This window comes from Rahnella sp. CG8, assembly GCF_023701875.1.
Lineage (GTDB): Bacteria > Pseudomonadota > Gammaproteobacteria > Enterobacterales > Enterobacteriaceae > Rahnella > Rahnella aceris.
In genome coordinates, this window is record NZ_JABAED010000032.1 from 1 (window position 1) to 46,722 (window position 46,722).

The following is a 46,722-nucleotide window of genomic DNA, read 5'->3' on the forward strand; positions in this document are numbered from 1 at the left end:
CGAAGGAGACCTGAAGAATGCACACACAAAACGTCAAGACCGCCGCTCCTGAATCTTCCGAAAGATGGGGGGCGAAAAGCACGTCCCTGCGCATGGACGGCTTTATTACGGATGTTTCGTCTTCTCATCCTTTTGATGTGATCCGCGCCGATGCGGTCATTTCCCGCCTGAGTGAAAAAGCCCATCAGGGCTGCGGCCTGCACGCCGAAATCTATGAGTACACCCTGATTTCCAGCGCCGTCGCGCACCTGAAACGCCTGCCGGAGAAAGATCATCTCATCTTTTTACACGCGGCGGAAAAACAGGGGCTGACCTTGACGGATGAAGAACTGGTTCGCACCGCAAACGCCTATTGCGACCTGCGCAATGAACTGTTTGAAGAGGAATAGCGTCTTTGTCGGGCGGTGAACGTCAGCTGCCCGGCGCGCTTTTCATGACTCACACCTGACCCAACAACATGATCAACATCGAGGATAATATTATGCGTTTAGCGTCCCGCTTTGGTGCCAAAAATCAGATCCGCCGCGACCGTCCGCTGACCAATGACGAGCTGGCCAGCGTCGTCCCGAGCGTGTTTTCAGAAGAAAAACACGGCTCCCGCAGTGACCGTTATACCTATATTCCGACCATTCAGCTGCTCGACAGCCTGCGCAAAGAAGGCTTTCAGCCATTCTTTGCCTGTCAGACCCGCGTCCGGGATGAGGCCCGGAAGGGCCACACCAAACACATGCTGCGGCTGCGCCGCGAGCGCCAAATCACCGGCAGCGAAGTGCCGGAAATCGTCCTGCTTAATTCGCATGACGGCAGCAGCAGCTACCAGATGCTGCCGGGAATTTTCCGCTTTGTTTGTGCGAACGGCATGGTGTGCGGCGAGGATTTTGGCGAGGTGCGTGTCCCCCACAAAGGCGACGTCACCGGACAGGTGATCGAGGGAGCCTATGAGGTGCTCGGCATCTTTGACAAGGTCGATGAGCACATGAACATCATGAAAGATATTCCCCTCAACCGGGACGAACAAGACCTGTTTGCCCAGGCGGCGCTCATGTATCGCTACGGGGAAGAGGATAAAAAAATCCCCGTTACCCCGGCGAGTGTATTAATGCCACGACGCAGAGAAGACTGCCAAAATGATTTGTGGGTGACCTTTCAGCGGGTGCAGGAAAATATGATTAAGGGCGGCTTAACCGGTCGCAACGAAAAAGGAAAGCGCACCACGACGCGCGCGATTAACGGTATTGACGGCGACGTGAAATTAAACCGGGCGCTGTGGATGATTGCCGAGCAGTTTAAAAAAATGAAGGCGTAACATTTTGCATTTACATTAGGGAGAGTGTTCGCTCTCCCTGTGCATAAGGTCAACAGTATGGAAAAGATTCACGGCATGACATGCAGCACGGCACATATAACGCCGGGCGATGGGGAAATTTTATCGCAATACGTTAACGAAAAATTCCCCTGGGTATTTGACACCGGCTATGGCTATCTTTTAATGCTGCGTGAATACCGGTATCCGGTATTGAAATTAAAAGAAATGGGGATTTCAAAGCCCGTGAGGAAGTTGGTGTTTTGTCTGCGCAAACAACATCAAATAGGGATGATCTGTTTTGACCCGGACGCTGATACTCTTGACGGGTACGATGTTTTTGAATGGTAGCGGTTTATCTGTCCGGCGCAATCGAAAAGCGCCGGATATTTCCCATCATTACCCGATACTCCCCCAGAATAATTTCCCTTCCCGTGCCATAAAATCAGAAAACGTATACGAATGCCTCACAATTCCATTATTGATTATTTTCTTTTGTGTCTGTATTTACGGATGCCGATGACCTGACCAGAAGCGGATTTTCGTCACGCTGGATGATTTGTTTATTTTGAATCATTTGTGTGGCCAGCAGGATGCGATATATATTTTTAATAGCGGTTGCGTAGGCCCGTCGCTGCACGATGAGCTTCGGTGATGGACCGGTGTTATACATCCCGACGCTGTCCCAGTTTTTACCGTAAGCCCGGAAATTGTGCGCGAGTACCCAGGCGCCGGTGTAAATACACGTACAGGGTTCTTTCAGTAACCGTTCACGGGTAATATCAAATTTTCGCAGCGCCGCATAATGTGAACTGTTAACCTGCATGCCGCAGACATCTTCTGTTTTATTACGGTTACGATCATTAATGGCGTCCATTCTGAGCCGCGACTCTTTTATTGAAATTGCGGTCAGTAAAAGCGGATCAATACCGTAATCGCGTCCCGCCTTGTTAAAACACATTTCCGGGCTGGCCTGGGCAGAAAACACCGCCGCCAGCGTAAGCAGAGCATACCATTTCATTATTTTATATTCCCCAGGAATGCGCCGGATAAGCGCGGCGTGATTTCTGGCGAAAATACGCTTTCACCTTTCCCGATGCAAGATAATTAGTTACAGACGCGCACAGGGCGCTCTGCGAACGCCTTCTGATGTCACCACGGAATTAAATAAATCAACAGAATAGGGATATTTCACCAGGCCGCTTTTTCTTACAACTTACATCACACCCCACGCAAGATTTCATCTTGCGGCTTTGTTTTTGTAATTCATAGCGTTAACCGTTATTTTTAATGTATTTTTACAAGTATCCCGGAAAGTGTGTGCTAATTAGCACACTTTGCAGTGCTGAATGGTGTGTTGGTGAGGTGCCGTATTGTGTGCTAGCTCAGTGCCATATTGTGTGTGTTTACAGTGCCTGATAGTGTGTCAATCCGGCACCCTAACCAGCACTGTATGGTGTGGTAATGGTGTGTTTTGTTAAATATCAATAAATTAAATAGTTCAAAATGATGCGTGGTGCTTAATCCACACACTCTTATTTACGACATAGTGCCTGATTAACACACATCAAAATACCGCGTAGTGCTGGATTAACACACCCCAAAGCGGAATGCAGCGCCTGATTGACACACATGAAATTCTTCCACGGTGCCGGATTAACACACCCCAACCAAAACGGACAATGTTAATTTGCAGTGCCGTATTGACACACACTGAGTTTCGGCAGAATAATCGCCACCAACAGAATAACACCTCTCGCTTTATCTCACCCATACGATTGCTAATACATCGGGAAATAACGCGAACATCACCGGCAATAAACCCCTGCCGGACACAAAGGAAAAAGAGATGGCCAGACGCAATATTTATTTCAAAGAAAAAACCGAAAGGGAAGTGTTGGAACTGGTGCAGATTGAGTTGCAAAACGGTGCCACGCACGGCGAGGTGAACTTTTCCTCCGTGGTCAATGAACTGGTTAACATCGGGCTGATGGTGAAAAAACACCAGGGAGAAGGAAATAGCTTTGACCAGGAAGGGTTTGACCGGGATTTAATGCGGAAAGTTTCCGGCAGCCGTGAAGGTATCAGCATTATGATGGCCATGATGTCAGAAATTTATTTGCAGTTGCGCGGTGAGAGCGGGAATGAAAAACTGGAGGAACTGCTCGACAGAAACCTCTCCGGTATGAGCGCTGCCGAAGACAGGTCAGAGTCAAAACATTTTATTGCAGAAGAGTGAAGTTTATGCCGGGCTGGTTGCCCGGCATATCTTGTCAGGATAACTAAGATCCTGATTCGTTATTTTACTTATTCGTTAACGGGTTCTCCGCCACCGCCACCTTCGACACAATGAATTCATCGAACAGCATCGCCAGCGAACGCAGTCGTTTTATTTCCTCATTTTCGGGCAACTGCTGCTCAGTGAAATAATTGAGTGACCCTAGCAGGCGCTGAACGATTTCCTGATTCATACTGCGCTGATTAAACCGCGCGCTGATTTCCATGTCCTTTTTTAAATTCACAGGAAAACTGCTGCTGAAACGTCGCATTTTACCGGCCACAAACTGCCGCTTATCATCCACCACCGTTGCTTCCTGAGCATATTTTTCCCGCAGCATATCCAGGTGCGCCTGAATAAATTCATCAAACAAACGGGCCAGGGCTAATAATCGCTCTCCCTCCTCGGTTTTAATAATGGGTTTTTTCGGGGTGAAATCCAGCGACTGAATCAGCCGGCCTACCACCTCATCGTTCATGCTTACCCCGCGAACGCGGGCGGCAATGCGCAACTCCAGTAGCAGATTTTCAGGCGCCCAGAGTACGCGGTAACGCACTTCGCCCATCGTATACTTTCTCGGACGGCCGCGCCGTTCGTATATCTTCTCTTTTACTTTCATATTTTTGTGCCTGATTGAAATAACACAGGAAATGAGAGTGTGAGCCTACTACCGGTGGATGGTAAGAAATATCTTAGAAACTGAAAAAACTGTGACATGTGTCACAGTTTTTTTTTTTTTGACTCAATGTAAGATAGGCGGGCGTTACGTCTGTTTACGCACGCTGACATTTTTATTACTTAAATCGAGGTTTTCATAATGAAATCAGTGATGACCGATTCCGGTATTACGGAAGGGGTAGCGGTAGCTTTGCCTGAAGGGGGACATAATCTCCAGAAGGGGGGTATCGGCAACCTCCCATTTTACTTTAGTGCTTTTTATTCTCACCGTATTAAACCCGTTATTTCGCAGCCTCCCGCCGCCCGGCGAAATCTTATTTTCTTTGCATTGGTCCTTGCGGTCGTTATTTCTCCTCACCTGGTTCACGCAACAGATTTAATGGCCACGCAAAAAGCGGATGCCAATGATACTTTTGGTCACGGCTCGACGGTGGAGTGGGTGTTATACGTGGCGGAAATTATCGTGTCGGTGACCGGTTTTATTAAAACCCGTAACCCGATGGTATTTGCTGGCCTTATTATGCTCATCCTTATCACCCGCGCTTTCTTCGCCCTCATTAATTAATTCCTTCTATGGACCAGGACTCGTTGAAATATCGATTCCCGGAAACTCTCAATCAGCAAAAACGCGTTGCCGGACTGCCACCCGAGGAAGCTTTTGTGCTTTTAGCCTGCGGGGTGACGGGGTTCTTCTGCGACATTTTTATCGTGATGCTGTGCGTGGGTGCCGTTCTGTGGCTGCTTATCCGACATCTTAAAAAAGGCCAGGGCTCATGGTGGCTCTTAAACCTTCTTTACTGGTATCTGCCAACGGTGCTTTTCCGGGTGCAGTTCAGGCGGGTGCCTGATTCAGGCAACCGTCACTGGATGCAGTAGCGTGTGCGCCACTTTCGGGTGGCGCCTTTTCCCTGCCCGAAGGAAGAAACGATGAAGTATCAAGTGAAAGAAACGCGAAACCGGGTGACGATGCTGGCGCTGGCGTCACTCGGTTCGCTCCTTGCTCTGAGCCTGGTGGGTACCTGCATCACCGGCGCAATGGCCTGGCACTTTGCGACCACGCCAAAAACCATCACCACCCCGATGTTATTTGACCGGTCATTCACCTCCGATGCGTCGCAGGGGGATGCCAACCTGAACAACATGCTGGTGCGCTCGTTTGTTAACTTACGCCTGAGCGTGACGCCTGACACCGTTGACAGTCAGCACGCCGCCCTGTTGCGCTGGGTACCGCCCGAAGCCCGCTCTGAGCTGAAAAAAGCTCTGGCCGTCGAGGCGGATTACATCAAGAAGAACGGCATTTCCACGGTGTTTCGCATCGAGGATGAGGCGTTCGACCCTGCGACCGGTGACATCATCGTCAGCGGTACGCTCTCTGCCAGCACCTCTAACGGCAGCCTGAAGTTAGACATCCCCGATGTGCATAAAGCCTACCGGCTCAACGTGAAATATGTGGACGGCATCATCCGTCTGACCGCCTTCCCCGAAGTGCAGCCCTCTCAACCCGTGTCAAAACAGCATCAGGGATAACCGCATGAAAGCACGACTTCTTGCCGCGCTCGTCGCCGGCCTCTGCCTCACTCCGGCTGCGATGGCCGACATCAGCGGCCCGGCGGGCACCGTATTTGAAAACGATGCGCACCTGAAAGCGCAGCTGAGCAATACCAGCCCGAACAAAATTGTCATTGAGGGTGAGCTTATCACCCGCGTCACCGGCCCCGACGGGGCCTTTACCCAGGAAAACACCGAAGACGGGGCACTGCTTATCACGCCGCTGACCGGCCAGAACTTCACGCTCTTTCTGGAAACGGCCAGCGGTATCGGCGCCTCTCTGGACGTGACGCCAAAGCCGGGCAGCGGACATACGCTGCACCTTATCCCCGCCTCAGCACCGCTTAAGGCCAACCCGGATGCAAAAGCCTGGGAGGAAAGCCAGCCTTGGGAGAAAACGCTGGTGAGCATGGCCCGCACGGTGGTGAACGGCGGCGTGCCTGACAGCTATACCGAAGCCAAAGCGGCGCGCGGACCTGCCTACAATCCGATGCCGGGCGTCCTGCTGACCCCTGAACGCCAGCTGGTCGGCTCGCACCTGCTGGTCATGCGCTATCGCATGAAAAACACCGGCTACATCACGCGATCGCTGTCAGAGAAACAGTTCTGGCAGAAGGGTGTCCGTGCCGTGATGTTGTCCACCCATAACCTTTACGCCGGCGGTGAAGGGTACGTGTGGGTTATCTTCTCCACGGCAACGGAGGGCGGGGTATGAGCAACATCAACACCACGACCCGCCGCAAGCAGTGGGTCATGACCGGCGTGTGTGTCGCGGTGGCCCTCGGCGTCGGGGGCGGGATATGGGCGTATGCCCACCATCAGACAGCGCTGAAGAACCCGACCAAACCCAAAGCTGTCGATATGACCGGCGGCGTGGTCACCAGCTCCTTTACCGACAACCTGGCCACGGCGGCGCTGGCCCAGCAGCAAAACAAAACCTCGGCGCTGGAAAGCAGCGTGAACCAGCTCAAAACCGACCAGCAGCAGCAAAACGAAGCCCTCAAGCAACAGCTTTCTAAAATCATGGACGCCATGAGTAAGCTGCAAAGTCAGCCGCCTTCTGCGCCCGTGCCCGGCGCACCGCCATCCGGGCCAGCCAACGGACCCGGTGCAGGCACAAACGGCCCGGTTGCTACCGGCCCGGCCAGCCCCGCGCAGTGGAACGTCACCGACCCCAACCGGGGGCCGGGGGGCGGGCAGGGCAGTCAGTTTTATCCGGGGCAAGGTCAGGGACAGGGTGCCGGTTTTTACCCTGGCACCGGCTCGGGCCATCTGGGGGGCATGACCAGTAAAACCTTCAGCTATACCTCACTGCAGGCCAGGAAAACCAAACTGCCGTGGATACCGTCCGGCTCCTTCTCGGAAGCGGTAATGATTGAAGGGGCGGATGCCAACGCCAGCGTGACCGGTCAGCAGAACACCTCTCCCGTGGTCATCACCCTGATTGGTGATGTCTCTATGCCCAACGGTAAAACTTACAACATGGACCAGTGCCGCGTCACCGGCGAAATCTGGGGGGACATCTCCAGCGAACGCGGTGAGGTCAGAACCAAAAACATCAGCTGCATCCTGAAAAACGGCAAGCATATCGACATGCCGTTTGACGGACACGTGGCCTATCAGGGCAAGCAGGGTATTCGCGGCAAGCCGGTGATGCGTAACGGTCAGATCATCGGCTACGCCGGTATGGCAGGGCTGCTCTCTGGCTTCGGGGAAGGCATCAAGTCAGCCGCCACGCCGTCAGTCGGACTGGGGGCTACGGCGTCAGTGGGTGCCGGCGACGTGTTTAAGCAGGGGATTGGCGGCGGTGCCAGCAAGGCGGCTGACACGCTCAGCCAGTACTGGATAAAACGGGCTGAGCAGTATCACCCGGTGATTGATATCGGCGCGGGCAACAGCGTGATCGTGGTCTTCCAGCAGGGCTTCCGTCTGGAAACCATTGAAGACATTCAAGCGGATAAAGACAAAAAAGGTGACGCGCAAAATAACGTGCAGCAGGTGGCCGGTAATGCCTCCGCGCAGGTGAATAACGTCACCCGCGCCGCCGTCCTCAATCCTGATGAAGTGTTGCGTCAGGCGAGCCAGCTGAAGCTGGGCGATACCATTAACTGACAGGGGGAAGGGATATGGAACACTGGTACGTTGCACAGACGCAGTATGCACAGGAAAAACGCGCACAACAGCATTTGGACAATCAGGGGGTGACATGTTTCCTGCCGCTTTATACGGCACAAGTCATCACCCCCATGTTACTCGGCAGCCCGCTGATTAAAACGGTGTCACCTCAGGCACTTTTCCCCGGTTACATCTTCGTGCGTTTTGATCCGGAGGTTATTCACACCACCACCATCAAAAGCACAAGGGGGGTGTCGTCCTTAATCAGTTTTGGCGGCATGCCATCAGTGGTGCCCGATGAGGTAGTGGAGCGGCTGAAAACCCATGACTGCCTGTCACCTGCACCGACGATGCCGGTGCACGGTGACCGGGTGGAGGTGCTCAGCGGGGTGTTTGAAGGGCTGGAAGCCGTTTGGGACGAACCCAACGGAGCCAGGCGAGCCATGCTGATGCTGACGCTGATGAATCAGGTTGTACGGGTGCCGGTCAGCGGGCGTCGGGCACCGGAAACGTTGCGTGTCCGGGTGTTGGGGCGGGGAGCAGCGGCATAAAAAGGGGGGAACGTGGTGAAAAATCGGGAACAACGTATCCGGCTCGGCGCATTAAAAGTGCGTTACCGCCAGGCCTGGAAGCGCAAAGCGTCATCCTGTGAGTTGTCGGCACTGTTCAGTGACATTGAAAAACTTGAGCACGGCCAGTCTGATGCTGACGCCGGGAACGCGACGCAGCCAGTCAGTGGGCCGGAAGCCTGCCCTTCGGAATATCGAGGAGAACATGATGATGCTGAGTAAACACAACCGGTGGCCCTTTGCCATTCTTGTCCTGGCGTTTATCGCCTATTTTGGCGGATGGGCCGCTATCAATCAGTTCGCGCATATACGGGCAGAATGGAGCATATGGCGGTGCACGCTGCTTTTGGGGGGTATTTATCTTGTCAGTGTTTTCTTCGCCGGCAGACGAAAATCTTTCAACGGAAAAATCATTCTGGCTGCACTTGGGTTCCCCCTCGTGTTGGGTTTTACCTTTTGGATCATCGTGGCCTGGCGTCTCCCGGCATTAAACGCTGACGATATCAACGCACTTTTTTTGATAGAAGCCTGCTGCGTGTTAACGGGGGGACTGGCGGCAAAGTTATACGAGGTTTATGGCGTATGAACCATGACGAACTGAACGCGATTGCGGCGAAGTGGTGTAAGCGGCCTGCGAGCGGTAACGGCCCCGGCTGTCAGGTGGCATTAACGGAGGTGGGCGGGCTATACGGTGGTGAGCGAGCAGATGTCTTTGCGTACCGGTGGGGGTTTGACGGCGGTTCGGTGGTGGTGGAGTCCAAGGTCAGCCGCTCTGATTTTCTGGCTGACCGGGCAAAACCCCACCGCAGTGGCGAGATAACGGGCATGGGCACTTACCGGTATTACATTTGTCCGGAAGGTTTAATCGACCTTGATGATCTTCCCGACCGTTGGGGACTGCTGTGGGTGAACACACGCGGACATGTCAGGGTGAAAGCCGGTCATATTTGTGGCTGTCTCGCATGCGGGTATCTGGGTCACCAGTTGTCGCCGTTCTGGCAACATCCGGCAGACCTGCGTTTTGAACTGGATATGCTGGCTTATGCATTGGCGAAATTTGCTGATCCAGAAGGCGCTAAAAAGGTCGTCCGAAAAGCGGTCAGGGAAAAGTCGCGGCTGGCCAGCGAAGTAAATGGCCTGCGTGAAGCATCGAAACGGGCAGAAACGGAAATGTATACGCTGCGCCGCCAGCTGCGTCGTTACCAGGAAACATTTGGTGAACTCGATACCGCAACACCCCTGACTACCCGTTAATCCCGCACTCTGTCCCTTTTTCCCATTTAATATCAGGCCAGTAGGTCTGGCCGGTCACGGGCAACCTTCTCATGCAAACATTTTCCGGCTGCATATTATTGTGTGCCGCACTCAATGGCTGTGCCACGCTATCCGACCGGTTACCGCCGCTTCCTGGTTTCATTGCCTGTGCCGTTGCTGGTGGCCTTTCAGTTTTCATTTTTTGCCTGTTTCACGACTGGCGACCTGCTTTATTCAGCCTGATCCTGATCGGCCTGACCGATTTTCTCTTTTATGTGCGGCTCGATGCCGGTCAGTGGGCGCCGAGAGAAACCACGATGGCTGTCATGCTCAGTCTTTTCCCCATCGCAATTTCTTTGCCGTTTGAAGAGATGTTTGTCAGCCGTTATCCCCGTTTCCGGTACGCCGTGCGTCTCCTGACGCCGGTCTATTCATTGGGTTTTACGCTCGTGATATGGCCGCAGGTTGCCATTGCCATACACGGATAACAATACACCCTGTTGTCGCACCACCTTCCTGACACCCCACTACTTTTTCTTTCACTAAAGGCGGCATCGCCGCATCCGGAGTAAACACCATGTTCAAAGTCCTTCCTGCCGTGCTGCTATGCGGCATGCTGACCGGCTGCGCCGGTATGAATTCCGATTTCGACTGCAACAAGACGGCCACTGACCAATGCCTGTCCATGTCAGACGCCAGTCACCTGGCGGCCAAAGGCAAAAGCCTGGACGACCTGACGGCGGCGGCGCAGACCGCCCCAAAGCCTGCCGCTGAGTCACTGGCTCCCACAACAAACATCAAACCGAACGTGTCGCCCGACCGCCCCATCAGCGTTGCCGGTCTGGCCCCCCGGCCGATAGCCGGCACGCCAGTATCCAATAACGACGCCATGCTGCGGGCGTCAACGATCCCGGTGACCGGCAGTAGTTCAAGCGCGCTGTCGTCAATCCGGCCCATCACGCCAACTGACTATGCCGGTCCGGGACAGGTGGACGCACGTCGTATTCCCGATGCCACGCAGCGTCTGTGGATCGCCCCCTGGGTGGATGAACAAGACAGCTTCCATCAGCCCGCCGTGGTCGAGTTCGTGAAGAATAAATCCCGCTGGGATGCCGATTTTCGCGTGATCAGTGAAGGGGAATGAGGTCAATGAAGCGGAAATTAACGCCCGAATTTATTGACGCGCAGCCCGTGCCTGCGTCATCCCCGCATCCTCTTTGTTATCCACAACGCATTGAAAAAATGGGGGCGTCATGAGCGATTCCTGGTTAGACCAGCTGGCTAACATTTTTGCCGGCAGTAAAGATGAAGGCGGAGCAAAGACGGCGGCCGACATGTTGCAGCAAAGCCTGAGATATCCGTCCATCACCAGTCTGTTGCCCTACCGAATGTATGATGAAAAAACCGAACTCTTTATCAACAGCCGCTCCATCGGTTTCATCATGGAAGTGGCTCCGCTGGCCGGGGCCAATCAGCAGGTGGTGCAGGCGCTCGATGACCTGTTGCGCAAAAAAATGCCCCGCAAAACGCCGGTGACCGTGCTGATGGTGGCCAGCAAGTGTGTGGGTGAGATGCTCGACAATGGTCTCAGTAAGGACATGTGGAAAGGCAGCATGGCGAAACCGCTTAATGCCATCACCAAAGCCTATTGGGAGCGGGCGGCCCTGAAGGGACTCAGTAATGACCGGGAATACCCGCTTTATCTGCGTAACTACCGCGTGTTTCTGGTGTATGCCCGCTCAGGGCGAGGCGGTATCCGGGCGATGGACGCCGTTGTGCAACTGCGGGAGACGCTGCGCGTCTCGCTGATGGCGGCCCATATGGAAACCCGCCGCGTTGGTGCCCCGGAATTTCTGTCGATCATGCGGGAACAGCTTAACTACCGGCCGGGACAGGTGACCCGCAGTCCCGATCACTGGAACACCGACCAGGAACTGCACCGCCAGTGCGTCGATCACAGTACCGAAATGGAAGTGCGTCCGGGCTATCTGCGGCTTACCACCGCGCGTCAGCCGGAGGACCGAATCCTCGGAGACAGCCGCGATACCGCCGTCGCCAGCACCCGTATTGTGAATATGCAACTGACTAAAGCCCCGGCGAGGTTTGCGCTCTGGCAGGCGTCAGACAATCTGCAGAACATGCGTTTTCCCGATCTGGGTATTCCCTGTCCGTTCATCCTCAGCTGGACGGTATCCGTGGAAGATCAGGTAAAAAGCCAGAACGACGCGTTTCGTAAAGAGCAGGACCTGGGTAAGAAAGCCGGTACATCCTACGCCAAGCTTTTCCCCGGCACCCAGCGGGCGTATGAGGAATGGCGAGACCTGCGGCAGGGGCTGGCCAGTAACGAAATTGCCATGTGCAATTTCTCGCTGAACCTGACCCTGTTCACGCCGGATGACTCCAGCGAACAACAGTCGTGTGAACTGGCGGCCATCAACGTCTTTCGCAAAAATGATCTGGAAATCTCCGCCCCGCGCTTTCAGCAGTTGCGAAACTGGATCAGCTCCTTCCCCTTCATGATGCAGGAGGGGCTGTGGGAAGACATGGTGGTAATGGGTTCGACGCTGCGCTGTAAAAGCTTTAACGCCGTCAACCTGATGCCAGTGGTGGCTGAGCGGCAAATGTCACCGATAGGCAGCCCGTTGCCGACCTACCGCAACCAGCTGGCATTTTTCGATATGTTCAGCGAAACCAGTGGCAGCACTAACTACAACATTGCGGTGACGGGGACCACTGGTGCCGGCAAAAGCTTCTTTATTCAGGAAATCCTTCGGCAGGTGCTGAACTCCCACGGCTTCGCCTGGGTTATCGACATGGGGGCGAGCTACAAAAACTTCTGTAAACAAGCCGGCGGGAAATACCTGGACGGTGCCACCCTGCGCTTTAATCCCTTTGCTAACGTGGTGGACATTAAAGAATCGGCAGAAGGCATCACTGGCCTGCTGACCGTACTGGCCAGCCCTAACGAGCCGCTGGATAAGGTCAGCGAAACCATTCTGCTTAAAGGCGTAGTTGCGGCCTGGGAAGCGAAAGCGAACAAAGCCCGTATTGATGACGTGGTGGCGTACATGATTTCGCGAGAAGTCACGACCACTTACGAATCCCAGCCGACCATCCGTGACCGTATTAACGAGCTGGTTCTGCTGCTCGACCGCTGGTGTACCTGGGGGGCGAACGGAGAATACTTCAACTCCGACAATCCGACGCTCGATGGCGAAACACGCTTTGCCGTGCTGGAGCTGCTGAGCCTGGAAAACCAGCCACACCTGCTGTCCGCCATCCTGTATTCGCTCATTCTGGCCATACAGGAAAAAATGTACCACTCGCCGCGTGACCTGAAAAAAGTGGCCATTATCGACGAAGCCTGGCGTCTGTTCAGCGGCTCTAACCCGCATGCTGCACGCTTTATCGAAACCGGCTACCGGACGGTGCGTCGCCACCGTGGGGCCTTCATCACCATCACGCAGGGGATTAAGGACTTCACCGGTACCAAAGACCAGGCCGCACCGCCGGCGGCGGCCGCAGCCTGGGATTGTAGCGGGACGAAGGTGACGCTGTTGCAGGATGCCAAAGCCTTTAAAACCTACCTCAATGCCAACCCTGACCAATTTACCGAGCTGGAAACGCAGGTCATTCGCGGCTTCCAGCCGGCGAAAGAAACGGGCTTCAGTTCGGTGATGATTTCGACCGGGGAAAACAGTTCCTTCCATCGCGTTTTCGTCGATCCGGTCACGCGGGCGATGTTCAGTACGCGCGGGCAGGATTTCCAGTACATGAGCGAGGCGCAGGATGCGGGGGCCACCAGTGAAGAGGCGGCCTACCTGCTGGCCTCTGAACCCGACATGTATCAGGACGAAATCCGCGAGCTGGAAATTTGGGCAGGGTTGCGTGTGAAAGAAACCGAGGAAATCAACCGTGAATGAAACCGATATCGACGCGCAAAACGTCAGGCAGGGCATCAGCATCACACCGGCCAGTAAGGCCGGTTTTTTCAACAAGAAATTCGTGCGGGCTGGGGCGGTGGCACTGCTGCTGGTCACGGTGTGTGCCTGTATCAGCGCACTGGTCGCTCAACAATTTCAGCGCCGGACGGTGGTTTTTGACATGAAGGGCACTATCGATCTGTTTATGCAGCAGTCGGCTAAAAAGCAGCTGGATGAGAACAGCGCACGGGTGTTGACCACCCGGTTTGATCAGGCGCTTAAAGCCAGCCTGAATGACTGGCAGCAGGCGCACGGTGACCTGATCCTGGTGCCGCCGGCGGTGGTGATGCCCGTATTGGACATCACGCCTCAGATCCAGGCGGACATTGCCCACCGCATGCAGGAGGCACCATGACATCACGGTGGGTTATCTGCCTGCTGGCAGGCTTATTTAGCCTGTCAGCAGGGGCAAAAAATCTCGGCACTATGGGTCATTTGTTTCCGATAGCCGAGCCTGACCTGCTGGATTTTATCGGTCAGCGCCTGCAGGGCATGAAAGACAGCGGTGAGATGGACAGGATCCAGCGCGAAGCCGAAGCCAGGGTGAAAGCCCACGCCGTTCGCCCCGAACCGGTGGCGGGCCTGACCCCGGCGAAAGCTGACCGCACGCTGCACTATGACCCGACGTTTACCGTGCGTGAAACTATCCGCGATATGCGCGGTAACGTGATCGCCCGTGCCGGTGACCAGGTCAATCCGCTGGATAAAGTGCCGTTTAGCGAAACCCTGTACTTCATTGACGGCGACAACCCCGCGCAGATGAAGTGGGTGAAACAGCAGCTGGCCGGGCAGGTTAATTTCAAAGTTATTCTGGTGAACGGCAATATCCGGGACAGCAGCAATGCGCTGGATGAACCGGTGTACTTCGACCAGTACGGCACCCTGACAACAAAATTTGGCTTCGAGCATACGCCGGTACGTATCAGCCGCGACGACAGGACGCTCAAGGTCGAGGAGGTGGCACTGAAATGAATCACTGCGTTAAAGACAATCACGAAGCGGATAACATCAAACGCTTTGCCACCACCGTGCGGCTGGGCGATACCGATAAAAACGGCCTGCGGGCCATGACCGAAGAGCACCCGCTTTACACCGAATCGGTGGTTATCCGCGCGGCTCTGCAGACGCTGCTGGCCCTGAGCGCTGAGCTTCGCACCTCGCTCATCCTGGCGTCACTGAATGAGCACGATATTCGCACGGTACTCCAGCGTCACGGGCCGCTGTCTAAAGAAAGGAGCGTGTGAATGGAAAGTCCAACACTGTGAACCCGATTAAATCATGGCTAAAGCCGTTGCTGACGTGCGTTATCGGTCGGCATGAAGGCGGGGCGGGTATCGGCGGGCAGGAAGAGGCGCTTTACCTGGCGGCGGCCCTCGATTTGGAGCACCTGCTTAAAGACCACGGGCTTTTTCTGAGTACCAATCCCCGGCTGGAAATCCCTGTGCCTGAAATCGTGCTCACACAGCTGGCTAACCTGCTGCTTGACACCTGGATTGGCACACTGCCCGCCCACATCAAACCCGAAGAGAAAATTGCGCAAATCCGGATGGAGATCGCTGCCGGTGAAAGTGCACAGAAGGTGCACCGGATGCTCAGGCGATTGCGTCAGCGCGGATTATACGTGGCCTCTTTCGCACCTTATCAGAAGGTTGAATAACGATGAGATTATTTGCATTTATTGAATCACTCACACGCGACGAAATATTGTGGCTGCTGTTATTACTCCTCTGCCTTTACTTGTTTTTTTGGTACAAAGCTGTCGGGAAGAATGATTTTGTTGGAAAACCCATGCCCCGTCAGGACGATGCTCCCCGTGACGAAGGCAATACATCGAAGCTGTTCAGGTATCCGGCCGCCATTACGGGTAAAGCCTTACATGCGCAGATGAACGAAGCCTATTTTGACGCCATTTTCTCTGCCTTTCTGCGCAGTCTGCAGCGGGCAGGCTACACGTTGTCAGACCGGGAAACCGGCATAGCGCCGCTGTTGTCTGGCAGTACCATTGATGCAATGGCCCGTGAAGTCGAAAGAGCGCGTCAGGAATTTCTGACCGTGCTGGGTTCGAACATTGAAGACGATATCTGTTTTCAGATGCAGTCCGGGCGGGCACCGAAGTTTCTTATCCAGCTTATCGACAGTTGTGAACGGCTGGGCTGGAAGGTTATGCCGGTTGTCAGGGAACCGGAGGACGAATGCGCAAGCTCATTCTCTGCCTTACCTTAATCTGGATGACCTTTCTGAGCATGCCGGCACAGGCGGCCAGTACGAACGCCGGAGACGGCCGCTGGGTGAACCCTATCAGTGATGTCTGCTGGAAATGCCTGTTTCCCATGACGCTCGGTAGCATTCAGCTGGCTTCCGGTTCGCACCCGGACACCCCCAATCCGGCATCGCCTATCCAGCTGTGCCCTTACGGCATTTTTTACCGCCTGGGGCTGGCCATCGGCTTTTGGGAACCCGTTGCCCTTACGGACGTGACGCGCGAACCTGGCGTGATGGTCAATATGGGCGGGTTTAAAATTGACCTGGGGCGGACAGGTACCGGCACCGGCGGGCAGAGTGACAAGCCTTCACCCGGCGCGTTCTACCATGTGCACTGGTATAAATATCCGCTGATTTACTGGCTGAATATCATCACCAGCACCGGCTGCATGCAGACCGGCGACATGGATATTGCTTACCTTTCCGAGGTTGACCCGCTGTGGAATGACAGCACGCTGTCGATGATCATCAACCCGGAAGTGAGCCTGTTCTCTAACCTGCTGGCACAGGGGGCCTGCGCCGCCGACTCGATTGCCTCCACAGCCGGTGTGCCGCTGGACCCGCTGTTCTGGTGTGCCGGTGCGCAGGGGTCGATGTACCCCTTCACGGGCTACACCAGCAACGAGTTTTCGCCGCTTGAGGCGTCGGTGCTGGTCAGTGAACGGATGGCGTTCAAACTGCACCGGGAGGGACTCGTGATGGAGACGGTCGGGGCGGACGTGGCGGTGTGCTACGAGTATCCGTCCCCGATTATCCCGAAATCCCGCTGGCGATATCAGATGGTCAACATGTATCCCGAAGCCAGCGACTGCCACCCCTTTGGCACGACCACGCAGCTGTGGGGCTCGGTACATAACGCCCCGACATCCAAAAAGAACTTCGGCTACCTCCTGTGGCGAAAGCGTAACTGCGCTTATCTGTAAGGACCTTCCATGAACAGACCCCTGATGACGGCGCTGACGCTCAGCGCCGCGCTGCTCTGCGCGCAATCCGTGCAGGCAGCCGAGCAGCCCACCGTGTCCGCCGGTGATATGGCGTACATGAAACAAAAGCAAACCGAGCTTGAGCAGTTCCAGGCGCAGCTGAAGGGCATGAACATTACCCTGCCACCGGCACAGCAAAATAAGGTGTCTCAGCTGCAAAACGAAATCGCCGCGTCCCAGGCTGACCAGAACAGCGCCGACCGGCCCACGCCGCAGGCGCTCTATTTTGTGAGTCTGGGCATTCCGGAAGAAGGGTTACTGCCCATGCTCGCCGATGCCCGCCGCTTTGGTATACCGGCGACGCTGCGTGGCCTGCTGGATAACGATTTTCGCAAAACGGCCTCGGTGATGTTTGAGCTGTCCAAGAAAGATAAAGAGGCGGGGGTGCAGATTGACCCGACGCTGTATCAGCAATACGGCATCAAGGCTGTGCCCGCCCTGGTGGTCACCTGTCAGGGCAACTATGACGTGCTTTACGGCAGCCTGACGGTTAAGCAGGCACTCGAAGAAGTCGTGCGCCGGGGAGATTGTGCGGCGACGGCGACACAGCTGCTGAAAACGGCGGAGGGAAAATAATGAAGCGATTGCTTTTGCCACTGTTGCTGCTGTGTGCCCAGGGGGCACAGGCCGATGCCGTCAGCGATGCTTTTAATGCCGGTTCCAGCTACGGAAAATCTAACAGCGGTCAGGGCACATCGGGGATGAAAAATACCTCACCCTCAAGTGTCATTCCGGGGTACACCGCCAGTCCGTCACAGAGCGGGTATTACGGGGGCGTACAGGGAGGAGACGGCGGTATCAGTGACAAAGGACAGACCGAACTTGGCCAGAACAACGCCGGGCAGGCGGTTATCAGCGCCGGCACGACCAATCCGGCGGTGACTATTGACCCCAAGGCTCCGTTCATTACCAACGGCAAGGATGCTGAGAGCACTGCCGGCACGGTCGTCAACGGCACCTACGATCAGTGTACGGACAAAGTGGTCAGTAAAAGCACCTTCCAGAATTACACCTGCGACAAAGACGTGGCGGTGACCCAAAGCTGTAACCGTGCCGTCACGATAGGTGGGACGTATGTGACGACGCAAACCAATCAGACAGCGGTAATCAATACCGGGGACTTCACCTACTACCGCAACAACCTGACGGTTTATGCCACCTTTGTCGCACCCTTTACCGGCGACCTTCAGCTGGCGAACTTCAACATGTCGGGGTATCTGGCCCGGACAGTCACCTGGAGCGTGTTAGGGGACGCGATGGTCGTACCGGACAGGATTTCGGGAACCACGCAAAAGAATCTGTCTGTTTCGGGCTATCACATGAATCAGGGAGAGACGGTCACGCTTTCTTTAACGATTGGGTCAGTGAATCACCAGACGACTTTCCTTGACGGCATCATTCGTGGTTTTAGTAACGGATCTGCGTCCCTGACGCTCAGCATGACGGCTGTCACTACCGTACAAACGTATCAACCCCAGACCAACGTTCAGCAGGCGTGTGATGACCAGAGCGTGGGCGGCCAGTTAATCAGCACGCAATGCACGGTGGGCGGCGGCGACAGGACAACCACCGTGAACGGACAGACCTACACCGTTCACAGCGACTGCTGGCAGTACACCGATACCTATCTGACGACGCCGGCCAGTAACGGTAACTGTGCCGCTTTAATGTCTGATGCCAGCTGTACCGTCGTCGGAAGTCACTGTACTGAACAAACGGCAGGGCAATGCTCGCACCAACAGGTCACGTATCAGTGCCAGAAGACCTACACCTCTACCGGCAAACTCTGCGGCGGCAATTACCTGTGCATGTCAGGGGACTGTGACGATACCAACGGCGCCGGAGACAGCGGTTTTGACACGGCGGTGGCCAAACTCGCGGGACTGGCATCAGCCGGTGATGATGTCGTCAACGACCAGATCAACATCAAAGCCTTTACCGGTCAGGCGATGTCCTGTCGCAAGGCAATGGCGGGATTCTCCAACTGCTGTGTGGACTCCGGCTGGGGGAACAACGCCGGGCTGGCGAACTGCAACAGTGATGAAATGGCCATCGGCAAGGCCAAGGCGAAAAAGGTGGTAGTCAGCGTCGGTGAGGCCTGCAATCGCGCCGTGCTGGGCGTTTGTATTCAGAAAAAACAGGTGTATTGCGTGTTCGGGGGCAAGCTGGCCCGCATTATTCAGGAGCAGGGGCGGCGCGATCAGCTGGGTGTGAGTTTTGGCAGCGGTGATTCACCGAACTGCCGGGGGATCACCGTGCCTGAGCTGCAGGCCATCAACTTTGACCTGATTAACTTTGCCGATTTCTACAGCGACCTGATGACCAACCAGAAAATCCCGAACTCGTCGGTGATGGTTCAGCAGGTGAAAGACCGGATTGCGGCGCAGGTTAACGCGCAGGGCGGAGGGAAATGATGAAAACACTGTGGTTTGCCTGCCTGCTCAGTCTCGCGCTCCCGGCGTGGGCGGACGGTACAGATACACCGGCTGATGCGGTGGTGACACCAGCGGATCCGTTCACCGGCTGGCACTGGTACAACGAACCGAAGAAGCCGGCGGACACGCCGGCACCCAAACCGGCCCCGTCCCCGCAAGTGCCGGATTTTAGCAAGCTGTCACCGTCAGAGCAGGCGGCAGTGCTCAAGCGTTACACGAAGGAGGCGCTGGACCGGGCCATTCTTAACCCGTCGAGCGAAAATACCGCCACCTTCCTGCGCTGGCAGAAGTTCTGGACGGACAGGGCATCGATGTTCAGCCAGTCGTTTGCGGTGGCGCAGTTGGATCATCCCGATCTGGATTACAACCTCGAACACCCGCACTACAACAGTACGGCACCGCTGCAGCAAGCCAGCGACCAGGCCAAACAGGCACAGGCCATCAGCGAACTGTCTGCCCAGTACGGGATGTTTTACTTCTATCGCGGCAGTGATCCGATTGATGCGCAGATGGCCGGGGTGGTGGCTGACTTTGCCCGCACGCGGCATATCTCGTTAATTCCGGTGAGCGTGGACGGTCAAATCTCCCCGCAGGTGCCGGACAGCCGCCAGGACGCAGGGCAAAGTGCCCGGATGGGCATCAGCCATTTCCCCGCTTTATTCCTGGTTAACCCGGCCTCCCGCGACTTTCGTCCGCTGGCTTATGGCTTTATGACACAGGATGACCTGGCGAAGCGCTTCCTGAACGTGGCCACGGGTTTCAAACCTAACTTCTAAAGTAAGACCCCATTATGCAAAGCATTATTCTTAATATTGAAAGCATCAGGGAAGGTGAAACGTTCACCGGCATTGAGTATGACGTTGTGACATTTTCAACGCGCCCCGGATTGGACTGTCATGCGCTGGAAAGTGCGATACAGGCGCACTTCATGGACGACATGCTGAACTTTGACTATTGCCCACAGCAGGGGACGGGCGATTTCATCTTGCTCTGCTCCTTCCTGAGTGTCGGTGAACGTATCGTGCCTTACGCGGCAGACCTCACCGACTAACCCCCCGTTTAACCCCTTCTTCAGAACCGAGGATTTCTCATGCAACTTTCAGCGCTCAAAACGGGCGCCGCAGCCGGCTGGGCTGCGGTCAGGCTCGTGCTCGATATCATGGTCATCGGGCCGGTGTTTATTTTCTCTCTCTTTATAGTGGTTAATGCCTGGCCTTCGCCGGGGGCGTTTGTCATCCGTCAGGCCGAAGGGCTGGTGGAGGGGGCCGCGCCGGGTAACGTATGGGGATGTGCTGCTCTCCCGGCGGGCATGACAGTCAATGAACGGGCGCTACCGCAGCCGGTCACGCCGTCACCTTACCAATGTGTCCCCGAACAGGTGAGCCGTGAAACCTATATCACGGGGTTTAATCACAACCTGCTTAATCTCTACGGGCTTCTCACCACGCTTTACGCGTGTGTCTATTTGGCCGCACGCTGGCTGATGGTGGGACGTAAAGGCCGGAAGCCCGTTGTGGCTTTTGGCATGGCGGTTCAGGGCGGGAAATAGGAGCAAAAACATGAATAATTTGCCCGTCGTGGCCGTGTTATTTCTGCTTGGCATCCTCGCTAACTGCCTGAGTGAATTGCTGGCCTACTCGGCGACGCTGACGCGACAGGTGTTGGTTTTTTCAACCTTCACCTGCCTTATCCTGTCGCTGGTCGTGCTCATCGCGTCTGAAGTCCTCGCACACCGTAAGGCGCGCAGGAAGAACCGGGAGGCAAAATCGTGAAACTTACCCTTCTGTTGCCTTTCTTTTGCCTGATGACTCCGCTGGTCGCGCAGGCAACCGTGGCCGACCAGATAGCGGCACTGGAAAGGTCCAAGACACAAACGAACTGGTCACCGGCGCTGCCTGACCTGGGGTTACCGCAGGCGCGTATTCCCTCAAATCGTGCGCCGCACATGATGACGCTCACCGACGGGCGCGAGGTGAACCTGAACAATTATGCCATCGTGGTGTTTATGCAGCGGGGGTGTCCGTACAGCGCGAAATTCGACCCGAAGTTAAAGCAGTGGTCAGATGAGGTCGGTATCAAGGTTTATCCCTATACGCTTGACGGCTATGGTGATACGTCCTTTCCGGTGGCCCTTATTCCCCGTAAACGCGGCGCCAATGAGCCGCTGGCGGGTGAAATCATGACGTTTTTTGGCAATGGCTTGCCCATCGCCACGCCGACCACGTTTCTGGTTAACGTCGCCACCCCGCGTCCGGACAATACCATTGCGGCTTTTCCGCTTTATCAGGGGGATACCGACATGGGCACCCTGAGCCAGCGCGTCGCGCTGATGATTGAGGCGGATATCGACAATCTGCCCTCCAATACGCTGGGGCCGGTGCCTTCCAGTCAGGCCATCACCCCGCAGTAACGCATGTCCGTTCCCCGACGGTAGATGAACATCAAGCCTGAGAACGCCATCCGCTAAGCGGTGACGTTGTGGTTATCCCAAAGGAAGAAAAAAGATGAAGACAACAGATCCGTGCGCACAGCCGGTAAAGACGAAGAGAACACCCGCTGAAAAGCTTGTGCTGCTGTGCGCCATTATCTGGTGCGGTACAACGTGGTGGTTTTTCTTCTGCACCCGAGCCGACACCGTTCCTACGTTTCCACCGGGTGCGGAATGGCGCTACTTGTCAGACCGGATGTTTTTCAGCCTGCCTGGGTGGTTGTTTACCCTACTACCGGTGTGGTGCATTTACCTGGATCACGTCATCAGTTCAGGGCTACCCACTCTCAACGGTTGGCTGCGCCGTTATGGAATTTACTGCGCTGCCAGTTTGGCAACCGCGTTTTATATTTTCACTCAACGCGCCTATCCGGATGTAGTGGCAGGGAATGAACCTTTCTTTTACATATTTGCAGGGTTACTTTTAGGTTTACTGTGTATAGAACGGAGCAAACGAAAATGAGTAAGTAAAATTTTAACGACTGCCTGATACTTTTAAAGAAATCAGGCAGGGAGAGCGAGATGTATTTTAAAGACCAGTGAGCGAAGCTGTATTTGAAAGAGTACTGGCTCTTAAGCGTCAGGCAGGCATCATTACAGTTATCATCTGTTATCTGCGAGAGAAAAAACTGGGCTTTGTCCTGCTGGTTATGAGTATTCAGGTATTTTGCCAATAAGATCCTTTTCGATACGGACGTAATATCGGTTTTCAGCAGAAAAAGCAGTGTCTGAGCATCTTCACGGGTTATGTGTTTTTTATTTTCGTACCAGCCATCTTGCACGATTGGGTTATCAGCGAAATTCATGTTGAGAAACTGACGTAGAGCATCACGACGTTGGAGAGATTTGATTTCATCAATAACCAAAGCGGGGTAAAGCTTTTCGGCATAAGAGAAAGGTTGCGGCTGATAATAAAAATGACCGGGTGTTTTCAGGTAAAAGCTTTCTTGTAGATCCGCAAGTTTCCCTGAATTGTGATTATCTGTAGTTTCCCAATACGCGATTTGGCCGGTTTGCTCATCACGGTAAGCCACGAACGCATGGTGTGGGGCATAAACAATTTCGGCCTCTTTCCCTGCTATATGCATAGCATCCATCAGAAGATAGACATTCAAATCACAGTCTGAAAAGCGGGCAGACCACCCTTTAGAGACGGCTGCAACAGGCGTGTAGTAAAAGCATTTACCGAGCAGCTTGTTAGCGCAGGCAAGGAAACGCACGTTACTCAGGTTTGAGGCGCAATCCCTTCTGGTGGAATTAAAATAAGCCTCAGTATTCCCATAAGCCTTGCTAGCCTTTTCTACCGTTGCCAGACCGCTTTCTTCATCAAATTTAATCAACCGGTGGGACAGAAATTTGGCATCAAAGGTGCCAGTTGTATCCCCCAGGGAAAGCGCGGATTTTTTGTAGCTTTTATTTGCGTTGGCTGAGTCATACGCGTTTTGTGCCATTGGATAAACGCTTGCAGCAATAAGCAAGCTGACCATCATGCAGGCTGCCGTCAGTTTTCTCAAATTTCCATCCCCTCATCGTCACAAGCTGATAAATGATGCACAGGTAAGGTGCGGGTGCTTTCACGTTATCGGCCGGATTTTCAATGCTTTTAACAATAAAGAACGGGTAAAGCCATGAAGACAAAAATGGTTCTGAAAAGGAACGATTTCCCTTTAGAAAATAGAGGGTATGAGCCAACCGACATCAATCCATTTCATCAGGAGGCATCACGATGAAATTTCGGCAGCTACTTCTGTCAATTGTAACCGTAATGGGTATGAGTACCCCTGCGCTGGCCGACGTACAGGGCGACCTGAACGGGTTTTTCGGCAGTCTGGGCTATGACGGCAACGTCTCCAAAGCGCAGGCCTGGCAGGGGCAGGCCGCAGGCTACATCACCGGTGGTTCGGTGTATCTGCGAAATCCGGTAAAACAGGTACAACTTATCTCGATGCAGGTGCCTTCCCTGAATTCCGGCTGTGGGGGCATTGATGCCTATCTGGGCGCCTTCTCGTTTATCAGTGGTGAGGAAATTCAGCGCTTTGCCAAGCAAATCATGAGTAATGCGGCAGGCTACGCCTTCGACCTGGCGTTGCAGACGATGGTGCCTGAACTGAAACAGGCCAAAGACTTTCTGCAAAAAATCGCCTCCGACGTGAACTCCGCCAACATGAGTTCATGCCAGGCAGCGCAGGGGATCATTGGGGGCCTCTGGCCCGTGTCCCAGCTTTCCAACCAGAAAATCTGCCAGGACATTGCCGGTGACGACAATATTTTCTCCGACTGGGCCTCATCCCGGCAGGGGTGCACGGTAGGCGGGCAGGGTGACAGCGTCACGAGTCGGGCCAACGCCAATGAAAAAGACCAGGTGCTGAAGAACAAAAATCTCATCTGGGATGCGCTCGGGCGCAATCATCTTTTCGACGGGAACCGCCAGCTGAAAGAGCTGGTGATGAGTATCGTCGGATCCATCATTTTCAACAGCGCCGGGCAGGTGACTATCCTGACGCCGATGGTGGATAACCGGGATGTGATCACCGTACTGATGCGCGGCGGGACCGCCAAGATTTACGGTTGTGATGAACCCGACCTTTGCCTCGGGCCGACTGTGGCCAGCGTCACCATCAGCAGCAATAACGCGCTGGTCACGCTGGTCCAAAACATCATGCTGTCCATGAACCAGAAGCTGACGGATGACACCGGCTTATCCGACCGGGAAAAGGGGTTTCTCAACACCACCTCTGTCCCCGTCCTGAAATACCTGACCAACTCGCAGAGTATGGGGCAAAGCCCGACCTACCTCATCCAGGTGGCGGATTACATTGCGCAGGATTTAATGATCCAGTACCTGCAGGAGTTGGTGAAGCAGGCCAGTCAGTCGCTGGCCGGGAAAAACTTCCCGGAACAGGCGGCGGGAGAGCTGCGGCAGAACGTGGCTCAGGCACAGCAGCTGCTGGCCAACATGAAGCTGCAGTCGGCGGCCGATCAGAACGCGCTGGACGGTATTGACCGCAACATGCAGTACCTCCAGCAACAGGTCTCAACCATTATTTCAACGTCATATCAGGGTAACTACCGTTGGGGGACCAGCAATGACTGAAATCTATACGATATTCGGTGGGGACATGTGGCGGCAGGTGTTAAACGGCGTCGTCACCATTCTGGGGGCCGATACGTTTGATACCTTGCTTCGCATTGTCAGCACATTTGGCGTGCTGGGGGTGATGGTGTCCTTTATCAAAACCCGTGATCCGCGCGTGTTTATGCACTGGCTGGCCGTATTCATGTTTATTACGTCCGTGTTACTGGTGCCAAAACGGTCAGTTCAAATCCTCGACATCACCGACCCGGCCGCCGTGTACGAGGTGGACAATGTGCCGCTGGGGCTGGCCATGATCGCGGGACTGACCACCAGTGCGGGATTTGGGGTGGCGCAGTTGTATGATTACACCTTATCGCGCCCGGACTCGCTGACCTATACCAAGAGCGGGATGCTGTTTGGTTCTCAAATCGTGGCGCAAACCTCCAATTTTCGGACGCAAAACCCGCAGCTGGCACAGATGCTAACGGACTATGTCGAAAACTGCGTGATTGGCGACATTCTGCTTAACAACAAATACACCATCAACCAGTTGCTGAACAGCACCGACCCGCTGACGCTGATCACCAATAACCCGAGTCCTTTACGGGGGATCTATCAGACGGTGAGCGGGGTAAGGCAGTTTGTGACCTGCCAGCAGGCCGCCGGAACCATCAGAACGCTGATGGGGAGTGATATTTCGGTGGGCGGCGTCAGCTGGCACGATATGGCGATCCGCGTGTTTGGCAGTAAAGTGAATGCGGATGCGTTGCTGAGCAATGCCATGAACGACAGCTACGGATTTTTCTATGCGGGCGGGCTGAGTGCCTCACAGATTATGCGTAACAACGTGACCAATGCCGCCATCCGCGACGGCTGGAAAGGGTTTGCCGCCCGTTCCTCGGATACGGCAAACCTGGTGAATCTGGCCACCGAATCGACCCTGACCAAACAGCGTCTGAGCTGGGCGGCGGGCGGGGCAATTGCCTCACAAACGTTACCGATGTTCCAGTCCCTGATGATGCTGATTCTTATTGGCCTTTTCCCGCTGGTGATTGCGCTGGCCCTGGTCAACCACACCATCTTTGGGCTGAATACCCTCAAGCTGTACGCCGGCGGGTTTTTGTATTTCCAGATGTGGCCGGTGATGTTTGCGATTTTGAATTCCCTGGCCAACTTCTACCTCCAGTCAAAAACCGGTTCAACGGCGTTGGTGCTGGCGAATCAGGATCGCATTGCCCTGCAGCATTCTGACGTGGCCAATATCGCAGGCTATCTCAGTATGTCGATACCGGTACTGTCCTTTTTCCTGACGAAAGGGGCGGCCTCGGTGGCATCGCAGGTGGTGGGTGGCGTGATGAGTTCGGCGGCGTTCTCAGCCGGCGGGCAGGCATCCACGACCGCTGACGGCAACTGGTCGTTTAATAACATGTCGATGGACAACGTTAACGCCAACAAATTTGACACCAACCTGTCGCAACGTATGGGTCAACAAAGCCACCAGATGGAAAATGGCGGGATGCGCACCCTGACGGCTGACGGTCATAACGTCTATGACACGTCTCAGGCCATCTCTAACCTGCCGGTTAACATGCGACTCAGTTCACTGGCGAGCAGCGGTTTCCAGGAGCAGTCGCGGCAGGCACAGCAGGAGGCGCAAACGGCGCTCGATGGGTATAACCACAGTGTCACCAGCGGCTTCCAGCAACTGAACCAGTTAACCAGCCAAAGCGGTAACAGCGCCTCCATGACGCAGGGCAGTGAAAACACCCAGGCCACCAACGCAACACGGGGGGCGAGCATGATGATGTCAGCCGCTGAAAGCTATGGTAAAGCCCATAATATCTCTACCCAGGAGGCCTACAACCAGCTGATGGACATCACTAATCAGGGTTCAGGGGGAGCAGGCATGTCGGCGAATGTTAAGGTTGATTCTGGCGATCAGCTCGTCGGGAAATTGGGCAAATGGGCCTCGGGTGTGAGTGTGGGTGGTGAGGCGCATATCAATACTGACTGGAGACATACCTCGGGCAGTGCGCACGGTACGCAGGATACTCACTCAGAAGGGAAAGACTTCCGCCATGACGAAAACAGCCAGACGGTTAAGGATTTCCGCCAGGGCATGGATATGGTGACGTCAGCGCGCGTGAGCGAGTCTGGCAACCAGACGGATAACCAGTCGAATTCCCAGGTCGAGCAGTATGCCGCGACGCTGAACGATGCCAAAAGTCAGTATCATCAGTACACTGACAGCAGCACTAAAAGTCAGGAATTCAGCCGGATGGCCACGCTGGCCCAGAACGAAAGTGCCAGCCTGGATGCAAACTACAACCAGGAATTCGTGGACTGGACGACGGCTAAATTTGGTAATAATGCCCAGGGTATTCTGACCAACGTTAACTCTGCGCGGGAAGCGGCCACGGAGTTTATGAAGGAGCGTCTCGAGCCGGAAATCATGCAAAACTACGGCGCACGGACGGAACAGACAAACACACAACCTCTGACACCATCAAACTCGTTAGAATACGGCGCGGTCACTGCGCAACATACCGCAGGAGGTGACTCAATCCCTGCGCCTTATGGAGCGAGTGGGGTAGCCGGCAGTACTGAAAACGTCAATGGAACGACACCATCAGGCGTCTTTGAAACGACCCCACAACGGACTGCCCCGTTTGTGAGTGCGCCGGACGTTCACAGCACTTCCCAGGTTCCTGGTACAGGAACGGCGTCTGCAAGCTCCGATGAAGTCAATTTGCATAACCGGGAGCACCACGTACAAAGTGGCCAGCAGTCAGCGCCGGTGGCCGAAAATCACCAATCAACACAGGATGAAGCGCACCGCCCACAACGGAACCGGATTGGGGGTGCCGAATCTGTTCATGCTGATGAGGTGAACCTGCATAATCGGGAGAGAGATCTTAACGTGCAGGGTGGTCCGCCTTCAGCGTCAATGACTGAGAATTATAATTCAGCAGCGGAGAAAGTGAGAGCGCACGCGGAGGGTGCAGGTATCCCAAGCAACGTGGCGGCGCAGGTTACAGCACAAAGATCTGCGAATTCTAATGTCATTAGAGAAAATGGCGGGAAAATCGATCAAAATGAAACCCCTGTTCAGGCATCCAGTGATATACTCAGAAATGAGCATCAGGGTGCGGTGAAAAGCCAGCAGATTGGCCGCACTGAAGAGGACATTAGGCAGACTAAACCTGTTGTTGATAATTCTGAAACAACTGGATTTGAAAAGAAGTTGGAAAAACTTAGAGCAGCGCAGAAAAAGGCATCTTAGTTTAATATAAGGACGGCATGCATGGGAAACTTGACTGTAGAACAAGTTGAAGCAGATGTGAATTACCTAATGGATAGTTTAGATTCAAATAAACGTCTAATTCCTTCATCATCTGTACTACTAAAGAAGGTCTCATTAATTCCTTTATTATCGGTCGTCCTGAGTTTCATAAGCACAGTTGTATTTTATTTTAGTGCGGAATGGAATGAGAAAACCATAACGGGATATATGCATTTCCTTGCAACCGAAGGGTGGGCCGTGGTAGTTCCAACAACCATCATTGGATTATTCTTTGTTCTACTAACTTATAATAAACTGTTGATGTATCTTACTTTGCCTGACGATGTTCGAAATAAATCCATTATATTGCAGCACCTCCACAAGGTTACTAGCAGAATAATCAGTCTCTTCATTTTTTTGATGGTTTGTTCTGGGGTGCTTGCAGCGATGTCCCCTTGGTTTTGTTTTGCTATCCCCGCACTCTTGTTAGTTATGATGTTTGCTATGGGTATAGTAATTGGTTCAGAGGTAAGCCGATTGGGTTCAGGAATGGCTTTAGAAAAAATCAGCAAGTTGGTCAAAAATATTTAAGTTACATCCCCTACTGCCGATAACCCTTCTGTAATTCTAACGGAAGGGTTTCACCCTCCAGATTTATATCCAAATAGCAAATGTTTCGGGGCGTGCCTGCCCCATTTTTTGACAAGGAAACAGTAAATGAAAAACCGCAATTCTCTTGTGGCGGCTGTGGTCGTCTCATGTCTGGTACTTTCCGGTTGTAGCGCGATGGGCACCGCCATCAAAAAACGTAGCCTCGATGTGAAAACACAGATGAGTCAGACCGTGTGGCTGGAGCCATCCAGCGAAAAAACGGTCTATATCCAGATCCGAAACACCTCTGACAAAGACATGAGCGACCTGCAAACGCTATTAGCACAGGATTTGCGTGCTAAAGGCTATAACGTCACGTCGTCACCGGACTCTGCCTATTACTGGATCCAGGCCAACGTCCTGAAAGCCGAGAAAATGGACCTGCGTCAGGCGCAGGGGCTGCTCTCAACGGGCTATGAAGGTGCTGCCGCAGGTGCCGCACTAGGGGCGGGTATCACCGCATATAACAGTACATCTGGCGGTGCGATCCTGGGTGTAGGACTGGCCGCAGGTCTTGCCGGTATGGCGGCAGACGCGATGGTAGAAGACACCAACTACACAATGGTGACCGATCTGCAGATTTCGGAACGCAGCAAAGCGACCGTAACAACAGATAACATCGCCGCATTACGCCAGGGTAACTCGGGTGTGAAGGTGCAGACCAGCAGTGAAGAAGGTAACCGCATGAAATACCAGACACGCGTGGTTTCTAACGCCAACAAGGTGAACCTCAAGTTCGAAGAAGCTAAACCGGTTCTGGAAGCTCAGTTGGCCAAATCCGTCGCCGGAATCATGAACTAACCTTTCCCCACTCGTTTATGCATTACCGGATGGCACACGGTCCTGTGCCATCCGGTCAGCCCTCTTGTTAATCAATACGTATCAACAAAGTTGACACTAAAAGTAGTAATGATACAGTATCATCATTGTTGATACGCGAGGGTGAAGAAATGGCACAAGTTATCGTAAAAAAATGGGGCAATAGCCCGTCAGTCAGGCTACCGGTTGCAATCATGAAAGCAGCCTCTCTGAACATTGATGATACCGTTGAAATTGTCGTGGAAGAAGGACGCATCATCATCGTTCCAACGAGAGTAAAAGAATACTCGCTGGATGCTCTTCTGGCGGGGATCTCTGCTGATAATATCCATGATAAAGCCGATTTTGGTGCTCCGACAGGCAAGGAGTTACTCTGATGGTTTCCCGTTTTGTACCTGACTCGGGGGATTTGATCTGGATTGATTTTGATCCTGTCGCGGGACACGAGCAAGGAGGGCATCGTCCTGCCGTTGTCCTCAGTCCTTTTGCTTATAACAACAAAGTGGGGCTTTTACTCTGTGTTCCCTGTACGACACAAGTCAAAAACTACCCGTTCGAAGTGGAATTATCAGGAAGCCGTGAGGGTGTCGCCCTAGCCGATCAGGTGACCTGTGTTGACTGGCGAGCCAGAAAGATAACCAAAAAAGGAACGGTTGCTGTAAACGAGTTGGCTGAAATACGTGCCAAGGCTAAATCTCTTATAGGATGAATTTCCCCAGTTTCCTGTATTACGTTTTTTCAGGTTAATATCTGAATACCCTGTCTTCTCCATGCATAACGTAACAACCCTACACGCCACCCTTTAATTCTCCGGTGGCCGTGCCTGCTTTTCCTCCTGTGATATTCCGCTTCCTCGTCCAGACGCCAATCTCCGCGTCCAGACTGTGACGAGCGTTGCCGCTAAACGCCCAACTGAAGGAATTGCTCACGCAATACAAAAGTGCCCGTAGCCTGATGGCCTGGTTTACCCTGTTTTTCATCTGGAGCGCGTTTGTTCTCTGGCATCACGGCGTCGCCCTGCAGCAGTTCATCATGCACGACAGTAATTTGTACGCCTTCTCGCTGGCCTTACGCCAGACCCGCAGCGATATGCTGCCTGACGCGTTGCCGGTCGTACTGCTGATAACGTTGGTGTTGGCGGTGGGTGCATTTTTGTCGTCTGTCACGGTTGCCATGATAAACGCGGTGGCTTTCCTGTTCAGAACAACCGGAGCACTTATCCAGGCGCAGTTCAGTCATCGTTAGGGCATCGTAATCCGCCACCGTTGCACACTGAAGGCCGCAGAAGGCGGTGATATTTATTTGGAGAGAACTACATGTTTTTTTTTCAGACTTCAAAACGGGTACTGTTCTGGGTATGGGCGCTAATGCTGTTTTCTGGCGTCCGGCTTATTCTTGCCGTGCCGCTACGAAGCCAGTGGGGCCCCCAGCAGCTCACGGCTGCGTATACTGCAAATCTTTGCAGCGTGATCGCGCTTGTTGGGGTGATATTGCCCCTGATCCCTGAGCGAAAGCGGGTTGCAGCACTTGGCCTAATGCCATTTATGCGTTTTGCAGGCAAATACTTGATGCTATCTCATCTGATGGTGGCCATCCTGACGGCATTTACTGCCGTGAGTATCGGTCTTGACTGGAGTATTCAGATTCAGGGAAGCGGCCTGTTCGTGTTTCTCGTAAGCTGCTTTTTTTTCTTTCGATTTACAGTTACAGATACCTTGCTGAGTCAGTAATTCCCCGGCGTTCCCGCTTAATCGCATGAGTCAAACCTGACCGCTGCGCGGCGGAATTAGCCGTTGTCGTTTCCTAAGACTTATTCGTTTTATCACTGAATTTCATCCCCCGTTTGTTTACCAACCATCCCTGAGCTGCCCGTCCGGGCGGCTTAAGCCTGCGCGTTTGCCGGAGCTGAACCATGAGTTTTACACCGAAATACCTCACGCAGGGGGGCCAGATGACGGCCTACCGCCTGCGTATGTTTGCCCAGGTCAACCAGTGGATATTGAACTGGCTGTTACTGTTGTTTTTGTTATCCACCGGCGGCGTATTTTGGGCTGTCACCTCCGCCGATGTGCTGAATAACGGTTTCTGGTACTGGACCGGCAGGCTGTTATCCAGCTTTGTGCCGTTGATGAACCCGAAAAGCCCGGCGACCTGGGATATCAGCTGGCACTGCAATAGCGGCGTACAGTTGTGCACCACCAAACTGACGCTGGGACAGCTGCTGGCTGACCCCTGGATGCAGTCGATGGGCGGCCAGCTGGTGAATAACTTAAAGCTGAGTGCCGCAGGCTGCGGCACGGTGTGTTTGCTGCTGTTCAGCGTGATTGCCTGGTACGTGGGGCGCATTGGAAAAAAAGAGAGTGAAGACACCTATCTCTCCGGCATGACGCTGACGGATGACCTGGCCAGTGTAAACCGGCAGCTGAAAAAGGCCGGGCAGAAGTCAGATCTGCAGATTGGTGGCCTGCACATGGTCAGGCATGCCGAGGTGATGAACTATCTGATCCACGGCACCATCGGCGTCGGTAAATCCACCCTTATCCGCTGGCTGCTTGACTACATACGTAAACGGGGTGACCGGGCGATTGTCTACGACTCCGGCGGCACCTTTACCGAAACGCATTATGACGAACGTATCGACAAAATTCTCAACCCGCACGATAAGCGCTGCGAGAACTGGGTGCTGTGGCGGGAAGCGCGGGAAGTGGTGGACTACGAGAACCTGACGGCCTCGCTTATTCCGGTGGAGGGGGAGTCTGACCCGTTCTGGGTGTCCTCTTCGCGTACCATCTTCAGCGATACGGCAATGCAGTTTGCCTCACATAGCGACCGCAGTATTGAGAAATTCCTGACCGCGCTCTTGTCTATCGACCTGAAAAGTCTGCGCGAATTTCTCAAAAACACCCCCTCTGCCAACCTGGTTGAGGAAAAAATTGAGAAAACGGCCATCTCTATCCGTTCGGTGGTCACCAACTACGCCAAAGCGCTGCGATACCTGCAGGGCCTTGACCAGGAGGGGAAACCCGAGTTCAGCATCCGGGAGTGGATGACCGACGTCCGGTACGACAAAAGCTGGCTGTTTATCTCCACCACGGCCCGTCATCGCAAGTCGGTTCGTCCGCTGATATCCATGTGGCTGTCGATGGCCACGATTTATCTGCAAAGCATGGGGGAAGATCCCGACCGCCGTGTGTGGTTTGTCGTCGATGAAAAGACCAGCCTGCAAAAAATCCCCGAGTTTGCCGAGACATTGGCTGAAGGGCGCAAATTTGGCGGTTGTTTTGTTATTGGCATTCAGAACATGCCACAGCTTATCAACGTGTACGGACGTGAGGTGGCCAAGTCTATTTTTGACCTGCTGAACACCCGTTTCTATGGCCGTTCGCCAAGCGCCGAAGTGGCGAAAATCGTAGAGGAAGAGCTGGGGCATCAGCGCCGTCGTGAGGCGCGGGAGCAGAACAGCTACGGTCTTGACCAAATCCGTGACGGTATCTCCATCAGCCGCGACAAGGTCAATGAGCCGGTGGTCGATTATGACAACATCATGTCGATGCCGAACCTGCGTTTCTATGCCCGCCTGCCGGGTGAATACCCGGTGGTGAAACTGGATCTGAAGTACCGGGCACAAAAGAAATATCACAAGGCGCTGATAGCGCGCGATTTCAAGGATGTGCTCAGTCCCCAGCTGGAACAGGTCATCAGCAAGAACGAACAGGCGACGCGCATGGCGGGCATTGTCTTCCCGACCGGCGACGAAATTCTGGAAGGGCAGAAAGCCGCAGAGGAACCGAAAAATGCCGGTCAGTCATCCAGCCCGGCGGTGACACCGCAAGCCGACCGGCAGAAAACTGTCCAGACCGGAAAGCAGGCCGATATCCCGCTCGTGTCCGCCGTCAGTCAGAGCACGCCCCCGGTTGCCAGGGGCGTGGAAAAATCAAAACAACACGACGCTGAAAAGCCCGAAACCGCCACTGACGGCGTGGGTTCAGAAGCATCCGAACCCTCTGATGCGCCGATACTGCCAGCGAATGTTCGCCCTTTCACCCCGCGTATGCGACAGGCTCCTCCGCTGGCGGAAACGGTGAAAAAGGGCGTAGCACCCGAGATAGAGGCCAACAAACAAACTAAACCTGAACCTGTAGTACCGCAACCCGCCATAACGACTCACGCCGTACCCCCTCAACCACACAACTCTGCCGCGCTGAAAAACCCACCCGTGTTGTCTGTTGCTGCCAACAACATGAAACCGTTGGCCGGCCTCAGCGCCCTGGAGTTGCTCGCGCTTAAACGCCGTAAGCCTGCTTCACAGGCCGACGGGGCACAAAGCGAGGGCGCCGCCGACGCACAGGGGGAAGCACCGGATCTGCAGATGGACGTGGAAGTGGATGAAAAGGGTGATCTTGTTCTGCGCACGTTGGGTGCGCGGAAGGAGTCACCGGAAAGCCTGGATGAGGCCCAGGCGGCGGAGTACGGCGCGGCAAACCGCGCGATGGCCGAGGAGGAACAGAACATTCTGCGACACCACGATGATTATGACGCGTACCAGCATATGGATGAACACCACGAACCCGGAGGTTTTGAACGATGATGACCGTTGCCTCCGTTGCGTCTGCTGCAGACGCGGCGGGCTATTACAGCAGCAAAGATAACTACTATTTTCTCGATGACCTGCAAAGCCAGTGGCTGGGGGAAGGCGCCCGTGAGCTGGGTCTTGAGGGGAACGTTGATCTTGAGGCGTTCACCAATGTCCTGCACGGGCGTTTGCCGAATGGCGTGGAGCTGGGGAAAGAGGTGTCAGGTAACCATGTGCACCGGCCCGGACACGACTTCACTTTTTCTGCACCGAAAAGTGTCTCAATGCTTATCCTGGCCGGCGGCGATAAGCGCCTGTTGCAGGCCCATATTGAGGCGGTCAAAGAAACGCTGGCCATCATGGAGCAGACGATTTCCGCCCGTGACACGAAGGAGGGCATCACCTCGATCGTCCCCACCGGCAAGATGGTGGCGGCGCTCTTTACCCACGATACGTCACGCAATCTCGATCCGGCCATTCACACCCATGCCGTGGTTGCCAACGTGACCGAGCTGGACGGGAAGTGGAAGGCGCTGGCCACTGATGCTATTTACGGTGCCGGGTTTATTGAGACGATGTACCGCCATCAGGTCAGCTTCGGCAAAATCTACCGCAACAGCCTGAAGGTGAAAACCGAGGCGATGGGGTATGAGACAGAACTCACCGGCGGCAAGCATGAACTGTGGGAAATCAAAGGGTTTCCGGAGGCGGTGCTGGAGGAGTTTTCGTCCCGCCACCGTGAAATCGCCGCCCAGGTCGGGGATGAGGCGTCGCTGAAAAGCCGCGACGTCGCGGCGTTAGACACCCGGCAGAAAAAGGTCGATATCAGCCGTTACGGACTCGATGAAGTTGATGCGCAGGGCACACGCAAGCCGGATGCCCCGTCACTGACGCCAGTTGACACTGCCAGCTTGCCATCATCGTCCCCTGCGCGCGTGGATTTACCGTCGGAACCGGCAGCCGAAGTGGGTAAACCGGGGATAGCCCCTGTCCGCACGACCGCTGAGGCGGTCAGTCTAACCGAACCCGGACAGGTAACGCCGGAAAAAAGTACGGGTGCAAAGGACGCACCGGCGGAACCACCCATCGTCAAACCAGAGACGCAGGCCGGGCGCAACCGCCTGCAGGCCCGGTGGGATCAGCAGATGGCCGATTTGAATTTCAACATACAAGACGTGATGGATGCCGCGCAAACGCGGGCTGTGACGCCTGAACAGGCGGAAGAACGTCCGATGCCGCCGAGCGTCATGCAGGCGGTGCGTACTGCGATTTCGGTGCTCAGTGACACCCGCACCCGCTTTACCTACGGTGACCTGCTGATGACGGCGCATGAGGCGGGGGAAGGGCAACAGTCGATCCCTAATCTGCGCAAGGCGATTGACCGGGCCATCGGTGAAAACCTGCTGGCCCCGCTGGACGGGGACAAAGGGGTATTTACCTCGCATATTCATCTGCTGGATGAACTGTCTGTGCAGGCCCTGGCGGCCGATATCGTCAAAGAAGGGAAAGTGGTCAGTTTCCGGCAGACCGACATCGACACGCCTGAGCGGTTCAAAGCGGTGGAATTTGCGCCGGTGGCCATCCTGAACGCGCCGGCGTCAATCGGTCGTCTGCGCGAGGTGACGGAAGAACTGGTGACAATGTCACGTGAGCATGGCCGCGAGGTGAAAATACTGGCCAGTTCTGCCGAACGGGGCCTGAGCTTTGGCAAATCTGTGCTGCTCAAAGACGACATCCTCTATCGCAGCCGCGTTTTGGATAAGGGGTTCAGTCTCTCTGCGCACAGCACGCTCATCGTGGAAAGTGCGGAGCGGCTCGGACTCAAGGAGATGCTGGTCCTGAGCGGCGAAGCGAAGGAGAAAGACGCCCAGCTTATTTTCCTGGACAGCGCCGGGCGGCAGTCCAATGCCAACGCCCTGTCGGTGCTGTCATCCGCCGGTGTGCCCCGTCATGGTCTGACCGAACCGGTGGCGGGGCTGGAAGCACGGGTGATCAGTATCGGCGATAAGCGTGACCGTTACCGGGCACTGGCTGAACGCTATGCTGACCTGAGTTCACCGGACACCCCCGTCACCGCCTTGGTCACCGGCGCCCGCGAGCAGCAGCACCTGACCGGCATTATCCGTGACGCCCTGCAAAACGCCGGCAAGCTTGAACGGGACGGCGTGACCGTCGAAGCCCGAACGCCGGTCTATGCCAGCGTGAAAGAACGCCTGCTCCCGGCCACGTACCGGGCGGGGATGGTGCTGGAAGACCGGTCAGACAAAAATGAGACCCGCCACTACACCCTTGACCGGGTGCATGAGGAGACGCGCATGTTGTCACTTATCGACAGCGACGGCGTTCTGAGCCGCGTAAAACTGAGCGACCTGACCGGTGACTGGCGGCTGTTTACCCGTGAACAGCTGCACGTTGCTCAGGGGGAGCAGCTGTTTGCCCTGGCCGCAGACAAAGCCAATGGGCTGAAAGCCCGCGACCGGCTGACGGTCACTGCCGTCAGTGAGGGAAAATTAACGGTGCAGCGCGATGGCCAGAAAAAACCGCTGCAGGTCGCGACCGACCGGCCGCTGTATCTGACACACGGCTACGTCAGCGCACCGGGGAGCCGGGACAATGAGCACGGTATCGTGCTGGCCAGCCTCAACGCCCGTGACCTGTCCGGCAACATCATGAACGCCCTGGCCCAGTCGGGCCATGAGGCGGAAATCTTTACCGGTGAAGCACAAAACAAGGCGGAAGAGAAACTCGGTCGGATGCGCACCACCCGTTCACCGCTGGCGTTAGTCCGCCAGGCCAGTGGCAAGGAAGACGCCGGGGAAGCGCTGGCCGCGTTAAACGCAGGATTACTCACGGATGCGCAAAAGGCCGTGTCGCGGGCGGTTGCCCAGATGAAGGACGTCGCTTTCTCAGAGGTGAAGCTGCTGGAGCAGGCGGGCACGTTCTTCAATAATCTGGGGGCGTTACGGGGCGAAGTGGCCAGGCAGGTGAAAGAGGGAGACCTCATCCCGGTGAAAGTCGGCGGCGGTGGGGGATTTGTGGGGCGGGCGATCTGGGAGATGGAAAAGGCCATCATCCGGGAAATTGATACGGGTAAAAATACCCAGACGCCGCTGATGGCCACGATGGACCCGGTCTTGCTTAATGGGCTGACCGCCGGGCAGAAGGCCGCCACGACGCTTATCCTGCAAAGCCCCGATCGCTTTACTGCCGTACAGGGCTATGCCGGCGTGGGGAAAACCACCCAGTTCCGGGCGGTGAAAGCCGCGATTGACACCCTGCCGGAAAGTGAACGGCCGCTCGTGATTGGGCTTGCCCCGACGCACCGCGCGGTGAAGGAAATGCGTGACGTTGGCATCGAGGCGCAGACCCTTAAATCCTTCGTGGTGGACTGGCAACAGCGCACGGCGGCGGGCGAAGACGTGCGTTATGCCAGGACACTTTTTCTGATTGATGAGTCCTCGATGTTGGGGAATCAGGACACCGCTGCCGCCTATCAGGCGATATCACGCGGAGAGGGCCGGGCCGTTGCGGTGGGCGATACCGGTCAGCTGCAGTCACCGGAAAGCGGGGCACCATTCACGCTGATGCAGGAGCGCAGTACCATCGACGTGGCCGTGATGAACGAAATCGTTCGCCAGCGTAATCATGACCTGAAGTCTGCCGTTTACAGCGTCATTGAAAACAAAGCCGGTGCTGCCCTCGAGAAAATGGAGAGAGTGTCACCGAAGACGGTGCCCCGGCTGAGATCCTGGGAGGCCCCTGGCTACTCGGTGGTCGAAACCGAATCACCGTGGACACGTATTACCGTGGACTACATGAGCCGGACACCGGATGCCCGTGAGCGCACCATGATTGTGGTGCAGCTGCATGAGGACCGGCAGATGATCAATAAATACATTCATCAGGCCATGTTAAAAGAAGGGGCGTTGGGGGAGAAGGCGGTGACCGTCCCGATACTGGATCGCATTACCGGCGGTCGTCACGATTTTAACCGCATTAATGACTGGAAGGCGGGGCAGGTGGTGCTGGCCAACGAGCGATATCTGAGCGTGACCGGCATCGATTTGGGAACGGAGCGTGTCTTTTTGCGCGATGAAAATCACCGCATGCACTATTACTCCCCGAAAGAGCTAAACGCCACCGAAATTGAGGTGTTTGAACGGCGTGAGATTGAGCTGCGGGAAGGTGACAGCGTGCGCATGAGCAAAACGCAGAAGCAGGCAGGCCATGATGCCCATGAACAGTACCGGGTAGAAACGCTACGTGACAATGGCGAGGTGGTGCTTAAAAACGCCGGCGGCGAAAAGGTCATTACGCCGGGCATGACGCTGGCAGACCAGCACATCGATTATGCCTGGGCGGTGACCGGCTACGGCGCACAGGGGGCCAGTACGGACTATGTGATTGCGCTGGAGGGGACGGAGGGTGCGCGTAAGCGAATGAGCGGCATGCGGGCCTTTTACATTAACGCCTCCCGTGCGCGCGATCATGTGCAGATTTATACCGATGGTCTTCGTGACTGGATGGATACGCTGCGGCAAAAAGATAACGGCCCGACGACTGCGCATGATGCCCTGAAGCCGGAATCAGAGCGGGCGCAGGCCCGGAGCATCTGGGCGATGGGGCAGCCGGTGGGCAAAACGGCCATCGGGCGAACCTACCTGCGGGAACAGGGCTTAAAAGATAACCCCGTGACGGCGCGGATTATTCCGCCGACCAGGAAATATCCGATGCCGCATCTGGCGTTACCGGTTTATGACGGCAACGGCAAAACGGCGGGTCTGACGATGTTTCCCCTTCAGTCAGACACCGGCCAGATACAGACCGGGCCGGTACGCCAGCTGACGACCGAGGGCGCCCAGGCGGCGGTGGTGCAAAAAAGCCGCAACGGTGACACGATTGTGGTCAGCGATATGGCGCAGGCACTGGCGGCGGCGCGAGGCAATCCGGCGGCAGGCGTATTGCTGCTCACCGGCCGGCAGATGCCGTCCGCGCAGCTGCTGAAAGTGGCGGGCGGGGTGACTGACCGGACCGTCAGGCCGGATGCCACGTTGCTCAGGCTGGTCCAGTCTGAGCTGCAGGAGATCCTGCGGTATCTGCCGGCAGAAGAAAGGCCGGCGGATGAGTCTGCCCTGCTTCGGCAGGCACTCCGGGCTGTTGAAGAGGTGCGGCCTGCACTGCCAGAACGCTTGCCGCAGGAGGCTAAAGGTCAGGATGAGTCCGCGTTGTTACGTGATGCCGCACGGGCACTCGTCACTGAAACGCCTCCGTTGCACGTTATGACAGGGGCATCTGACGGCGCTGAAAAAACAGCGTTGTCGGCTCGTCTGATTGAGCAGGTGGTGCAGTCGATGCAGCAACAGGTGCCGGTACTGCCAGGAGAGAAACAGCCTGACTACGCCGCACTTATCCGTCAGGCGTCCGGTCTGCTTGCCCAAAACGAAGCCCTGCAGGGCAACAACGGTGCCGTTCAGGCCGTATTGGCATCACTGGCTGGTTCCGGGCAGTTCGCCAGTACGGCTCTGCCGGTTGAAAACGCGCAGGGAAGCCTGGTGTCTGCAGAAGCACTCCGCTACGTGCAGGCCGAGCAGGATAAAGCGCACGGCTCCGCTAAAAACCCGCAAAATGACCTGTCAGAGCGGGCGCTGGCCAGCGCGGCGCGTGAACTGGAAAAGCAGGGGCAACTGACGCTGCCGCCCGAAAGTCGGGGCCGGGAGCCGGAGCGGGAAGAAATTACCCACGAAGCCGTCCGAAATATTCAGAAAGAACGTTAATCCACACCGCGACACATCCTGGCAGCGGCTCAACCTTTTATTCACCGGTGACACCGGGATCCTTCTTCGAGAGACATCATCATGACAAACCGTTTTAACGCGGCGGCGCTTTCGCTCGCCCTGAGTTTTACTTTCGGTTCAATCCACGCCGGCGCCGCAGAGCCGGAAGAGTTCACACCGGCGCAGCAGTCACGCATCGGCGAGATTGCCGCCGACTACCTGGTGGCCCATCCGCAGGTGCTCATCGAGGTGAGCAAAAAGCTGCAGGCACAGCAGGCAGCCATCAAGGCACAGCTGATGGCACAGTCGGTGCTGAAGGGGCACCGGCTGCTGATGCAGCTTGACGGCGTGCCGGTGAAAGGCCCGCAAAAATCGAAAGTGATTGTGACCGAGTTTTTTGATTACGAATGTATCGCCTGCAGCATGATGGCCCCGGTAATGGAGCAGGTCATGGTCAGCAACCCGGATGTGCGGTTTGCTTTTCGTGACTGGACGATTTTTGCCGGGCATTACCCCGAGTCTACGCAGGCGTCACGCCGGGGTCTGGCCATCTGGAAACAGAAGGGGGCTGATGCCTATATGGTCTACCACAACGGGATTTACGGCACCGGCCATAACGAAGGGAAACTGACGTCAGACGATATTGAAAAAGTGGCCACGGCAGCGGGCGCAGGAGAAGAAGACGTCGCGAACCGCACAGCGGCAGATGCCCTGATCGCGGGTAACAGTGCGCTGGCAGAGCTATTGGGATTAACCGGGACGCCGGGGATCATCGTGATGCCGGCAGAGAACGCGACCGCTGACAACACGACCGTCATTCCGGGTGTCGTGTCCGCTCAGGTGATGCAGCAGGCCATCGATAATGCGATGAAATAAGGCGAGGTCGTGCAGGCCACCGGGTATGAGGTGGCTTTGCGCGGTGTCAGGAGAAAAACGATGAAGGGTGAAAAAGCACTGTCGATCCACTTTTTTGACCTGCATGGCTTTATGTTCAGCGATGATGATATCGAGCATCAGCGGGTGTGTTTCAGAACGCATCCGGGATTGCACCATGAGGCACTGAAGGTGGCCATTACCTGTCTGACCAATTGCGTGCCGGAAAACCTGACCTGGGACGCGTCCTGTGGCGAAGGTTCCTTTTGCCTGCTGACCGCCAGTGTGTCATCAGGGATTTATGCATTGCCCTACCAGGAGGAAACAGACTGATGAAGAACAACAGATTGCGGGTGGCCTTACTGGCCATGTTATTGAATGTGGGCGTTTGCACCGCCAGCGCGGGCCCGTCGGTACAGGTGGGATTCTCACCGGAAGGCAGCGCGCAGCAGCTGGTACTGCAAACGGTGAATGATGCCCGGCAAAGCGTTCGCCTGATGGGGTACTCGTTTACCTCGCCCGACATTGCCGGTGCGCTGGTCGAAGCAAAGAAACGGGGCGTCGACGTCCAGGTGGTACTGGATGAGGGCGGCAATCGCGGGAAAGCCAGTGTGGCCGCGATGAATTTATTGGTGAATGCGGGGATCCCGGTGCGTACCGTCAGCCAGTTTAAAATCATGCATGACAAGGTGATTATTGTTGATGGCCAGACGGTCGAAACCGGATCATATAACTATACCCTGTCTGCCGCGCGGTCGAATTCGGAGAACGCTCTGGTACTGCACGATGTACCTGACCTGGCACAAACCTACCTGACCCACTGGCAGTCGCGCTGGGCGTTAGGGAAAGACTGGGTGTCATCGTACTGACAGAGACCCTCCGGCGTTCTGAATGGCGAACGTTACCTCTTTTCGCATTTTTGTCTTATCCCGCGCCAACGGGAGTGAAAATGCTTTTTATGCTGCTGATTTAATGAATCTATAGTAGGCTTTCCCAAACGATATATGCAGATCCTTGGGGAGGCCAAAAATGTCACAATCCACAAATGTATCTTCTTCCTCATCGAAAAATAAACGCCCTTACAGGAAAGGCAATCCATTGTCGACGTCAGAAAGACAGCAGGCTCTGGTTGCTCGTAGAAAAGACACCCATAAAGAGATCCGTGTGTACGTGCAGAATGCGCTGAAAGAAGAGTTTCAACGCTTATGCGAAGCAGAAGGTCTTACGCAAACAGAGATGCTCGAAGTATTAATCAAAACCGCGAGCAGTCGGTTAGCTGGAGACGTTACGGAATAACTTTCTTGAGTGTTTTGGGATCCGGTGTTAGATTGCTGATCAGTTAGAGAATTTTGGTGAGCCACGCCGTAAGGTGGCAGGGAATGGGTACTGTGTAGAAGGTTTTACAGGCCCAGAAAAGCAAAAACCCCGAATATCTTCTTCACTTTGGCGGGCGAGGAAAGATAACCGGGGCTCACTAAAACTGTATAGAGTTGTTGCTCTATGCAGGGAGTATAGATTTATGCCTTTTAAAGGTCAACTCCTCCGGCGCAACATAAGCGTTGGGAGCCGTGTCTGAACAACTGTTTCCATTCTCACCGGTAGCAAACAGTGTTTCTGCCAGTGTTTATCGTCCTTCGCGCCGGGGTGAAGCTAACCGTCTGCGCAAAGGGCAGTCGAAGACGCACCGCAATAACCAGCCGGTCTACACGGGCAAAACGCCGCGCGGCATGGCTGCAAAAGTGGTGGCCTGCTTCCGTCAGCATGACTGGCGGCGAAATGCCGATCTGATCGCGCTTCGCCGTACTGGTTACACGCCGTACTCCCGTGCGTCTGACCCTTCCTTTACCCCTAAACCTATGCGGATTACCCCACGCTCTGAGAGCCGTGAGGCGCTGACTTCTCTGTCCCTGGTTCTGGCCGCAAATTGTGACTACAGCCCGGACAGCGATTACCTTTTCGAAATGATGCTGCCGGTGGAAGAGATTGCCCGCCGCATGAATGCGCTGCATGTTTATGAGAACGGTCGTAAAGCTTATGACGTTCTGCTCCATGCCCTGCGGGTGATGGAGCAACTGGACTACGTGGTGATACACCGTGACCGCGACGCCGATTCTGGCCAGAACAAGCCCATGCGAATTTTTCTCACCGACAAATGCTTTACCTCACGCGGCATCGCCGTTGAAAGCATCCGGGAGTGGTTGCATAAATATCGCCAGTGGGCGGTAGCCAGCGGACTGGCGGAGTCGATGCAGCAGAAATATCAGCGTCACCTGCTCAAAATGGCGCGTCTGGGCATCAGTATTGACCGCCACCATTCACTTAAAAACCGTCTGAGACAGATAAAACGCTGGGTTGTCAGCCCGGAGCTGCGCGATGAAAAAGCGCGAACTGAGGCAGATATTGGCGCCGTTCTTGACGAACAGGCGCGTAAAGTGCGGCAGCTGCGTCCCAAAAATAGCACGGCCACGCATGAGAACGCCTGGCGGCGTTTTACGGCCAGTGGTCTGCTCACCACGGTTGCGCAAATGTCGCTGGAAAGTGCCCTCAAAGCCGAGTTCCCGACGCTGCTGTCCACGGATGCTGAGACGTTTTATCAGCGGCTCCTGGAGCGCGCCGGCGTTCCACTGTCTTAACCACATTCCTCTCTAAACCTTTCCCCTTCCTGCGATTTCGCGGGCCTGATGCTAGCATTTTTTCCGTTCGCGGATGCCTGGCAGGCTTCCCCACGTCTGTTATCCGCCAAAATGTGCACCGGCGACGGTCGGGGCATGCTCACGATACGGCGCTGGCCAACGTCTGATTAAGAAATAATCGTTTAAATTCGAAGAGATAAATCCCCTGGTTGAGGCATCCTATTAACTTCGAAAACCCCTCTTCAGATGTGATTAATTTCGAACGTTACTTCTGAACAAAACAAGCTTTCTAAAGAAAGAGTACTCCTGAGCCAGCCTACGGCATGGCATCTGGAGTAGCTCCCTTCGCTCTGCTCAGGGCAACCACACCTTATCAACGGCATCATTTGCCAGGGCAAAAGAAGAAGTAGCTCCCCGGACAAGCCGGGGCATACCACCGCTGACATTAGTTACAACATTCACCAAATCTCACCCACATCAACCCCCAGCACCGAGCGCAAACGCAACCCCTCCGCCCACCTGAAAAGCCGCCCCGCCCCGGGCCAACGGCCCGGAACAGAGTGGCTTTAAAAGTGGATGTTGTAACTATTAAAGCTGTGTCGCTTTGAGAGGTGTGGCTTTAGCTCTGAAGTACACGCTCGTAAGCGCCAAAGGCGCTAACGCGGAGATACGCCCTGGCTTCGCCAGGACCACTCCGACCGCGTACCTTGGCATTTAGTAGCTGTTAACGGGAATGGTCTGGCAGGGCGAGGGATGGGCATCGGTGGAACCTATCAAACCGGGGCGGCTGCGCCGCGTTACCGGCGACCATAAGCTGAGGTATCAGATATGACACTATTTGTCGCCTTCATGCGCTATGCGCATCTTAGCCACATCAGCAACTGGGATAAACGACGGCATCAGTGTTAGATCCTGGAAGCAGGATAATTGATGGAGCCTAAAGGTAGAAATACCTAAAGTTCCCCCCGCCTATAGCCGATACAAATTTACACTTCCCTTAAAAGACAAGTCAGAGAACCTAAAATAGTAAACAATTTGATTTTTCGGGAACTTTCATTTGGATGAATATAAGGAAATTAGAATGCAAGCAATGTCGATATTTCTATGTGTTTACAGCGGAGATTCAACATTAACCACCTTTCCCGTTCAGTCACCTATCTCCCCTGTTGAAGCTCATTTATCACTTAAGCAATTATATATTGCTGGGTTACGGGACAACACAGGAAAAATTTTGGCTTCCCTGGTTCTGTTGTCGGATGCCGAAAATTCTGACGATCCACTTATGGTTCAGGCAGTGAGTAACCTTTTTCAAACCTATAAACAGACACAGGTGCTCTTTCCTTTGGCAGTTTCGGCTCCCGTATCGAGGATTAAGTTCCACCCAGAAAATGGCTCAATAGAGCAAGCTCTGTCATATGAAAATCTTGAATTTTTGTGCTCATCATTTTATTTAGACCACAGTATTTCCGGAAGAGCATAACAAAAATTAATTGATGCCGTGCTAAGTGGGGGCCGCTTGGAATTCTGAAATTATCCTACGTTGAGCGGTTTAAGCTTAACGGGTGATTTCGTCCCATTGAGCGTAACCTCCTGACCGTAAGGGATGTACGGAACTATCAGGCTGTCCGTTTGTAGTTGTACTTCGGACATACAGGCAGAGTGGTGTACGGTAATCGTTCGGTTTCGGACGCAGAAACGACACAGCAGCGTCAATTCAAGCAGTTGCTAAACACCGATGCTTAAAAACAGCCCTATTTGCCTTTTACACACAGCCCCCCTGTAAAGTTGCACCATGAGGCAAGGGCTTCGAGGAAGTTAGAGGCGCCGTATGGGTTATGGAGATATTTCAATGGATTTTTTGAAGATAGTACTGACTGCCGCTTTGTTTGTCGCAGCGCCCATATGGGCGGGAGATTTGACTGGGCCTCAAAATAATGCCGTTAGATCTGCAGAGCAGTATCTCAGTATGGCGGGCTTCTCACGGAACGGGCTTATTGATCAACTCTCATCGGATGCAGGGGATGGTTACGAGATTTCTGACGCTACGGTAGCAGTGGACAGCCTGAACATTGATTGGAACCAGGAGGCGGTGAAATCTGCGAAGCAGTATCTCAGTATGATGGGCTTCTCGTGCAAAGGCCTCATTGATCAACTTTCCTCAAGTGCCGGAGACAAATACACCGTTGACCAAGCAACCTACGGGGCAAAACAGGCAGGTGGCTGCTAAAAAACGGCGTGGTTCAAACGATGGTTACACTCGAACCTCCGAATTCCATTGCGCCGGTATTTGCTCCCTCCGGATGCTGGTTTTATTAACGCAGGATCAAGTTCCGAAAGCGTCTTTGTACCTCGAGTGACAAACAAGGGTTGAATTGCCATGCAAGCGCATAACCTTCGTCAATACCTATCTCATTCACGAAACTAAAAATCTTCATTTTTAGATTAAAAAAAAGCGTCACGGAACCAGTAGAGACAAAATTGCCGCCGGGATAGGCGGCTTCGCGAATGTCGTTCATCGACTAAGGTTATGGGCAGAATGCACTAATGCAGACGAAAAAGGCTGCTTGCTAACACATTCTTTTTTGTATTATTTATTCGAGGCAGCAGTACCCATACCTGGGCCTCCGTCGTGGCCACCATTTGCCCCGCCTTTTCCTCCTTGTCCACCATCTCCTCCTCCCCAACCGGCATCACCACCACGTCCCCCATTACCCGTGCCATCACCATTACCACCATCACCCCCATTGCCTCCACCGTCAGAACCCTCTCCACCATTACCGCCATTTCCATTAGAACCATCCCCGGCGTTACCTCCATCGCCGCCGCCCCCGCCGTCAGAGCCATTGCCACCATCTCCACCATCCCCATCATCAGCAAGCGCAAGATGCGTAGAGGATATAAATAATAATGTCCCTAGTGAGTATTCAATTACACCAAGAGCTGGGCGAATAAACGCGGAAACGAAAAGTAAAGGTAAAGCCATAATGGTATTATTTTTCATAAACTTATCCTCATAAATATTACATCACTTCTGTTTTATCAAGCTTGGTTGCCGCCATCTCCACCATCCCCGCCGGAAGAATTGTTTCCGCTACCCCCATCCCCGCCAAGACCCCCTGACTGATAAACACATCTCCGCGCCCA

50 protein-coding genes are annotated in these 46,722 nt (G+C 54.7%); 46 read left to right on the forward strand and 4 right to left on the reverse strand.

The window, feature by feature from the left end:
• Window positions 1–17: 17 nt before the first annotated feature.
• From HGO41_RS21885 to HGO41_RS21895, 3 genes are all read left to right on the forward strand, one after another.
• Window positions 18–389, forward strand: coding sequence for a hypothetical protein (locus tag HGO41_RS21885; RefSeq protein ID WP_250981429.1), 372 nt, complete (start codon window positions 18–20; stop codon window positions 387–389).
• A gap of 92 nt (window positions 390–481) precedes the next feature.
• Entirely contained in the window at window positions 482–1,306 is an 825-nt protein-coding gene (locus HGO41_RS21890) for a DUF932 domain-containing protein (protein ID WP_250981470.1), read from the forward strand.
• 57 nt (window positions 1,307–1,363) lie between these two features.
• Window positions 1,364–1,654, forward strand: a complete 291-nt coding sequence (locus HGO41_RS21895) for a DUF5983 family protein (RefSeq protein WP_250981430.1) — start codon at window positions 1,364–1,366, stop codon at window positions 1,652–1,654.
• A gap of 127 nt (window positions 1,655–1,781) precedes the next feature.
• On the opposite strand, the gene HGO41_RS21900 is transcribed toward HGO41_RS21895, so the two are convergent.
• On the reverse strand, window positions 1,782–2,324 hold the full coding sequence (locus HGO41_RS21900) for a lytic transglycosylase domain-containing protein (RefSeq protein ID WP_250981431.1): 543 nt from the start codon (window positions 2,322–2,324) through the stop codon (window positions 1,782–1,784).
• Between the two features lie 828 nt (window positions 2,325–3,152).
• Between HGO41_RS21900 and HGO41_RS21905 the strand changes: the two genes are divergently transcribed.
• Entirely contained in the window at window positions 3,153–3,542 is a 390-nt protein-coding gene (locus HGO41_RS21905; RefSeq protein ID WP_250981432.1) for a relaxosome protein TraM, read from the forward strand.
• A 64-nt stretch (window positions 3,543–3,606) separates the two neighbouring features.
• Here HGO41_RS21905 and HGO41_RS21910 read toward each other — a convergent pair whose 3' ends face one another.
• On the reverse strand, window positions 3,607–4,200 hold the full coding sequence (locus HGO41_RS21910) for an Arc family DNA-binding protein (protein ID WP_250981433.1): 594 nt from the start codon (window positions 4,198–4,200) through the stop codon (window positions 3,607–3,609).
• 198 nt (window positions 4,201–4,398) lie between these two features.
• On the opposite strand from HGO41_RS21910, the gene HGO41_RS21915 reads away from it, so the two are divergent.
• From HGO41_RS21915 to trbB, 25 genes are all read left to right on the forward strand, one after another.
• Window positions 4,399–4,824 (forward strand): type IV conjugative transfer system pilin TraA, encoded by a 426-nt coding sequence (locus HGO41_RS21915; protein ID WP_250981434.1) that lies wholly within the window; start codon window positions 4,399–4,401, stop codon window positions 4,822–4,824.
• Window positions 4,825–4,832: 8 nt separating this feature from the next.
• Window positions 4,833–5,135 carry a type IV conjugative transfer system protein TraL gene (traL, locus tag HGO41_RS21920; RefSeq protein ID WP_037035618.1) on the forward strand — a complete coding sequence of 101 codons (303 nt, stop codon included), beginning with the start codon at window positions 4,833–4,835 and terminating at the stop codon, window positions 5,133–5,135.
• Window positions 5,136–5,186: 51 nt separating this feature from the next.
• Window positions 5,187–5,786, forward strand: a complete 600-nt coding sequence (locus tag HGO41_RS21925) for a TraE/TraK family type IV conjugative transfer system protein (RefSeq protein WP_250981435.1) — start codon at window positions 5,187–5,189, stop codon at window positions 5,784–5,786.
• A 4-nt stretch (window positions 5,787–5,790) separates the two neighbouring features.
• A complete protein-coding gene (gene traK, locus HGO41_RS21930) occupies window positions 5,791–6,522 on the forward strand; it encodes an F-type conjugal transfer protein TraK (protein ID WP_250981436.1) in 732 nt (243 codons plus the stop codon).
• On the forward strand, window positions 6,519–7,919 hold the full coding sequence (traB, locus tag HGO41_RS21935) for an F-type conjugal transfer pilus assembly protein TraB (RefSeq protein ID WP_250981437.1): 1,401 nt from the start codon (window positions 6,519–6,521) through the stop codon (window positions 7,917–7,919). Before traK ends, traB begins: the two co-directional genes overlap by 4 nt.
• 14 nt (window positions 7,920–7,933) lie before the next feature.
• A complete protein-coding gene (gene rfaH, locus HGO41_RS21940) occupies window positions 7,934–8,473 on the forward strand; it encodes a transcription/translation regulatory transformer protein RfaH (RefSeq protein WP_213053029.1) in 540 nt (179 codons plus the stop codon).
• Between the two features lie 12 nt (window positions 8,474–8,485).
• Window positions 8,486–8,713 (forward strand): hypothetical protein, encoded by a 228-nt coding sequence (locus HGO41_RS21945; RefSeq protein WP_250981438.1) that lies wholly within the window; start codon window positions 8,486–8,488, stop codon window positions 8,711–8,713.
• A complete protein-coding gene (locus HGO41_RS21950) occupies window positions 8,697–9,077 on the forward strand; it encodes a hypothetical protein (protein WP_250981439.1) in 381 nt (126 codons plus the stop codon). The genes HGO41_RS21945 and HGO41_RS21950 overlap by 17 nt, the downstream gene beginning before the upstream one ends.
• Window positions 9,074–9,745, forward strand: a complete 672-nt coding sequence (locus tag HGO41_RS21955) for an adenylosuccinate synthase (protein WP_250981440.1) — start codon at window positions 9,074–9,076, stop codon at window positions 9,743–9,745. Before HGO41_RS21950 ends, HGO41_RS21955 begins: the two co-directional genes overlap by 4 nt.
• Window positions 9,746–9,816: 71 nt before the next feature.
• Window positions 9,817–10,233, forward strand: a complete 417-nt coding sequence (locus HGO41_RS21960) for a hypothetical protein (RefSeq protein WP_250981441.1) — start codon at window positions 9,817–9,819, stop codon at window positions 10,231–10,233.
• 89 nt (window positions 10,234–10,322) lie between these two features.
• Window positions 10,323–10,889, forward strand: coding sequence for a type IV conjugative transfer system lipoprotein TraV (traV, locus tag HGO41_RS21965; protein WP_250981442.1), 567 nt, complete (start codon window positions 10,323–10,325; stop codon window positions 10,887–10,889).
• 109 nt (window positions 10,890–10,998) lie between these two features.
• A complete protein-coding gene (traC, locus tag HGO41_RS21970; protein ID WP_250981443.1) occupies window positions 10,999–13,668 on the forward strand; it encodes a type IV secretion system protein TraC in 2,670 nt (889 codons plus the stop codon).
• The gene (trbI, locus tag HGO41_RS21975; protein WP_250981444.1) at window positions 13,661–14,083 is read left to right on the forward strand and encodes a type-F conjugative transfer system protein TrbI; all 423 of its coding nucleotides are present in this window, start codon (window positions 13,661–13,663) and stop codon (window positions 14,081–14,083) included. Before traC ends, trbI begins: the two co-directional genes overlap by 8 nt.
• A complete protein-coding gene (traW, locus tag HGO41_RS21980; protein WP_250981445.1) occupies window positions 14,080–14,700 on the forward strand; it encodes a type-F conjugative transfer system protein TraW in 621 nt (206 codons plus the stop codon). The genes trbI and traW overlap by 4 nt, the downstream gene beginning before the upstream one ends.
• Window positions 14,697–14,972: a hypothetical protein gene (locus HGO41_RS21985; protein WP_250981446.1), complete on the forward strand. Its 276-nt coding sequence runs from the start codon at window positions 14,697–14,699 to the stop codon at window positions 14,970–14,972. Before traW ends, HGO41_RS21985 begins: the two co-directional genes overlap by 4 nt.
• Window positions 14,969–15,385, forward strand: a complete 417-nt coding sequence (locus HGO41_RS21990; RefSeq protein ID WP_250981447.1) for a hypothetical protein — start codon at window positions 14,969–14,971, stop codon at window positions 15,383–15,385. The genes HGO41_RS21985 and HGO41_RS21990 overlap by 4 nt, the downstream gene beginning before the upstream one ends.
• A gap of 131 nt (window positions 15,386–15,516) precedes the next feature.
• On the forward strand, window positions 15,517–15,951 hold the full coding sequence (locus HGO41_RS21995; RefSeq protein WP_250981448.1) for a hypothetical protein: 435 nt from the start codon (window positions 15,517–15,519) through the stop codon (window positions 15,949–15,951).
• Window positions 15,921–16,913, forward strand: a complete 993-nt coding sequence (gene traU, locus HGO41_RS22000; RefSeq protein ID WP_421589587.1) for a conjugal transfer pilus assembly protein TraU — start codon at window positions 15,921–15,923, stop codon at window positions 16,911–16,913. Before HGO41_RS21995 ends, traU begins: the two co-directional genes overlap by 31 nt.
• A gap of 9 nt (window positions 16,914–16,922) precedes the next feature.
• Entirely contained in the window at window positions 16,923–17,549 is a 627-nt protein-coding gene (gene trbC, locus HGO41_RS22005) for a type-F conjugative transfer system pilin assembly protein TrbC (RefSeq protein ID WP_250981450.1), read from the forward strand.
• Entirely contained in the window at window positions 17,549–19,387 is a 1,839-nt protein-coding gene (gene traN / locus HGO41_RS22010) for a type-F conjugative transfer system mating-pair stabilization protein TraN (RefSeq protein ID WP_250981451.1), read from the forward strand. The genes trbC and traN overlap by 1 nt, the downstream gene beginning before the upstream one ends.
• The gene (traF, locus tag HGO41_RS22015) at window positions 19,387–20,184 is read left to right on the forward strand and encodes a type-F conjugative transfer system pilin assembly protein TraF (protein WP_250981471.1); all 798 of its coding nucleotides are present in this window, start codon (window positions 19,387–19,389) and stop codon (window positions 20,182–20,184) included. Before traN ends, traF begins: the two co-directional genes overlap by 1 nt.
• Window positions 20,185–20,198: 14 nt before the next feature.
• On the forward strand, window positions 20,199–20,459 hold the full coding sequence (locus HGO41_RS22020) for a hypothetical protein (RefSeq protein ID WP_250981452.1): 261 nt from the start codon (window positions 20,199–20,201) through the stop codon (window positions 20,457–20,459).
• A gap of 39 nt (window positions 20,460–20,498) precedes the next feature.
• Window positions 20,499–20,957 carry a hypothetical protein gene (locus tag HGO41_RS22025; RefSeq protein WP_250981453.1) on the forward strand — a complete coding sequence of 153 codons (459 nt, stop codon included), beginning with the start codon at window positions 20,499–20,501 and terminating at the stop codon, window positions 20,955–20,957.
• 10 nt (window positions 20,958–20,967) lie between these two features.
• The gene (locus HGO41_RS22030) at window positions 20,968–21,180 is read left to right on the forward strand and encodes a hypothetical protein (protein WP_200227502.1); all 213 of its coding nucleotides are present in this window, start codon (window positions 20,968–20,970) and stop codon (window positions 21,178–21,180) included.
• Window positions 21,177–21,818, forward strand: coding sequence for an F-type conjugal transfer protein TrbB (gene trbB, locus HGO41_RS22035; RefSeq protein ID WP_250981454.1), 642 nt, complete (start codon window positions 21,177–21,179; stop codon window positions 21,816–21,818). Before HGO41_RS22030 ends, trbB begins: the two co-directional genes overlap by 4 nt.
• Window positions 21,819–22,249: 431 nt before the next feature.
• Here the strand turns inward: trbB and HGO41_RS22040 are convergent, their stop codons facing one another.
• Window positions 22,250–23,410 (reverse strand): hypothetical protein, encoded by a 1,161-nt coding sequence (locus tag HGO41_RS22040; protein ID WP_250981455.1) that lies wholly within the window; start codon window positions 23,408–23,410, stop codon window positions 22,250–22,252.
• Window positions 23,411–23,622: 212 nt separating this feature from the next.
• Between HGO41_RS22040 and traH the strand changes: the two genes are divergently transcribed.
• The 17 genes from traH (at window position 23,623) to HGO41_RS22125 (ending at window position 45,805) form a co-directional block, all read left to right on the forward strand.
• The gene (traH, locus tag HGO41_RS22045; RefSeq protein ID WP_250981456.1) at window positions 23,623–24,990 is read left to right on the forward strand and encodes a conjugal transfer pilus assembly protein TraH; all 1,368 of its coding nucleotides are present in this window, start codon (window positions 23,623–23,625) and stop codon (window positions 24,988–24,990) included.
• Entirely contained in the window at window positions 24,983–28,255 is a 3,273-nt protein-coding gene (gene traG / locus HGO41_RS22050; RefSeq protein ID WP_250981457.1) for a conjugal transfer mating-pair stabilization protein TraG, read from the forward strand. The genes traH and traG overlap by 8 nt, the downstream gene beginning before the upstream one ends.
• Window positions 28,256–28,276: 21 nt before the next feature.
• Window positions 28,277–28,846 carry a hypothetical protein gene (locus tag HGO41_RS22055; RefSeq protein ID WP_134706919.1) on the forward strand — a complete coding sequence of 190 codons (570 nt, stop codon included), beginning with the start codon at window positions 28,277–28,279 and terminating at the stop codon, window positions 28,844–28,846.
• Window positions 28,847–28,972: 126 nt separating this feature from the next.
• Window positions 28,973–29,707: a complement resistance protein TraT gene (traT, locus tag HGO41_RS22060; RefSeq protein WP_250981458.1), complete on the forward strand. Its 735-nt coding sequence runs from the start codon at window positions 28,973–28,975 to the stop codon at window positions 29,705–29,707.
• Window positions 29,708–29,856: 149 nt separating this feature from the next.
• A complete protein-coding gene (locus HGO41_RS22065; RefSeq protein WP_037035624.1) occupies window positions 29,857–30,102 on the forward strand; it encodes an AbrB/MazE/SpoVT family DNA-binding domain-containing protein in 246 nt (81 codons plus the stop codon).
• Complete coding sequence (gene mazF, locus HGO41_RS22070; RefSeq protein WP_037035625.1) at window positions 30,102–30,434, forward strand: endoribonuclease MazF; 333 nt, start codon at window positions 30,102–30,104, stop codon at window positions 30,432–30,434. The genes HGO41_RS22065 and mazF overlap by 1 nt, the downstream gene beginning before the upstream one ends.
• 185 nt (window positions 30,435–30,619) lie before the next feature.
• Window positions 30,620–30,970 carry a hypothetical protein gene (locus HGO41_RS22075; protein WP_250981459.1) on the forward strand — a complete coding sequence of 117 codons (351 nt, stop codon included), beginning with the start codon at window positions 30,620–30,622 and terminating at the stop codon, window positions 30,968–30,970.
• A gap of 71 nt (window positions 30,971–31,041) precedes the next feature.
• Window positions 31,042–31,455: a hypothetical protein gene (locus HGO41_RS22080; RefSeq protein ID WP_250981460.1), complete on the forward strand. Its 414-nt coding sequence runs from the start codon at window positions 31,042–31,044 to the stop codon at window positions 31,453–31,455.
• A gap of 182 nt (window positions 31,456–31,637) precedes the next feature.
• A complete protein-coding gene (traD, locus tag HGO41_RS22085) occupies window positions 31,638–34,313 on the forward strand; it encodes a type IV conjugative transfer system coupling protein TraD (RefSeq protein WP_250981461.1) in 2,676 nt (891 codons plus the stop codon).
• A complete protein-coding gene (gene traI, locus HGO41_RS22090; protein ID WP_250981462.1) occupies window positions 34,310–40,072 on the forward strand; it encodes a conjugative transfer relaxase/helicase TraI in 5,763 nt (1,920 codons plus the stop codon). Before traD ends, traI begins: the two co-directional genes overlap by 4 nt.
• 81 nt (window positions 40,073–40,153) lie before the next feature.
• Window positions 40,154–40,948, forward strand: a complete 795-nt coding sequence (locus HGO41_RS22095; RefSeq protein WP_250981463.1) for a DsbA family protein — start codon at window positions 40,154–40,156, stop codon at window positions 40,946–40,948.
• Between the two features lie 60 nt (window positions 40,949–41,008).
• Window positions 41,009–41,278: a hypothetical protein gene (locus HGO41_RS22100; RefSeq protein ID WP_250981464.1), complete on the forward strand. Its 270-nt coding sequence runs from the start codon at window positions 41,009–41,011 to the stop codon at window positions 41,276–41,278.
• A 35-nt stretch (window positions 41,279–41,313) separates the two neighbouring features.
• A complete protein-coding gene (locus HGO41_RS22105) occupies window positions 41,314–41,814 on the forward strand; it encodes a phospholipase D family nuclease (protein WP_250981472.1) in 501 nt (166 codons plus the stop codon).
• A 160-nt stretch (window positions 41,815–41,974) separates the two neighbouring features.
• A complete protein-coding gene (gene repA, locus HGO41_RS22110) occupies window positions 41,975–42,241 on the forward strand; it encodes a replication regulatory protein RepA (RefSeq protein ID WP_250981465.1) in 267 nt (88 codons plus the stop codon).
• A 272-nt stretch (window positions 42,242–42,513) separates the two neighbouring features.
• Entirely contained in the window at window positions 42,514–43,578 is a 1,065-nt protein-coding gene (locus HGO41_RS22115; protein WP_250981466.1) for a Replication protein, read from the forward strand.
• 1,081 nt (window positions 43,579–44,659) lie between these two features.
• Window positions 44,660–45,058, forward strand: coding sequence for a negative control protein of sporulation (locus HGO41_RS22120; protein WP_250981467.1), 399 nt, complete (start codon window positions 44,660–44,662; stop codon window positions 45,056–45,058).
• Window positions 45,059–45,406: 348 nt separating this feature from the next.
• Window positions 45,407–45,805 (forward strand): Ltp family lipoprotein, encoded by a 399-nt coding sequence (locus tag HGO41_RS22125; protein ID WP_250981468.1) that lies wholly within the window; start codon window positions 45,407–45,409, stop codon window positions 45,803–45,805.
• A gap of 314 nt (window positions 45,806–46,119) precedes the next feature.
• On the opposite strand, the gene HGO41_RS22130 is transcribed toward HGO41_RS22125, so the two are convergent.
• On the reverse strand, window positions 46,120–46,422 hold the full coding sequence (locus HGO41_RS22130; protein ID WP_250981469.1) for a hypothetical protein: 303 nt from the start codon (window positions 46,420–46,422) through the stop codon (window positions 46,120–46,122).
• Between the last annotated feature and the right edge of the window lie 300 nt (window positions 46,423–46,722).

Coding starts and splice junctions, on each gene's coding strand:
- HGO41_RS21885 (WP_250981429.1), top strand. CDS start 18: ATGCACACACAAAACGTCAAGACCGCCGCTCCTGAATCTTCCGAAAGA.
- HGO41_RS21890 (WP_250981470.1), top strand. CDS start 482: ATGCGTTTAGCGTCCCGCTTTGGTGCCAAAAATCAGATCCGCCGCGAC.
- HGO41_RS21895 (WP_250981430.1), top strand. CDS start 1,364: ATGGAAAAGATTCACGGCATGACATGCAGCACGGCACATATAACGCCG.
- HGO41_RS21900 (WP_250981431.1), bottom strand. CDS start 2,324: ATGAAATGGTATGCTCTGCTTACGCTGGCGGCGGTGTTTTCTGCCCAG.
- HGO41_RS21905 (WP_250981432.1), top strand. CDS start 3,153: ATGGCCAGACGCAATATTTATTTCAAAGAAAAAACCGAAAGGGAAGTG.
- HGO41_RS21910 (WP_250981433.1), bottom strand. CDS start 4,200: ATGAAAGTAAAAGAGAAGATATACGAACGGCGCGGCCGTCCGAGAAAG.
- HGO41_RS21915 (WP_250981434.1), top strand. CDS start 4,399: ATGAAATCAGTGATGACCGATTCCGGTATTACGGAAGGGGTAGCGGTA.
- traL (WP_037035618.1), top strand. CDS start 4,833: ATGGACCAGGACTCGTTGAAATATCGATTCCCGGAAACTCTCAATCAG.
- HGO41_RS21925 (WP_250981435.1), top strand. CDS start 5,187: ATGAAGTATCAAGTGAAAGAAACGCGAAACCGGGTGACGATGCTGGCG.
- traK (WP_250981436.1), top strand. CDS start 5,791: ATGAAAGCACGACTTCTTGCCGCGCTCGTCGCCGGCCTCTGCCTCACT.
- traB (WP_250981437.1), top strand. CDS start 6,519: ATGAGCAACATCAACACCACGACCCGCCGCAAGCAGTGGGTCATGACC.
- rfaH (WP_213053029.1), top strand. CDS start 7,934: ATGGAACACTGGTACGTTGCACAGACGCAGTATGCACAGGAAAAACGC.
- HGO41_RS21950 (WP_250981439.1), top strand. CDS start 8,697: ATGATGATGCTGAGTAAACACAACCGGTGGCCCTTTGCCATTCTTGTC.
- HGO41_RS21955 (WP_250981440.1), top strand. CDS start 9,074: ATGAACCATGACGAACTGAACGCGATTGCGGCGAAGTGGTGTAAGCGG.
- HGO41_RS21960 (WP_250981441.1), top strand. CDS start 9,817: ATGCAAACATTTTCCGGCTGCATATTATTGTGTGCCGCACTCAATGGC.
- traV (WP_250981442.1), top strand. CDS start 10,323: ATGTTCAAAGTCCTTCCTGCCGTGCTGCTATGCGGCATGCTGACCGGC.
- traC (WP_250981443.1), top strand. CDS start 10,999: ATGAGCGATTCCTGGTTAGACCAGCTGGCTAACATTTTTGCCGGCAGT.
- traW (WP_250981445.1), top strand. CDS start 14,080: ATGACATCACGGTGGGTTATCTGCCTGCTGGCAGGCTTATTTAGCCTG.
- HGO41_RS21985 (WP_250981446.1), top strand. CDS start 14,697: ATGAATCACTGCGTTAAAGACAATCACGAAGCGGATAACATCAAACGC.
- HGO41_RS21995 (WP_250981448.1), top strand. CDS start 15,517: ATGCCCCGTCAGGACGATGCTCCCCGTGACGAAGGCAATACATCGAAG.
- traU (WP_421589587.1), top strand. CDS start 15,921: ATGCGCAAGCTCATTCTCTGCCTTACCTTAATCTGGATGACCTTTCTG.
- trbC (WP_250981450.1), top strand. CDS start 16,923: ATGAACAGACCCCTGATGACGGCGCTGACGCTCAGCGCCGCGCTGCTC.
- traN (WP_250981451.1), top strand. CDS start 17,549: ATGAAGCGATTGCTTTTGCCACTGTTGCTGCTGTGTGCCCAGGGGGCA.
- traF (WP_250981471.1), top strand. CDS start 19,387: ATGAAAACACTGTGGTTTGCCTGCCTGCTCAGTCTCGCGCTCCCGGCG.
- HGO41_RS22020 (WP_250981452.1), top strand. CDS start 20,199: ATGCAAAGCATTATTCTTAATATTGAAAGCATCAGGGAAGGTGAAACG.
- HGO41_RS22025 (WP_250981453.1), top strand. CDS start 20,499: ATGCAACTTTCAGCGCTCAAAACGGGCGCCGCAGCCGGCTGGGCTGCG.
- HGO41_RS22030 (WP_200227502.1), top strand. CDS start 20,968: ATGAATAATTTGCCCGTCGTGGCCGTGTTATTTCTGCTTGGCATCCTC.
- traH (WP_250981456.1), top strand. CDS start 23,623: ATGAAATTTCGGCAGCTACTTCTGTCAATTGTAACCGTAATGGGTATG.
- traG (WP_250981457.1), top strand. CDS start 24,983: ATGACTGAAATCTATACGATATTCGGTGGGGACATGTGGCGGCAGGTG.
- HGO41_RS22055 (WP_134706919.1), top strand. CDS start 28,277: ATGGGAAACTTGACTGTAGAACAAGTTGAAGCAGATGTGAATTACCTA.
- traT (WP_250981458.1), top strand. CDS start 28,973: ATGAAAAACCGCAATTCTCTTGTGGCGGCTGTGGTCGTCTCATGTCTG.
- HGO41_RS22065 (WP_037035624.1), top strand. CDS start 29,857: ATGGCACAAGTTATCGTAAAAAAATGGGGCAATAGCCCGTCAGTCAGG.
- mazF (WP_037035625.1), top strand. CDS start 30,102: ATGGTTTCCCGTTTTGTACCTGACTCGGGGGATTTGATCTGGATTGAT.
- HGO41_RS22080 (WP_250981460.1), top strand. CDS start 31,042: ATGTTTTTTTTTCAGACTTCAAAACGGGTACTGTTCTGGGTATGGGCG.
- traD (WP_250981461.1), top strand. CDS start 31,638: ATGAGTTTTACACCGAAATACCTCACGCAGGGGGGCCAGATGACGGCC.
- traI (WP_250981462.1), top strand. CDS start 34,310: ATGATGACCGTTGCCTCCGTTGCGTCTGCTGCAGACGCGGCGGGCTAT.
- HGO41_RS22095 (WP_250981463.1), top strand. CDS start 40,154: ATGACAAACCGTTTTAACGCGGCGGCGCTTTCGCTCGCCCTGAGTTTT.
- HGO41_RS22100 (WP_250981464.1), top strand. CDS start 41,009: ATGAAGGGTGAAAAAGCACTGTCGATCCACTTTTTTGACCTGCATGGC.
- HGO41_RS22105 (WP_250981472.1), top strand. CDS start 41,314: ATGTTATTGAATGTGGGCGTTTGCACCGCCAGCGCGGGCCCGTCGGTA.
- repA (WP_250981465.1), top strand. CDS start 41,975: ATGTCACAATCCACAAATGTATCTTCTTCCTCATCGAAAAATAAACGC.
- HGO41_RS22120 (WP_250981467.1), top strand. CDS start 44,660: ATGCAAGCAATGTCGATATTTCTATGTGTTTACAGCGGAGATTCAACA.
- HGO41_RS22125 (WP_250981468.1), top strand. CDS start 45,407: ATGGGTTATGGAGATATTTCAATGGATTTTTTGAAGATAGTACTGACT.
- HGO41_RS22130 (WP_250981469.1), bottom strand. CDS start 46,422: ATGGCTCTGACGGCGGGGGCGGCGGCGATGGAGGTAACGCCGGGGATG.